Below are 56,857 nucleotides of genomic sequence, written 5' to 3'. Positions count from 1 at the left end.
CGGCAAGCCGGTGCTCAACGGCCAGAACGCGCCCAACAGGAAGGTGCTGGGCAAGCAAGGCACTGTGAGTGGCAACCAGCAGGCTACCGGAAATGCCGGTGCCGCCGTTACCGGCAACAGCCAGCAGAACGGAGTTGTCAATGATCAGGGCAAGAAGGGCAAGTTCCTCAAGCTGCCGACCGTCAATGGCGCGCCGGGCGAGAACGGGCAGAACGCTCAGCAGAGGTTCGGGAAGAACAATCCGAATGCGTTGTCCGGCCAGAACGAAAACAGACCGAGGAAGCTGACACGCAAGGATCTGTCGGGAGGCCAGACAGCTGTCAGCCCGAGCGACCAAGGTTCGGTCAACGGAGGCGATGGAGGTAAGAAGTTCCGCAAGCTGCCGACCGTCAACGGCGCGCCGGCCGACAACCGTGCGAGCGTGCAGGAGCGGCTCAGGAGAAACAATCCGAGTGTGTTCTCCGACCAGAATCAGGGCTCGGCCAATGGAAACAGGAAGTTCCGAAGGCTGCCGAACGGCGAAGAGGGTTCCGCCGGCGCAGGCGCCAACGTCCAGCGCAACTTCAAGCAGGAAAGGCCGAACGTGCAGGTGCTCAGGCCGCAAAGGCCGGAGTTCCAGGCGCAGCCAAAGCCTCAGATGCAAGAGAGACGCCTGCAGCAGCTGCGGCCTCAGCCTCAGATACAGGAACGGCGCCTGCCGCAGCAGCCCAAGGAGCAGCCGCTCCAGGGAAACAAGAAGCCGACCTGCGGGCGTCCTGGCGAGCCGCCCTGCCAGCAGTAGGCCAGCAATGCTTGCCTGGCCGCGGGCGGCAACGCCCGTTCATGGGCCGGATTTTCCGGCCTATGAATTTGCGCGGTTGAGAACGTGACGGGCCAAATCCATCAAAAGCAGATCAGACCGCTCGGGTCGCGCCGGGAGCGATTGAGGGAAAAGGTGAAAGGTCGAGCTCGGCGACTTCACCGTAGCCTTCCCCTCCGGAATTGCGTCCCAGAGAGATAGAGCGGCCGGCCGTTTCCGTGAAACGGTGAAACGCTCTGGCCCTTACGAGCTTGGAGACAGCCGTTTCGCCGTGCCGCCGCGCTGGTTGATCGAAACCCAGCTGTTCGGGTTCTGCTGCGACTGCCGTTTCAGGAAATAATAGCCGGTGGCGTTCCAGGGGCGGATCTCGTCGACCAGATTGTCCAGGACGAGATCGCCCTTGTCGGTCTTCACCGTCAGGATGGTGTGGCCCTCATCGTGAAGGTCGCGCACCACCGTCATCAGCAGCGCCTGCCGGGGAAATCCCGCTTCCTGGAGAAGCTTGCGCTTGTAGAGCGCGTAGATCTTGCAATCGCCCTTGCCGTCCACCGGATAGTCCCAGTGGTCCATCATCGTGCCCCAGTGGTCGTAATTGCTGACGGGCTTGATGGAGCGGTTCGCCTTCTGGTTGATCCGCTTGAGGATGCTCATGTTCTGCGCGGTCAGCTTGACGCTCGTGGCAGGCAAAGCGCGCACCTTGCACTCTTTCGGCCGGCGATGGCAGAAATCGAGCCAGCCGTAGGGGACACTGGTGCTTGCGCCGACCGTGGCGTAGCTCGCAGCAGGTCGTGTCGTCGTTAGCTTGAACAGCGACGACTGCGCCGCTGCAGGGCCTATTTGCAGCGAAGTCGCACCTATCAACGAAACAAAACCAAGGAGGAGGGAAGAGGTCAGGACGCCAGGGGAACGCTGCATTGCCGACACCACCGCAACGAGAAGACTGGCGAGAAGCTAATGCGCAAACGCCCGCCCCGCCAATTAAACAATTAATAATGTCCTAACACGATTGTGTCTGGCGTAAGGCAGAGGCTGCCCCTCTTCACGAGTTGGCATCAATCCGAGCGTGGCACTGCCGCGCTTCGGCGAGTACGCTCGCGTCCATATCTTCAAGTGTTTTTGGCCCGCTAGCACGCTGTAGGATTCCAAACACGTCCTGCGGCCGCATCGGTGCAAAGGCCGGCGTCGATTTCAAATCAACGCCCTCTGGCGCGTTCTCGGATTTGGACATGATGGCTACACGCTCGAGTGAAATGTCTTTGGCAGACGATTCTACCGGAACGGCGCCAACCCCTCAAACCCTCGTCCCGCCCACCGTCATCTGGTTCATCCGCAGATGCGGCTGGCCGACGCCGACCGGCACGCCCTGTCCGGCCTTGCCGCACATGCCGATGCCGCTGTCGAGCTTCATGTCGTTGCCGATCATGCTGACGCGGTGCATGGCGTCCGGCCCGTTGCCGATCAGCATCGCGCCCTTGATCGGCTGCGTCACCTTGCCGTTCTCGATCATGTAGGCCTCGGTGCAGCCGAACACGAACTTGCCCGACGTGATGTCGACCTGGCCGCCGCCGAAGGAGACGGCGTAAATGCCGTTCTTGACCGAGGCGATGATCTCCTCCGGCTGCATGTCGCCCGCGGTCATGTAGGTGTTGGTCATGCGCGGCATCGGCTGGTGCGCATAGCCCTCGCGTCGGCCGTTGCCCGTCGCCTTCATGCCCATCAGCCGCGCATTCTGGCGGTCCTGCATATAGCCGACCAGTTTGCCGTCCTCGATCAAGACGTTGCGCGCCGAAGGCGTTCCTTCGTCGTCGACGGTGAGCGAGCCGCGCCGCTCGGGGATGGTGCCGTCATCGACCACGGTGACGCCCTTCGCCGCCACTTGGCTACCCATCAGGCCGGCGAAGGCCGAGGTCTTCTTGCGGTTGAAGTCGCCTTCGAGCCCGTGGCCGACGGCCTCGTGCAGCATCACCCCCGGCCAGCCGCTGGACAGCACGATGTCGAAGGTGCCCGCAGGCGCCGGGACCGCTTCCAGATTGACCAGTGCCTGCCGCAGCGCCTCGTTTGCCGCATGCTTCCAGCTCTCCTCGCCGACGAACTCGCCAAAACTCTTGCGGCCGCCCATGCCGTAGGAGCCGCTCTCCTGCCGGTCGCCATCGCCGACCACGACGGAAACGTTGATCCGGACCAGCGGGCGGATGTCGCGCACGATCTGTCCGTCGCCGCGCACGATCTCGACATGCTGCCACGAGGCGGCGAGCGAGGCCGTCACCTGGCGCACGCGCGCATCCTTCGCACGCAGCCAGCCGTCGATTTCCTGCAACAGCTTGGCCTTGGCCTCGAAGGAAGGCGAGGGGATCGGGTTCTCGTCGCCATAGAGGTGGCGGTTGGTGCGGGCGGGGGCTCCGGCCAATGTGCCGGAATAGCCGCCCTTGACCGCCGAGACGGCGTCGGCCGCGCGCAGCAGCGAGGCTTCGGAGAGATCGCTGGAATGCGCATAGCCGCTGGCCTCGCCGGCCACGGCGCGCAGGCCGAACCCCTGGTCGGTGTTGAAATTGGCCGTCTTCAGCCGGCCATTGTCGAACATCAGCGCTTCGCTTTCGCTGTATTCGAGGAACAGCTCGCCGTCGTCGGCGCCCTTGATGGTCTCGGTGACGATCTCCTTGACGCGATCGTCGGAAATGTCGAATTGGCCGATCAGGCTGTTCATGGCAAATCCATTCTTGGAAACAAATCGTTCCTCGGCATGTAGGCGCGAAGCCGCCGTCGCACAATCGTCAACAGGGCCAAGTCGGCGATTACCCCGCCATCACTTGCCGTTGACGAAGTCCTTGATGTTGGCGGCCATCGCGTTCCAGTTGGAAAACTGCTCCTCGAGATTGGCCCTGGTGATGCCGCCGGCGAAGCTAACATCCATCCTGAAATTCGAACCGTCGCCGGCATAGGCCTTTACCCAGCGGTATTTCGCGTTCCAGACGTTGGCCTGGTCGGCGGTCAGCGGGTCGGTGTAGCCGGTCGAGAATTGCAGCGACTTGCAGTTCTCGTGATCCTCGCAGCCATAGAAATAGATCACGTATTTGACGCCATCGATCCGGCCGGAAAGCATCGGATCGCCATTGTCGTCCTTGTCCATCCTGGCCGAGCCGAAGCCCTTGGCGATGTCGAGGATCGCCGCAGGGTCGGGCGTCTGGAGGATTTCGGCATCCTCGGCCCGTACGGCCGAAACCGTGCCGATCAGCGCCAGACCGATAATGAAAGCGGATAAATTCGCGCGCATTGACCCTCCTGCCGCCAAATGCGCATTCGCCACCGACCTCAGCGTCAGGAGCGGCGCACGGGCAAGAAGATCAAGGTAGGGCGGCGAAGCCTTCCGCAAAGCCCTTGAGGTCGACGGGAATGCCGATGCCTTCCTCGGGCGTCTGGAAGACGATGAAGGTGGCCGAGGTGCCGCTCTTCAGCGTGTCGAGCAGCGGCTTTTCGAGGATCACCTCGGCATAGCAGCCGTCCTGGAAGCAGCGCACGAAATAGGCGCGGCCGATATCCTTGCCATCGACATTGAGACCGAGGCCGTTGGGAAGCAGCACGCCGAGCGGCGCCAGCACGCGCAGGATCTCGGCCTTGTTGTCGGCGGTGCGCAGCACCACGACCGAAAGCCCCATTTCAGGGCGGTCCTCGGCGACGACGTTCTGCATCATCACGCATTGCTCGGAGGTAGCGCCTGCAGGCGTATCGCAGATGATCGACCACGCGCCATGCGTCGACTTCACCGTGCCGCTCGGCGGCGTGGCGTTGTTCGGCGAGGCAGCGGCGCCAACGGCTACGCCGACACCGAGCAAGGCGAGGGCAAGGACGACCTTCGCCAGGGTTCTCGAAAGCCAGGAAGTCATAACGGCTCCATTGCGAATCACGGCACTTTAAGCCGCGCCGGGGCCAAGTAAAGGACGAGACCGCCGCCGGTCCGCCCCGATACCGGCAATTCCATGCTTTTCCAAAGCAAATTCGCCCGAATTGCGACCGTGGCGCATATGGCGCGGCGAGCGCCGAACACGGCCTTCGGCTTGCGCGCAAAAATGCCGCACGGTTTCCTCCGCTCCTTCCTTGCGGAGGGAAATAGAGTATGGTTTGAACCACCCTAGAGACAGACCGGGATTCCCAATCCCGGCATCGTCGATTATTGGTGCGATCGGATCGCGGGAAGTGGGAGACGAGAGGGCGATGAGGAAATTCCTGGCAAGCGCTGAATTCTTGGCAGGTGCGGCAGCTTCGGCCGTGCTCTTCTCCAGCGCGGCGGCCCATGCCGACCAGCCGCGGCCATGGGAGATGACCTTCCAGGCTCCGGCCACCGACATGATGCGGCAGATCGAGCGGTTCGGGAACTACACCATGTGGTTCATCGTCCCGATCACCATCCTCGTTCTGCTGCTGTTGCTGGTTTGCATCGTCAAGTTCCGCGCCAGCGTCAATCCGGTGCCGTCCAAGACCAGCCACAACACGCTGATCGAAGTGATCTGGACGGTCGGGCCGGTGATCGTGCTTCTGCTTATCGCCATTCCCTCCTTCCAGCTGCTCACCGCGCAATACACCCCGCCGGAAGAAGCCAAGCTCACCGTCAAGGCGACCGGCAACCAGTGGAACTGGGATTATGAATACCAGGTCGACAAGACCTTCTCCTTCAATTCGGCGGTTCTCCAGGATGCCGACCGCGCCAAGGCCGGCAAGGAAGATCGCGGCCTCTATCCGCGCCTGCTCGCGGTCGACAACGAGCTGGTCGTACCGGTCAACACCTTGACCCGTGTGCTGATCACCGCCACCGACGTCATCCACTCCTTCGCCGTGCCGTCCTTCGGCATCAAGATGGACGCCGTGCCCGGCCGCACCAACGAGACCTGGTTCAAGGCGGAGAAGGAAGGCCTTTACTACGGCCAGTGCTCGCAGCTCTGCGGCAAGGACCATGCCTTCATGCCGATCGCCGTCCGCGTCGTGTCCGACGCGCAGTTCAAGACCTGGCTTGATACGGCCAAGACCGACGTGCCGGCTGCCAACAAGGCGCTGATGGCCGAGATCGATGGTACCAACAAGGTAGCGGCCGCCGGCAACTGATGCCGCGGGTTTGCAAGATTTAGGGAACGGAGCGGAACATGGCAGAGGCTGCAGCTCACGATCACGGCGACCACAGGCCGCATGGCTGGGTCCGCTGGGTCTACTCGACCAACCACAAGGACATCGGCACGCTCTACCTGATCTTCGCGATCATTGCCGGCATCATCGGCGGCGCGCTCTCGGTCGCCATCCGCATGGAGCTGCAGGAGCCGGGCATCCAGATCTTCAGCGGCCTGGCACAGATGGTCTATGGCATGCAGGGCGACGCCGCCATCGACGGCGGCAAGAGCATGTACAACGCCTTCGGCGCCGCGCACGGCCTGATCATGATCTTCTTCATGGTCATGCCGGCGCTGATCGGCGGCTTCGCCAACTGGATGGTGCCGATCATGATCGGCGCGCCGGACATGGCCTTCCCGCGCATGAACAACATTTCCTTCTGGCTGCTGCCGCCGGCCTTCATCCTCTTGCTCTCCTCGATGTTCGTGCCGAGCGCGCCGGGCGCCTTCGGTGTCGGTGGCGGCTGGACGATCTATCCGCCGCTCTCGACCTCCGGCCAGCCCGGCCCCGCGATGGACCTCGCGATCCTGTCGATCCACATTGCCGGCGCGTCGTCGATCCTCGGCGCCATCAACTTCATCACCACCATCTTCAACATGCGCGCTCCCGGCATGACGCTGCACAAGATGCCGCTGTTCGCCTGGGCGGTGCTGATCACCGCCTTCCTGCTGCTGCTCTCGCTGCCGGTCCTGGCGGGTGCCATCACCATGCTGCTCACCGACCGTAATTTCGGCACCTCCTTCTTCGTGCCGGACAATGGCGGTGACCCGATCCTCTTCCAGCACCTGTTCTGGTTCTTCGGCCATCCCGAGGTGTACATCCTGATCCTGCCGGGCTTCGGCATCGTCAGCCATATCGTCTCGACCTTCTCGAAGAAGCCGGTGTTCGGTTATCTCGGCATGGCCTACGCCATGGTCGCGATCGGCGCCGTCGGCTTCATCGTCTGGGCGCACCACATGTATACGACCGGACTGTCGCTCGACACGCAGCGTTACTTCGTGTTCGCCACCATGGTCATCGCGGTGCCCACCGGCGTGAAGATCTTCTCCTGGATCGCCACCATGTGGGGCGGCTCGATCTCCTTCAAGCCGCCGATGCTGTGGGCGCTGGGCTTCATCTTCCTTTTCACCATCGGTGGCGTCACCGGCGTTCAGCTGGCCAATGCCGGCCTCGACCGCTCGCTGCACGACACCTATTTCGTGATCGCCCACTTCCACTACGTGCTGTCGCTGGGCGCGGTGTTCGCGATCTTCGCCGGCTGGTACTACTGGTTCCCGAAGATGACCGGCTACATGTACTCGCCGGTGATCGCCAACACCCACTTCTGGGTCACCTTCGTCGGCGTCAACCTGATCTTCTTCCCGCAGCACTTCCTCGGCCTCGCCGGCATGCCGCGCCGTACCGTCGACTATCCGGATGCCTTCGCCGGCTGGAACATGGTCTCGTCCTACGGCTCCTATATCTCGGCCGTCGGTGTTGCGATCTTCCTCTACGGCGTGTTCGAGGCCTTCCAGAAGAAGCGCGTCGCCGGCGCCAATCCGTGGGGCGAGGGTGCCACCACGCTCGAATGGCAGCTGCCTTCGCCGCCGCCGTTCCACCAGTGGGAACAGCTGCCGAAGATCAAGTAAGCAGCGCCCCGACGTATACGAGGCCGCCGGCTTGTCCGGCGGTCTTGGCCAACGGAATGATGGACTTTAAGTACGCATGGCCCTTGCCGAAGACAGATTGATGGAGGAAGCGGGTTTTCGCATGTCGGAAGCGACCGCAGCCGATTTCTTCGCCCTGTTGAAGCCGCGCGTGATGTCGCTGGTCGTCTTCACGGCCTTTGTCGGCTTGGTCGCGGCGCCCGTCGCCATCAACCCGCTGCTGGCGATGATCGCCATCCTGGCCATTGCTATCGGCGCCGGCGCCTCCGGCGCGCTCAATATGTGGTACGACGCCGACATCGACGCGGTGATGACCAGAACCGCCGGCCGCCCGGTGCCGGCCGGCCGCGTCACGCCGGGAGAGGCGTTGAGCTTCGGCCTGGTGCTGTCGGTCCTGTCGGTGATGACGCTGGGCGTGCTGGTCAACTGGCTGTCGGCCGCGCTTCTCGCCTTCACCATCTTCTTCTACGCCGTCGTCTACACCATGTGGCTGAAGCGCTGGACGCCGCAGAACATCGTCATCGGCGGTGCCGCCGGCGCCATCCCGCCGGTGATCGGCTGGGCCGCGGTGACCGGTTCGGTCAGCCTCGAAAGTGTGATCCTGTTCCTGATCATCTTCCTGTGGACGCCGCCGCATTTCTGGGCGCTGGCGCTGTTCAAGTCCGACGACTATGCCCGCGCCGGCATCCCGATGATGCCGAATGTCGCTGGCCAAGCCTCGACCCGTCGGCAGATCTTTGCCTATGCGCTGATCCTGGCGCCGGTCGGCGTGCTGCCCTGGGCGCTCGGTTACACCACGGCTGGCTATGGAGTCGTCTCGGCGGTCCTCGGCGCGGGCTTCGTCTGGTATGCCTGGAAAGTGCTTGCCATGGCCGACGACGACCGCGCGATGAAGCCGGCCAAGGCTCTGTTCGGCTACTCGCTGCTCTATCTCTTCGCTATCTTTGCCGCCTATCTCGTCGACTGCGTGGTCGGGCGCGCCCTTATGATGGGGGGAGTATGATCGTGGCCGACAAGAAACTCGAACTGGTCACGCTGACCGAACGCCAGCAGAAGGCGCGCCGCAACCGCTCGATCGCCATCGGTGTCGCGCTGGCGGCATTGGTCGTCATCTTCTATGCCGCCACCATCGTGCGCTTCGGCCACACCGGGGCCAGCATCACCGGCTCCGGCCTGTTGGGAGGCGGCTGATGGGCGGCGAGACCGGCAGCAAGCCCCGCAAGGTGAACAACGGCATCGTCGCCGCCATCTGCCTCGCCTTCTTCACCGGCATGGTCGGCATGGCCTACGCGGCGGTGCCGCTCTACAAGATGTTCTGCCAGGTGACCGGCTATGGCGGCACCACGCAGCGCGCCGAAAAGCAATATGCCGGCCGCGTGCTCGACCGCGACATAACAATCCGCTTCGACGCCAACACCAACGGCATTCCGTGGCGGTTCGAGCCTGTCGCCCGCTCGGTGACGATCAAGATCGGCGCGACGGCGCAGGCGCATTACAGCGCCACCAACAAATTCGACCGCACCATCACCGGCCGCGCCTCGTTCAACGTGCAGCCGGAAATGGCCGGTGCCTATTTCAACAAGGTGGAGTGCTTCTGCTTCACCGACACGACGCTGAAGCCCGGCGAGACGCTGGACATGCCGGTCGTGTTCTATGTCGATCCAGACATCGTCAACGTGCCGGAACTCAAGGACTTGAAGACGATCACCCTGTCCTACACGATGTTCCCGGTCGAAAAGAAACAGCCGGTCGCCTCGTCGGCGCCGGCCGCTGGCAGCAGCAACAAAGTTCCAGATTCCGACGCAAGCCTCGGGGGTTGATATGGCAGACGCGCACGCAAAACCACAACACGACTACCATCTCGTCAACCCGAGCCCGTGGCCTTTCCTGGGATCCATCGGCGCGCTGGTCACCGCCATCGGCGGCGTCTGCCTGATGCAGTATCTGAAGGCCGGCAACTTCCCGGTCTTCGGCCACAACATCGCCAATCCATGGCTGTTCTTCATCGGCCTGATCATCGTGCTCTACACGATGTTCGCCTGGTGGTCGGACACCATCAAGGAAGCGCATGAGGGTCATCACACGCGCGTCGTGTCGCTGCACCTGCGCTACGGCATGATCATGTTCATCGCCTCGGAGGTGATGTTCTTCGTCGCCTGGTTCTGGGCCTTTTTCGACGCCAGCCTGTTCCCGGGCGAAGCCTCGCAATATGCCCGCGCCGCCTTCACCGGCGGCGTCTGGCCGCCGAAGGGGTTGGAGGTTCTCGATCCCTTCCACCTGCCGCTCTACAACACCATCATCCTGCTTCTGTCGGGCACGACGGTGACCTGGGCGCACCACGCGCTGCTGCATGGCGACCGCAAGGGTCTGATCAACGGCCTGGTGCTGACCGTCGGCCTCGGCATGCTGTTCACCATGGTGCAGGCCTACGAGTACATGCACGCCCCCTTCGCGTTCAAGGATTCGATCTACGGCGCCACCTTCTTCATGGCGACCGGCTTCCACGGCTTCCATGTCATCATCGGCACCATCTTCCTGCTCGTCTGCCTGGTGCGTGCGATGCGCGGCGACTTCACGCCGAAGCAGCATTTCGGCTTCGAGGCGGCCGCCTGGTACTGGCACTTCGTCGACGTGGTCTGGCTGTTCCTGTTCAGCGCGATCTATGTCTGGGCCTCGAACGGCGCGCTGATCGAAGGCCACTGATAAAAAGCAATCCGGGAAAGCGCGTGGCGATTTTTCCGGAATTTGCTTTCAGGAGTTTTGAAGGCGGCCGCGGCGACGTGGCCGCCTTCTTCTTTTCGGCGCAATGGCCGGCCATCGGTAGGTCATGTGGGCGAAAATTTCCTTGGCCATCTGCACGTATCTGATCACCACAGGCTCACTGCTCGACAGGGGTATGTGGCCCGGACAGACGGTCGATCTGGTGCGTGTCGAGAAATCGCAACGGCAGTTGCAACTGATCGGCGGCGGCCAAATCCTGCGCCGCTACAGCATCGCGCTCGGCGGCGATCCGGTCGGCCACAAGCACCGCAAGGGTGACGGGCGAACGCCGGAGGGGCGCTATGTGCTCCAGGCGGCCTCATCATGATCCACGGCCAACCGAACGGTTTCGGCTGGCTGGGCAGGGTGCTTCAAATGGTCGACTGGACCGACGGCTGTATTGCGGTTACGAACCCCGAGATGGATGAAATCTGGACAAGGGTGGCCGACGGCACACCGATCGAGATCATGAAATGAGCGAAGATCTCTAAAATGAGTGAAGACAAGGCGATCTGGCCACCCATAGATCCGATCTCGGCCGGCCTGCATGGCCGCTGCCCGCGCTGCGGCGAAGGCAAGCTGTTCTCCAGTTTCCTCACCGTCGGCAAGCGCTGCTACAATTGCGGGCTCGACTATTCCTTCGCCGATGCGGGCGACGGACCGGCGGTGTTCGTCATCCTGATCATCGGCTTCGTCGTCGTCGGCCTCGCATTGTGGATGGAGGTGACGTTCAGTCCGCCGCTCTGGCTGCACTTCATGTTGTGGATACCGCTGGCGCTGGTGCTGTGCCTGACGGCGCTGCGCCTGATCAAGGGCGTGCTGATCACCTTGCAGTATTCGAAGAGAGCCTCCGAGGGCAGGCTGGATTCCAACGAATGAGCGAGACGACCAGTTTGGTTGCCGGCCGTTCACGGCCCCGCACGGCGTTGCTGCTTGGCCTCGGCCTTGTTCTGTTCGCCGTCCTGATCGGGCTCGGCACCTGGCAGGTTCAGCGCCTGCATTGGAAGGAAGGCCTGCTCGCAACCATCGATATGCGCACGCATTCCGCACCGCTGGCTCTAGCGGACGTCGAGAAGGAATTCGCCGCTTCCCATGATGTCGATTACACGCCGGTGACGGTGACCGGCACTTTCCTGCACCGGGGCGAGCGGCACTTCTTTTCCACCTGGCAAGGCGACAGCGGCTTCAACGTCTACACGCCCCTGCAGCTCGAGGATGGCCGCTTCGTGCTCGTCAACCGCGGCTTCGTTCCCTACGATCTCAAGGATCCTTCCAAGCGCCGGCAGGGCGAAATTGCCGGCAAGGTGACCCTGACCGGGCTCGCCCGCAATCCGCTGCCCGGAAAACCGTCGATGATGCTTCCCGACAATGACGTCGCCAAGAACATCTTCTACTGGAAGGACCGCGACGTCATGGCGGCGACCGCCGGCCTGCCCGCCGGCTTCGTGCTGGTGCCGTTCTTCATCGATGCCGACAAGACGCCGAACCCTGGCGGCCTGCCGGTCGGAGGCGTCACCATCATCGACCTGCCGAACAACCACCTGCAATATGCGGTCACCTGGTATGGCTTGGCCGCCGCCCTTGCGGCGGTGCTTATCCTCAGGCTTCGCCGCCCAGCGAATGAAGCATGAAGCCTCCTGCTCTTGACAGGGCAGGGGTGTGCACCTCATTTCGCCTTGAGCAATTCCGGGAAAAGTGAGAGCGGCTTTCCGTCCGGAATTGCGTCAAAACAAAGAGATCGATTCCGACCGAACCGGCCCGTTTTAATGACTGAGAAAAAGCCACCGCTGACGATCAGGCTCTGCCAGCCACGCGGCTTTTGCGCCGGCGTCGACCGTGCCATCCAGATCGTCGTGCTGGCGCTGAAGAAATACGGCGCGCCGGTCTATGTCCGCCACGAGATCGTGCACAATCGTTACGTCGTCGAGGGGCTGCAGAGCCTCGGCGCGGTCTTCATCGAGGAACTGTCCGAGATTCCGCCGGAGCATCGCCAGTCGCCGGTGGTCTTTTCCGCGCATGGCGTGCCGAAGTCGGTGCCGGCGGATGCCGAGGCGCGCAACCTTTTCTATCTCGATGCCACGTGCCCGCTCGTCTCCAAGGTGCACAAGCAGGCGATGCGCCACCAGCGGCTCGGTCGCCATGTGCTTTTGATCGGCCACGCCGGGCACCCCGAAGTGATCGGCACGATGGGCCAGTTGCCGGAAGGCGCCGTGACGCTGATCGAGACCGAGGCCGATGCGGCGCGCTTCGTGCCGATCGACGCTTCGGCCCTTGGCTTCGTCACCCAGACAACCTTGTCGGTCGAGGACACCGCCGGCATCATCCGGGCGCTCCAGGAGCGGTTTCCCGAATTGCACGCGGCCGCGGCCGAATCGATCTGCTACGCCACCACCAACCGCCAGGAAGCGGTGAAGAAGACGGCGGCGGGAGCCGATCTTTTCCTTATCGTCGGCGCTCCCAATTCGTCCAATTCGCGTCGCCTTGTCGAAGTGGCGGAGCGCGCGGGTGCCACGATGTCGCTTCTCGTGCAGCGCGCCGCCGAAATTCCGTGGGATGAGATCGCCGGGATCAGGACGCTCGGCCTGTCGGCCGGTGCCTCGGCGCCGGAGATCATCGTCGATGAGATCATCGACGCGTTCCGCCAGCGTTTCGACGTCACCATCGATCTGGCCATCACGGCCACGGAAACGGAGGATTTTCCGGTGATGCGGGTTTTGCGCGATGTCGAACTGACGGCGGCCGACATGGCCTTCGTCAATGGAGCGGCGTGAAACCGGATGGCCGTCTACACCGACGTCAACGAGAACGAACTCAGCGCGTTCCTCAAAGCCTATCCGGTGGGCGAATTGCTCTCCTACAAGGGCATCGCCGAAGGCACCGAGAATTCCAATTTCCTGGTCCACGCCTCGACCGGCTCCTACATCCTGACCCTCTACGAAAAGCGCGTCGACAAGGCCGACCTGCCGTTCTTTCTCGGCCTGATGGGCCATCTCGCCAGGAAGGGCATTTCCTGCCCGCTGCCGGTCACCGCCGATGACGGCACCGTCATCGGCACGCTCGCCGGCCGGCCCGCCGTCATCATCACCTTCCTCGAAGGCCTGTCGTTGCGGCGGCCGACGGCCGCGCATTGCGCGGAAGTCGGCAAGGCGCTCGCCAGCCTCCATCTTGCCGGCCAGGATTTTCAGATGAGACGGCCGAACGCGCTGGCGATCGACGGCTGGCGCAAGCTCTGGACGGCCTCGCGCGACCGCGCCGACGAGGTCGAGCCGGGCCTGGCGGCCGAGGTCGATGCCGACTTTGGCGATTTCGAGCGCAACTGGCCGACCGGCCTGCCGCGGGGCATCATCCACGCCGATCTGTTCCCGGACAATGTCTTCTTTCTCGGCGAGAAGCTGTCCGGGCTGATCGACTTCTATTTCGCCTGCGACGACCTCTACGCCTATGATGTCGCCACCTGCCTCAACGCCTGGTGCTTCGAGAAGGATTTTTCCTTCAACCTGACCAAGGGGACGGCGCTGCTGGCCGGCTACCAGTCGGTGCGGCCGCTTCAGGGTGACGAGCAGGCGGCGCTGCCGATGCTGGCGCGCGGCTCGGCACTGCGCTTCATGCTGACCCGCCTCTATGACTGGCTGACCATTCCGGATGGCGGGCTGGTGATGAAGCGCGATCCGACCGAATATATCCGCCGCATGCGCTTTCACCGCGCGATCCGATCTCCTTCCGAATACGGGCTGACATGAGCAAGCACGTTGAAATCTTCACCGACGGTGCCTGCTCCGGCAACCCGGGGCCGGGCGGCTGGGGCGCGATCCTGCGCTTCAATGGCGTTACCAGGGAATTGTCGGGCGGCGAAGCCGAGACCACCAACAACCGCATGGAACTGCTTGCCGCCATCACCGCGCTCGATGCGCTGAAGGAGCCTTGCACGGTCGATCTCTACACCGACAGCAAATACGTCATGGACGGTATTTCCAAATGGATCCACGGCTGGAAGAAAAACGGCTGGAGGACCGCCGACAAGAAGCCGGTGAAGAACGGCGAACTATGGCAAGCGCTCGACGCAGCCAACCGCCGCCACAAGGTGACCTGGAACTGGGTCAGGGGCCATGCCGGCCATACCGAAAACGAACGCGCCGACGAACTCGCGCGCGAAGGCATGGCGCCGTTCAAGAAGGGCTCGGCAGTGTCTGCAACGCCGAAGCCGGCAGCGGCGCCGAAGCCGGCCACACCGGCAAGGCAGCCGGCAACCCCAAGGGCACGTCGCTCCACACAGAGCTATTGATTTCGGCGGGCTGGCTTGCACTCTGACCGGAGAAGCATGTCGTGCCGATAGCCTATTACATCACACACCCGCAGGTGCGCATCGACGCCGACGTTCCGGTGCCTGGATGGAGATTGTCCGACGTCGGCCGGGCGAGGGCGGTCGCCATGCTCGACCAGCCCTGGGTTGGCTCGATCGGCCGCATCGTGTCGTCCGCCGAACGCAAGGCGATCGAAACCGCGGAAATCCTGGCGGGACGTCTTCATCTTGCGGTCGAGGTGCGCGAGCGGACGCACGAGAACGACCGGTCGGCAACCGGCTTCCTGCCGCCGCCGGAATTCGAAGCGGTCGCCGATCAGTTCTTCGCCAGGCCGCACGAGAGCATCCGAGGCTGGGAACGGGCTATCGATGCGCAGGGCCGGATCGTCAGCGAGGTCGAAGCGGCGCTTACGACCGGTGAAGCCGACATCGCCTTCGTCGGCCATGGCGGCGTCGGAACGCTGTTGCTCCTCCATCTCAGTGGACGGGAAATCAGCCGCGAGGCGGATCAGCCGGCAGGCGGCGGCAATTACTTCGCCTGGGATATCGGCTCACGCCGCTTGATCCATGGTTGGCTGCCGATCGACTGGCCAGCAGCGCGGAGCCTCTGATTGTCGGCTGAACTCAGAGAAGCAGCAGCACCATTGATTGCATCTCCGAAAAGGGAGTATTATTTACTACCATAGAGCAAGGATAGCACCCCATGCCAAACGTGGAAAAGTTAAGCGTAGCCGTCACGACGCAACAGGCGGCCGTCATGCGCGAAGCTGTGGAAGCTGGCGAATACGCGACAGCCAGCGAAATCGTGCGCGAAGCGATGCGGGACTGGTTGGCCAAGCGCGAACTTCGGAAAGAGGATGTGCGGCGGCTTCAGCGCTTGTGGGACGAAGGGAAGGCAAGCGGAAAACCGGAGACTTTGGACTTCGATACCTTGCGAAGGGAAGCGCGGCAGAAGCTGAAGGACGCTTCACCAAATGGTCGTTAGGATAGTCTGGTCGCCAACGGCAAAAGCCGACCTGATCGATATCTATACCACTATAGGCGCCGAGAACTTAAAGGCAGCGGACCACTACTACGAATGGATCGAGGATCGAGTTGCACAACTCGTGGATCAGCCACGCATGGGCGTCAGACGCCCCGAAATTCGCCCTTCGGCGCGAATGCTTGTCGCGGCTCCGTTTTTGCTCCTTTACGAAACGGTCCCAGATACGGACAGCGGTCCGGTCGATTTGGTGGAGATCGTACGCGTTGTCGACGGTCGCAGGGATTTGAACCGTCTCTTCTGACCAATCACCGTATCAGCAGCGCCGTCGAGAACATGCCGAGCGCGAACACCGTGTGCGCCACGAGGTTGAGCGCGCGCACCTTCGTCGGATTGGGGAGCTTGGATGCCGCCCAGCCGGCGCCCATGCCGGGCGCCAGCAGGAACCAGCCGGCCCCGACGGTGACGATGCCGAGGATGAAGGCCGGCAAGAAGGTCGGCGTCGCCAGCCAGCCCGCGCCCGCCAACGCCACGAGGATTACGCCGTAAAGGATGCCGACCAGGTAGTGAAAAACCCAGCCCAGCGCCTTTTCATGCGCATAGGGCGCGGCCTTGCCGATATCGTCATGGAGGACCTTTTCGGGCAGATGCCGAACCCAGCGCCCGACCATACCCCAATTGGGCAAAGGCTGGCCGATCGCCTTGTTGAGGACGATCGCCCAGATATCCATGAACACGGTGGCGCCGATGCCGATCGCCACAGCGCGCCAGATTGTGTCGAGCATCAGAGCATGATCCCGAACCGGAGGTCAGCGCACGCAAAAAGTGGGAACCGGTTTTCGGACAAGATCATGCTCCAACAAAGAGTGAGATCAGGATGGCGAGTCAACGAAACGTCATCCTGATCTAGAGCTGCTCGAGGATTTTTGCCGCGCCGCTCTCGTCGACGCCCGGCTTGGTTTCGACGTTGATCGCGACGACCTTGCCGTCGTCGACGATCATCGAAAAGCGCTTCGAGCGCAGACCCATGCCGGCTGCGGAAAGGTCGTTGTCGAGCCCTACCGACTTGGCGAAATCGCCGCTGCCGTCGGCGAGGTAGAGGATCTTGCCTTCGCCGCCGGAGAAGCGCGCCCAGGCGCCCATGACATGCACGTCGTTGACCGAGACGACGGCGATCGTGTCGACGCCGCGCGCAAGAATGGCGTCATGGTTTTCCAGATAGCCCGGCAAATGGTTGTTGCTGCAGGTCGGCGTGAAGGCGCCCGGGACGCCGAACAGCACGACCTTCTTGCCAGCGAAGATCTCCTTGCCCTTTATATCCTTCGCGCCATCAGCGGTCATCGTCTTGAAGGTCACGTCGGGCAGTTTTTCGCCAACCGAAATGGTCATGGGGAGAGCCTCGCTTGGGGGAGATGGGAAGGACTGACGCCTTCGATATCGGACTGCGCGGCGGCCAGCAACCTCTCACAGCAAGTCCAGGAAAAGTGTGTAGCGGTTTTCCGTCCGGAATTGCGGCTTAAGAGGCGCTGGATCAAGGGAAAGGCAGCAGCCCGTCCACCGAACCCTCGGCACTGGTCAGCGTGTAATAGAGCCCACCATCGGTCGGCGTCGCCGACGGCCGGTCGAGGATCGGCACGGTGAAGACGAGCTTGCCGTCCTTCTCGCTGCGCACCGGCGCGCCGAACATGTAGTCCCGCTCGCCGGCGATGAAGAAGTCGACGGATTCCGGATTGCCTGGCGACTGCGCCTGGACGACAAGCGTTTCGTGGTCGCCGGGCAGCACGCTGATGCCGAAATCGGACCGGGCCGGAGAGGGCAACGTCGCGAGCGCGGTTTTCACCAATGCGGCGTCGGTGGCGTTGTCGGGATCGGCCCCAGGATCGACGCTGAGCCGGGTCTGCACCGGAATGCAGATCGTCTCGCAGATGCCCAGGAAGACATGGGCGTCGATGGTCGCCGGCTGGTCGGGCGAAGACAGCGTGAAGGTCACCGGCAGCGACACCGGACGGTCGTACCCGGCCCATTTGCCGTAGCCGTCGTCATGCCGCTGCGGCGGCGGGAACGACAATTGGGCGTCTGAGATGTTGGTGCTGCCGGATATGTCGAGCTGCGGCGGCACGCCGGCGTCGCCCGGATCGCGCCAATAAGTCTTCCAGCCGGGCTTCAGCGCGATGTCGAGCACCCCGTGGATCTTGCCGGCCTCGTCGGGCTTGCCGGTGGTCACCAGCCGAACCTTGCCGCCTTCACTGTTGTACCAGATTGAGGAGGAGGCCTCTGCCGGGAGGCTTGCAGCCCACCCGAAAACGACGCCGAGAACCAGTATTTTCATGTATCGCATGGCGGTGATTTGACCGTCCGTTCTTGGCCGCGCAATGACTTCATCGCTCTCCCGGTATCATATTTGCGTTACATCGGGGACTGGCACCATCTTTTCGGCGCAGCCGAAACGCGTTACGCTCAAGCCATGGACTTGCTGCGCCACAAGAAGTCGGCCGCCGGACGCGGTTTTCTCGACGACCAGTTCCTGATTGCCATGCCTGGCATGAAGGACGACCGTTTCGCGCGCTCCGTCATCTACATCTGCGCCCACAGCGACGAGGGCGCGATGGGCCTGATCATCAACCAGACGCAGCAGATGCTGTTTCCGGACCTGCTTGTGCAACTCGGCATCATGAACGAGCAGGAAGCGATCCGCCTGCCCGCGCATACGCGCGATTTCGTCGTGCGCAACGGCGGGCCCGTCGACCGCAGCCGCGGCTTCGTGCTGCATTCGGGCGACTATCGCGTGGAATCCTCGCTCAACGTCTCCGACGATGTCTGCCTGACGGCAACCGTCGACATCCTGCGCGCCATCTCGACCGGCCGTGGCCCGCGCCATGCGCTGATGGCGCTCGGCTATTCCGGCTGGGGCGCCGGCCAGCTCGAAACGGAGATCGCCGAGAACGGCTGGCTCACCTGTCCGGCGACGCCCGAGCTTCTCTTCGACACCGACATCGAGCGCAAATACGGCCGTATCCTTGCCTCGATCGGTATCGACCTTGCCCATCTCAGCGCCGCCGCGGGACACGCCTGAAGCCCAACGCTCGCGGTTGGCAGGAACGCTCGCGATTTCGTCATCCTCGGGTCAAGCCCGAGGATGACGAAGCGATGGGCCTCTAATGCATGTCGCGTAAAAGTGTGTAGCGGTTTTGCGATAACGACATGCATGAAAACAAAGGGCTTAAAGCGCGTCGCCTGAATCCGCTTCAGCGCGACGCGCTTTAAGCCTGCGTCAGCGGATACTGCTCCTTCAGCGTCTTCAGCACCTGGTCGCCGGGCATCGGCGCGCCGAACATGAAGCTCTGGACATATTCGCAGCCCATCTGGCGCAGCTCCAGCGCGTCGCTTTCGTCCGAAATGCCTTCCGCCACGACCGAAAGCCCAAGCTCATGCGCCATGTTGACCATGGATTTGAGCAGCACCGCGCGCTTCGGCGTGGCGTCGTCGACGAAGCTCTTGTCGATCTTGATCGTGTCGAAGGGGAAGCGCGTCAGATAGGAAAGCGAGGAATAGCCGGTGCCGAAATCGTCGAGCGACAGCCCGATGCCGAGCTGCTTCAGCTTGCTCAGCACATGCGCGGTCTGCTCGGGATTGTCCATCACCAGCGATTCGGTGAGTTCCAGCCGGAAGCAGCGCGGCTTCAGATTGGCACGCGCGATGACGGAGCGGACGTCGCTGACGAGGTCGCGGCGGATGAGCTGGCGGCTCGACAAATTGACCGAGACCGAGAGCGGCGCGTCGCCGATCTGCTTCTGCCAGAAGGCCAGGTCTTCGGCCGCCTGCTGCATGGCGAACAGGCCAAGCTGCACGATCAGTCCGCAATTCTCGGCCACCGGGATGAAGTCCCCCGGCGGGATCATGCCGCGGCGCGGGTGGTCCCACCGAAGCAGCGCCTCGAAGCCGGCGACGCTGCCGTCCTCCAGCCGCACGATCGGCTGGTAGGCAAGCGTGAACTCGCGCCGCTCGATGGCGCGGCGAAGATCGGATTCGAATTGCAGCCGGTCGGTGCCGACGGTGCGGAAGGCGGGCCGGAACGGTTCGATCCTGTCGCCGCCGAAGCGCTTAGCCTGGTGCATTGCAAGCTCGGCGTCCTTGACCATGTCCTCGGCCGAGGTCTGCGCCGTCGTCCAGGTGATCAGGCCGATCGAGGCGGTCAGCACGATCTCGCGCTTGGCGAAGGTGATCGGGTTGTTGATTGCGTGCTTGATGGCGTCGGCGATCGCCGCGATGCGGGCAGGGTCCTGCTCCGAAAGCAGCATCAGCGCGAACTGGTCGCCGGCAAAGCGCGATAGCGAATCCTTCGGCTTCAAGAGCCGGTGCAGCCGGCGCGCGACGGTGAGCAGAATGGTGTCGCCGGCCGAAATTCCGAGACCGTCATTGACCTGCTTGAAGCGGTCGATGTCGATGATGAAGACCGTGGGACGCACCTTCTCCTCGGTGCGGGCGATCGAGATGATCGCCTCCAGCCGGTTCATGAACAGTTCGCGGTTCGGCAGGCCGGTCAGGTTGTCGTGCACGGCATCGTGCAGCAGCCTTTCCTCGGATTTCTTCTGTTCGGTGACGTCGACCATGGTGCCGACGCAGCGGATCACCTCGCCGTCGGAGCCGATAACCGGCCGGGCGCGCAGCGAGAACCAGTGGTAGTGGCCGTCGGCGCCGCGCAGGCGGAAGTTCTGCGCCACCTTGCCGCGGCGATGCTCCAGCACCACGTCGAGCGTGGTGCGGAACGTGTCGCGGTCGTCGGCATGCAGCACCGGCAGCCAGTTGCGCGCCGCACCCCCAAGGCTGTTGGGCGCAAGGCCGAGCTGCAGGCTGATGTCCGGCTTGGTCACCACCCGGTCGCGCAGCACATCCCAGTCCCAGACGATGTCGCCCGAGCCGGCGACGGCAAGCGCCTGCCGCTCGAGGTCGGAGAACAGGCCCTGGTGCAGCGCGCCGCCGGCAAAGGCGTGCTGCATGACGGTGAAGCCGATCAAGAGTATAATCAGGATCAGCCCGCCGCCCAGCGCCGGCTGGGCGATGTCGTTGTCCAGCATGCCGGTGATCGCCATCCACGACCCGCATAGCCATAGCAGCACCATCACCCAGCTCGGCACCAGCATGATCGCGCGGTCATAGCCGCGAATGCCGAGGAAGATGATGAGGCCGAGACCCGTGAGCGCGGTGGCGGCGAACGAGATGCGGGCAATGCCGGCGGCGACCGCCGGATCGACGATGGCCACGCCCGCGATCAACAGCAGTCCGAAGATCCAGACCAGCGCGCCATAGCTGAAATGGCCGTGCCAGCGGTTGAGGTTGAGATAGGCGAACAGGAACACCACGAAGGTTGCGGCCAGCGCCACCTCCGTGCCGGCCCGCCATATCTGCTCGTTGCCGGGCGATATCTCGATGATCTTGTTGAGGAAGCCGAAGTCGACGCAGATATAGGCCAGCACCGCCCAAGCGAGCGCTGCGGTCGCCGGGAACATCGAGGTTCCTTTGACCACGAACAGGATCGTCAGGAACAGCGCAAGAAGCCCCGAAATGCCGATGACGATGCCGCGGAACAGCGTGTAGGAATTGACCGAGTCCTTGTAGGAGTCCGGCTCCCAGAGATAGACCTGCGGCAGTTTCGGCGAGGCGAGCTCGGCGATGAAGGTCACCACCGTTCCGGGGTTCAGCGTCACCCGGAACACGTCGGCGTCCGGGCTTGTCTGGCGGTCGAGCGCGAAACCCTCGCTGGGCGTGATCGCGGCGATGCGCGTCGAGCCGAGGTCGGGCCAGAAGATGCCGGAATTCACCAAGCGGAAATGCGGCGCGACGATCAGCCGGTCGAGCTGCTGGTCGGTGGTGTTGGCGAGCGCGAACACGGCCCAGTCGCCGCTCGAGCGCGCGTCATTGGCCTCCACCTCGATGCGCCGCACGATGCCGTCGGGGCCGGGCGCGGTCGAGACCTGGAAATTCTCACCCTGGTTCCGGTAGATCTCGACGGCGCCGGACAGGTCCAGCGCCTTGTCGTCGCGCGCGATCTTGATCGGTTCGACGGCGAAAGCCGGCATGGCCGAAAAAAGCGTGACGACGACCGTCATGATGAGGGCGAACAGCGACGCTAATCGCGGAAAATTCGTCACAGTCAGCCCTTCGTTCCATCGCCCGGCGGATCGTCCGCGATCCGGGCGTAGAGGTAGTGATCCTGCCAGATGCCGTTGATCCTGAGATAGGATCGCAGAAGTCCTTCGCGCCGGAATCCGGCTTTTTCAAGCACGCGGATCGACCGGGCGTTTTCGGGAATACAGGCAGCTTCGATCCGGTGCAACCGCAGCGTATCGAAGGCGAAGCGCGAGACGAGCTTGACCGCATCGGTCATCAGGCCGCGGCCGCCGAATCGTTCGCCGATCCAGTAGCCGATATGGCCGCTCTGGGCGACGCCATGGCGGATGTTGCCGAGCGTGATGCCGCCGGCAAGCTTGCCGCTCGATTTCTCGAAGATGAAGAAGGCGATCGCCGTGCCTTGCGCGTAATCCTCGCGGTAGCGGCTGATGCGCAGGCGCCACGCGGTGCGGTCGAGCTCGTCCGGCTGCCAACGCGGCTCCCAGGGTTCGAGGAAAGCGCGGCTTTCGCCGCGCACCGCCGCCCATTCGCGGTAGTCATTGGTCAAGGGCACGCGCAGCGTGACCTTATCGCCCTTCAGTGCCGGCAGGTCACGGCGAAAGAAAGGGAGCGCGAACACGGCGCTTGTTCTAAGCGGATATTCGTGGGATGCCCCACGAATATCTGCTTAGATTCCCTGGTTTTTCGCAGGCTCTGATCGCAAAATGGGACACTTTTGCGGAACCTGCTTAGGGTCAGACGGCGAGCCGGCGGGCCGTCGTCTGCGGGCCCGCAAGCGATTCGAGGATCGCCTCGTAGGGCGCAAGCGTGCCCACGGGGCCGACCGCGGTAAGCGTCGGCTTGGTCGAGAACAGCCGCGAGGAGAGGTCGGTCAGCCGCTCGACGGTCAGCGCCGAAAGCCGCTCCATCAATTCCTCCTTGGCGATCGGCCGTCCGAACAACAGCAATTGCCTTGCGATCTGCGAGGCCCGGCTAGCCGGGCTTTCGGCCGACATGATGAGCCCGGCGCGATATTGCGCCCGGGCCCGGTCGAGTTCTTCCTGCAGGATGCTTTCGCCGGCCTTCTGCAACTCGCCGATGATCACCGGCACCAGCTTGGCGATGTCGCTCTGGCCGGTCGCGGCATGCACGCCGAAGATGCCGGTGTCGGAAAAACCCCAGTGGAAGGCATAGACCGAGTAGCAGAGGCCGCGCTTTTCGCGCACCTCCTGGAACAGCCTCGACGACATGCCGCCGCCCAGGATCATCGACAGCACCTGCGAGGCGTAGAAATCGCGTACATGATAGGCGCGGCCCTCGAAGCCGAGCACGATCTGCGCATCCATCAGGTCGCGGTCCTCGCGGAAGTCGCCGCCGACATATTGCGCATATTGCGGGATGTTGCCGGCTGCCTTGGCGCGGAAGCCGCCGAGCCGCTTCTCGACCTCGCGCACGAAATTGTCGTGCTTGACGTCGCCGGCGGCCACGATGACCATCCGCTCGGCGTCATATTGCCGCTCGATGAAGTCGTGCAGTTGCTTGGAGCTGAAGGATTTGACCGTCTCAGGCGTGCCCAGGATCGAGCGGCCGATGGTCTGGTGGCGGAAGGCCGTTTCGGTGAAGCGGTCGAAGACGATGTCGTCGGGCGTGTCGTGCGCGGCGCCGATCTCCTGCAGGATCACATGCTGCTCGCGCTCCAGCTCCTCTGGATCGAATTCGGACTCCTGCAGGATGTCGGCCAGGATATCGACCGCCAGCGGCACGTCGCCGGACAACACTCTTGCATAGTAGGACGTCGTCTCGACGCTGGTAGCGGCGTTGATCTCGCCGCCGACATTCTCGATTTCCGAGGCGATCTCGAAGGCGCTGCGGCGCTTGGTGCCCTTGAACGCCATGTGCTCGAGCAGATGGGCCATGCCATGCTCTTCGTCGCGCTCGTTGCGGGCGCCTGACTTGACCCAGGCTCCGAGGGCAACCGATTCGATGCTTGGAAGGGTTTCGGTGGCGACTGTCAGGCCGTTCGACAGACGGCTTACCTCAACACCCATATGGCAAGTACTCCCTAACGCGCCGCCCGCGAGTGGCGGTTCACATAATCTTCCACCATTTTCAAGTCGGATGGAAGTATCGTGTATTTTTCGTCGGCTGTCATCAAGCCGCCTAGCCATGCGGGCAGGGCAGGGGTGACGCCGCTCGCTGCCTCGACCGCGGCCGGGAATTTCGCCGGATGCGCGGTGCCGAGCACCACCATGGGCACCGGACCGGAGGCGTGGGCGGCCGCGACATGAACGGCGGCGGCCGTGTGCGGATCGAGCAGGTAGTTGCTCGCCTCCAGCGTCGCGCGGATGGTGGCGGCGACCTCGTCGACGCTGGCGCGGCCGGCGTCGAATTCGGCGCGGATGCGCTTGAGTTGGCCTTCCTCGATGGTGAAGGCGCCCGACTGCTTCAGGCCGTTCATGTAGCGCCTGACCGTCTCGGCGTCGCGACCGGCCGCCTCGAACAGCAGCCGCTCGAAATTCGAAGACACCTGGATATCCATCGACGGCGAGGTCGTGGCGAACACGCCCTTGGTGCGGTATTCGCCGCTCGCCAATGTGCGCGCCAGGATGTCGTTGTCGTTGGTGGCGATGATCAGCCGCTCGATGGGCAAGCCCATGCGCTTGGCGGCGTAACCGGCGAAAATATCGCCGAAATTGCCGGTCGGCACAGTGAAGGAAACCGGCCGGTCCGGCGCGCCAAGCGACAGGGCCGACGAGAAATAATAGACGATCTGGGCCATGATGCGGGCCCAGTTGATCGAATTGACGCCCGACAGCGACACCCGGTCGCGAAAGGCGTGGTCGTTGAACATGTCCTTCACCAGGCCCTGGCAATCGTCGAAATTGCCTTCGACCGACAGCGCGTGGACGTTTGCCGCGCTCGACGTCGTCATCTGCCGCTGCTGCACCGGCGAGACCTTGCCGTGCGGGAAAAGGATGAAGATGTCGGTGCGGTCGCGGCCGGCGAAGGCGTCGATCGCGGCGCCACCGGTGTCGCCAGAGGTCGCGCCGACGATGGTGGCGCGCTGGCCGCGTTCGGCAAGCGCATGGTCCATCAGTCGCGCCAGCAACTGCATCGCCACGTCCTTGAAGGCCAGCGTCGGGCCGTGGAACAGCTCGAGGATGAAGGTGTTTTTCCCGGTCTGCACCAGCGGGCAGACGGCCTCATGCCGGAAGGTCGCATAAGCCTCCCGCACCAGCCGCTCGAAGACGGGCGTCGCGATCTCGCCGCCGAGGAACGGCGTCAGCACGCGAATGGCAAGGTCGGGATAGGCAAGCCCGCGCATGGCGCGGATGTCGGCGACCGAAAATTGCGGCCACTCGCGCGGCACGTAAAGCCCGCCGTCGCGCGCCAGGCCGGCCAGCACCGCGTCGGAAAATCCAAGCGCGGGCGCATCCCCGCGGGTACTCACATATTGCATCTTCAAAGGCCCATTGTTGCCGGTCGCGTCATCCACGGCAATTGGTTAATTTTCCGAGCCGGCTCAGTCGCATTTTTGCCGCGCGGTTGCTATACGTCACCGGCTTTGTGAGAGGGAAGTGCAGTTTCATGGCGTTTTATTCGGTCAACCGTCGTTTTGTCGCGGGTCTGGCGCTCACCGGCTTTATGCTTGCCGCCGCCGGCTGCCAATCGAGCGACAATGGCATCCTGGACCTCGGTTTCGGCAAGAAAACGGATCCGACCGCGCCGCCACCGCCGCCGGATCCCAAGATCCTCGCCAGCCAGCTGCGCGCCTATTGCCCGAAAGTGACGCTGCGCGACGGCACCGCCTATTTCAACACCTACGCCAAGGGCACCGCGGCGAAGCCGAAGAAAAAGAAGCTTGATCCCGCGGCGCAAGCCGAGGCCGAGGCAGCCGCCACGGCCGCCCAGACCGGACCAAACGGCCAGCCGATCGACCCCGATCACGATCCGTCGAAGGTCATCTACCAGGCCTCGATCACCGACGTGACACGCGATTGCACCCATGCCAACGGCCAGATGTCGATGAAGATCGCCGTCGCCGGCAAGGTCGTGCCAGGGCCAGTCTTCGCGCCCGGCACCGTCACCATGCCGATCCGCATCGCGGTTCAGCGGGGCGACGAGGTGCTTTATTCCCAGCTGCATCAGTACCAGGTGCAGGTCACCGACCCTTCGGCTGCTACCCAGTTCGTCTTCGTCGACAGCAATGTCGTGGTGCCGGAGCCTTCCGCGCGCGACTATCAGGCCTATGCCGGCTATGACGAGAACACGCCGGCTACGGCCGCCGAAAGGTCCAAGGGCAAGAGGAAGAAGCGCGCTCCGGCCACGAACTAGCCTAGGCGTCCTCGGACCACTCCGACAGCGCGGCGATGGTGCCGTTCAGTTCCGCCCAGCGCCGGATGACCGTCTCGGCGCCGGCCTCGGTCAGCGCGTCGGCATGGCCCGGATAGCTGTGTCCCGCGCCGGTGAAGCCGATGACGCGCATGCCGGCCGCCCTGGCGCCGGCGATGCCATGCACGGAATCCTCGATGACGAAAGTGTTCTTCGGGTTGGCGCCGAGTTGTTCGGCGGCGTAGAGGAATACGTCAGGCGCCGGCTTGGTCTTCTTGCTGGGAATGTCCAGCCCCGAAAAGATGCGGCCGGCGAAGAACGGCAGCAGCCGCACCTTCTCCAGCATGAATTCGACCCGTTCGGTGCGCGAATTGGAGCAGACGGCGCGCGGCGCGGTGACTGCGGCTACCGCCTCGCGGGCACCCTCGATGATGCGCACGTCTGCGCGCAGCTTGCGGTCGACCAGTTCCTCGGCGCGGTCGATCAGCGAGGCCTGGAACGGAATCTGCGACTTCTCCTCGACCCGCAGCATGATGTCCTTGAAGGTGAGACCGGCATAGGTCTCGGCAAGCTCCTCGGCCGAAATCTCGAATCCGGCCGACGTCAGAAGCTCGGCCTCGACCCGCGCGGCGATGATTTCGGAATCGACGAGCACCCCGTCGCAATCGAAAATGACAAGATCTGGCTGGGGCATGGCAATCCGGGAAACGTTGGGGAAAAAGCCTATTGGCTTAGAGCATGATGCCGAAAAGTGTGGAGCGGTTTTCGGAGGGCATCATGCTCTATTTCTTTGATCTAGGCGGCGCGGCATACACCAATGGACCGGCCTGCGCAAACCGCGTGGGCCGGGCGGCGAGCCTTCACCGAATGTTTACGCTGATCGGTAACCATAACAGCCAGTAAACCGTAACGCGTTCTTTTGGGTGTTTTGATGTCTGCCGTGCGTCTTATCGACGAGCTTTCCCAAGCTCCCCAGCAGGCCGAATGGCTGGACACGATCCTGAAGGGCGACTGCGTCGCCGCGCTGGACAAGCTGCCGGAAAAGTCGGTCGACATCATCTTCGCCGACCCGCCCTACAATCTGCAGCTCGACGGCGACCTGCACCGGCCCGATCAGTCCAAGGTCGACGCCGTCGACGACGACTGGGACCAGTTCGAGAGTTTCGAGGCATATGACGCCTTCACCCGCGCCTGGCTGCTCGCGGCGCGCCGCGTGCTGAAGCCCAGCGGCACCATCTGGGTCATCGGCTCCTATCACAACATCTTCCGCGTCGGCGCCCGCATGCAGGATCTCGGCTTCTGGATCCTCAACGACATCGTCTGGCGCAAGACCAACCCGATGCCGAATTTTCGCGGCCGCCGCTTCCAGAACGCGCATGAGACGATGATCTGGGCCTCGCGCGACCAGAAGGCCAAGGGCTACACCTTCAATTACGAAGCGCTGAAGGCCTCGAACGACGATTTGCAGATGCGCTCCGACTGGCTGTTCCCAATCTGCACCGGCGGCGAGCGGCTGAAGGACGAGAACGGCAACAAGCTGCATCCGACGCAGAAGCCGGAAGCGCTGCTCGCCCGTATCATGATGGCCTCGACCAAGCCGGGCGACGTCGTGCTCGATCCCTTCTTCGGCTCCGGCACCACGGGCGCCGTCGCCAAGCGCCTCGGCCGCCATTTCGTCGGCATCGAGCGCGAGCAGGCCTATATCGACGCCGCCAATGAGCGCATCGCCGCGGTGCGTCCGCTGGAAAACGCCGATCTCACCGTGCTTTCGGGCAAGCGTGCCGAGCCGCGCGTCGCCTTCATCAGCCTGATCGACAACGGCCTGGTGACGCCGGGCGCCACGCTTTACGACGCCAAGAAGCGCTGGGCGGCCAAGGTGCGCGCCGACGGCACGCTGGCGATTGGCGACAGCGCCGGCTCGATCCACAAGATCGGCGCCGAAGTGCAGGGGCTGGATGCCTGCAACGGCTGGACCTTCTGGCACTATGAGCGCAGCGGCGGCCTGACCCCGATCGACGAATTGCGCCGCATCGCCCGCCTCGGCATGGAGCGGGCAGGGGCCTGAGCCGCCGGCCCCTCTTGAATCAACACCTCAACGGATCGCCGCAAGCGATTCAGTTCAGGCCGCAATCCCGAACCGCTGAAGGTCTGCTTTAAGCGTCTTGGCGTCGGTGAACAGCACCGACTGCCAGCCGGCGGCCCTGGCGCCGTCGACATTCTTCTGGCTGTCGTCGATGAACAATGTGGCGGATGGCTCGAGACCGAACGCGGTCACGTGATGATCATAGATGGCGCGGTCCGGCTTGATCTGGCGGATGTCGGCCGACACGGTCACGCCGCGCGGCCGGTTGAGAAAGTCGAAACGCTGCCGTGCTTCGGCGAGCGTGTCGGCGGCGAAGTTGGTCAGCATGGTCACATCGTGGCCGCGCTCGATCAGGCCGAGCATGATGGCGACGCTGTCGTCATAGGCATGCGGCACCATCTCGTGCCAATGGCGGCGGAAGTTACGGATGTTCTCGGCGTGATCGGGATGCTCGGCGATCAGCAACGCCTCTGCATCTTCCCATGTGCGGCCGCGATCCTGCTCGATGTTCCACTCGCTGGTGCAGACATTGTCGAAGAACCATTTGCGCTCTTCGGCATCCGGTATCAGCCGGCTGAACGCAAGATCCGGATCGTAATGGATCAGCACCTTGCCGATGTCGAACACGATATGGCGGATTTCGGTCATGCAGGCCTCTTTGCACTGTGCGGCGACGGTTTCTTGGTCGCGCCCGGTATCGCCACCTCGATTGCCTTTTTCATGACAGTCGGCAGCGCTTCCCCGGAAATTTCATGAGCCAGCGACCAGAAATGCCCGTCCGGCGCGTCGCCTTTGACGCGGGCATGGAAGATTTCGAGCTCAAGCGCGAAATGGGTGAAGACGTGCCCGATCTGCCCGGCGCGGCGCCAATCGGCGGGAAAAGGCGCGGCCTCGGCCGTCGTGGCGCCGTCAACCCGCGCTGTCCAGCCGGTGGTCGGCACCTCGGTCATACCGCCGAGCAAGCCTTTCTCGGGCCGCTTGCGGAGCAGGATGGCGCCGTCGTCGCGCTCGGCGACGAAGGCGGCACCCTTGCGCAGTGGCTTGTCGTCCTTCGGCAGCCGGACCGGGAAACGTTCAGGATCGCCGGTGAGAATGGCGCTGCAATCCTCGCGGATCGGGCAGAGCATGCAGCGCGGCCGCTTCGGCGTGCAGATCGTCGCGCCGAGATCCATCATCGCCTGGGCAAAGTCCCCGGGCCGCGTCTGCGGCACCAGTTTTTCGACCAGCGCGCGGATCTCCGGCTTGGCCTCGCCGAGCGGCGTTTCGATCGAATAGAGCCGGGTCACGACCCGCTCGACATTGCCATCGACGACCGCCGCTGGCCGGTCGAAGGCGATCGCGGCGATCGCCGCCGCGGTATAGGCGCCGATTCCCGGCAATTCGCGCAGACCCGCCTCGGTGTCGGGAAAACGGCCGCCTCGGAGCGCCACCAGGTCGGCGCAGGCTTTCAGGTTGCGCGCCCTGGAATAATAGCCGAGCCCGGCCCACGCCTTCATCACATCCTCGGCGGGCGCCGCCGCCAACGCTTCGACCGTCGGCCATTTCTCGACGAAATTGCGGAAATAGGCTTTCACCGCCTCGACCGTGGTCTGCTGCAGCATCACCTCGGACATCCACACGCGATAGGGATCGGCCCTCACGCCGCGCCCAGACGCGACCGGCGTGACGCGCCAGGGCAAGTCGCGGTGATGCGCGTCATACCAGGCAAGCAGGCGGGAGGCGATATCCGGGGATCCAGCTTTGCTGGTATCGCCGGATCCGATATCGCCGGATGCGGTCTTCTGTGATGCCTTGCGGGTCTGATCGAGCGGTGCCATTGATCGGATGAGCTGGGGAACTGGAGAACGCACATGGCAGGGAAAAGGCCCTTCGGCAATCCCGTTCCGGTGAGCGATCTCGCCACCGAGATCCTCGACCCGGTGCTGAAGAAGCGCGCCGGTATCTCGATCGGGCTGGTGCAGTCCTGGGAAGAGATCGCCGGGCCGCGCCTGGCCGCCCACTCGCGGCCGGAGAAGATTCAGTGGCCACGCCGCTTGCACGAGGACGATCCGTTCGAGCCGGCGACCTTGATCATCGCCTGCGAAGGCATGGCGGCGTTGCATCTGCAGCACGAGGCCGGCGAGGTGATCAACCGCGTCAATGCCTTCCTGGGTTTCAACGCGGTCGGCCGCATCAAGATTCTGCAAAAACCGGTGCTTTCGCAAAAGGCGCGGCCGAAGCCGGCGCCGCGCCCTCTGAGCGAGGCGGAGAAGTCGAAGCTTTCGCATCTGGTCGGCCAGATCGAGGATGACGGCCTGCGCGCTTCGCTGGAGCGGCTCGGCGCCACGATTATGGGTGAAAGGAAGCCCAAAGGATCGTAAGAAGCGTCATGAATGCGTCACCAATCTCGCGCATTCGTGATGCTTATGATCAAGTTTCGCGATTGGATTGGGGATCGCGATGCCTTAATTCGCGCCAACTCTCGCCTTTTCTAGCCCTTGCATTGCAAAATCCAACCGATATCAGGTGATTCGCATGAACCGTGCCCCGTCTGGCAAAAGCTTGTCTCGCAGAAACCTTCTGACCGCGCTGGCTGCTGTTCCTGCGGTGGCGCTGCTTGCCGCATGCAGCGACTCCGGCGAGGAGGCGAAGGCAGCCGACGTGAAGCCGGCCAACCCGTCGACGCCTGCCAAGCCGGCCGCCACGCCGGCGGCGGTCCAGGTGCCCGAGGCGCAGGGCACCGTGGACATGACGGAACTGCTCAAGCCCGGCGCGCTGCCCGACAAGCAGCTCGGCAACGACGACGCCAAGGTCACCATCGTCGAATACGCGTCGATGACCTGCCCGCATTGCGCGCATTTCAATGACACCACCTTCCCACAGTTGAAGTCGAAATATATCGACACCGGCAAGGTCCGTTACATCCTGCGCGAATTCCCGTTCGACCCGAGCGCCGAGGCCGGCTTCATGCTGGCGCGCTGCTCGAAGGACAATTACTTCGCCATGGTCGACGTGCTGTTCAAACAGCAGCCGAGCTGGGTCGGCGTCAACAACACCAAGGAAGCGCTGCTGCAGATCTCCAAGTTGGCCGGTTTTACACAGGAGTCCTTTGAGTCCTGCTTGACGGACCAGAAACTTCTGGACGATGTGAGAGCAGTCCAGAAACGCGGAGCGGACGAGTTCAAGGTCGACTCGACGCCGACCTTCTTCATCAACGGAAAGACCTACAAAGGGGCGATGTCGATTGAGGAAATGTCGGCCATCATCGACCCTCTGCTCTGACATCCAGGCCGCGCCGAAGCGGTCCGGCTTCGGCGCGCACGCCTGTAGTGTTGGGCGGCGCGAATGAAATTTTCGCGCCTTCGCCTCCTCGGTTTCAAATCCTTCGTCGAGCCCGGCGAGTTCGTCATCGAACGCGGGCTGACCGGCATTGTCGGGCCGAACGGCTGCGGCAAGTCGAACCTCGTCGAAGCTTTGCGCTGGGTGATGGGCGAAAGCTCCTACAAGAACATGCGCGCGTCCGGCATGGACGACGTGATCTTCTCCGGCTCCGGTGCGCGGCCGGCGCGCAATACCGCCGAAGTCACGCTTTTCCTCGACAATACCGACCGCACGGCGCCCGCCGCTTTCAACGACGCCGATGAACTGCAGGTGTCGCGCCGCATCGAGCGCGAGGCGGGCTCGCTCTACCGCATCAACGGCAAGGAAGCGCGCGCCAAGGACGTGCAGCTTCTGTTCGCCGACCAGTCGACCGGCGCCCGCTCGCCCTCCATGGTCGGCCAGGGCCGCATCGGCGAGCTGATCCAGGCCAAGCCGCAGGCGCGCCGCGCGCTGCTTGAAGAAGCCGCCGGCATCTCCGGCCTGCACACGCGCCGGCATGAGGCCGAGCTTCGGCTCAAGGCGGCCGAGCAGAACCTCGAGCGGCTGGACGACGTCGTCGGCGAGCTGGAAGGCCAGATCGAGAGTCTGAAGCGCCAGGCCCGCCAGGCGTCGCGCTTCAAGAACCTGTCGGCCGATATCCGCAAGGCCGAAGCGACGCTGCTGCATCTGCGCTGGACGCTGGCAAAAACCCAGGAAGGGGAGGCGCGTTCCGCGCTTGCCGTCGCCACCACGCTGGTCGGCGACCGCGCCGCCGCCCAGATGGCGGCGGCCAGGGAGCAGGGCATCGCAGCGCACCGGCTGCCGGACCTGCGCGACGCCGAAGCCGCCGCTGCTGCCGCCTTCCAGCGCCTGTCGATCGCCAAGACCCAGATCGAGGAAGAGGCCGGCCGCATCCGCGCCCGCCAGACCGAGCTCGAACGCCGCCTGCAGCAGCTCGACGCCGACATCGCCCGCGAGGAGCGGATGGTGCGAGACAATGCCGACATCCTGGAGCGCCTGCGCACCGAGGAAGCCGGGCTCAATTCGGAAAACGCCGGTGCCGCCGAGCGCGAGGCGACCACGCGCGCCGCCTTCGAGCAGGCCGGCGCGACGCTCTCGCAGAGCGAAGCAAAACTTGCCGCGCTGACCGCCGAGCGCGCCGAGGCGGCCGCCTCGCGCCACCAGATCGAGCGCTCGCTGCGCGAGACCGCCGAGCGCCGTGATCGCTTCGCCCGTCAGCTCGCCGAGGTCGACCGCGAGCTTTCCGACATCGTCGCGCGCATTTCCGGCCTGCCCGATCCGGCCGAGAAGCGGCTTCTGGTCGAGGATGCGCTTGCCCGGCTGGAAGAGGGCGAGGCCGGCGCCATTGCCGCCGAGCAGGCCGTCGCCGAGGCCCGCACTGCTGAAAGCGCCGCAAGGCCTCCGCTGCAGGATGCAAGGGCCGAACTGGCGCGCATCGAGACGGAAGCGCGCACGCTGGCGAAGATCCTCAATGCCACCAGCGGGGGCGATCTTTTCCCTTCAGTGCTGGACCAGATCAGTGTCGAGCGCGGCTACGAAACCGCGCTTGGCGCGGCCCTTGGCGAGGACCTCGACGTTCCGCTCGACCGCAGCGCTCCGGTGCATTGGGGCGAAAGCTCGGTCCAGCCCGGCGATGCGTCGCTGCCCGAAGGTGTGAAGAGCCTGGCCAGCGTCGTTCGCGCGCCGGCGCAGCTTGCCCGCCGCCTCGCGCAGATCGGCATCGTCGACACCGTCGATGGCCGCCGGTTGCAGGCGCTTCTGGCCCCCGGCCAGCGGCTGGTCAGCCGCGATGGCGCGCTCTGGCGCTGGGACGGCTTGACGGCGAGCGCCGACGCTCCGACCGCCGCCGCGCTGCGGCTGGCGCAGAAGAACCGCCTGGCGGAGCTCGATGCCGAAGCCGTGCAGGCGACGCTTGTCGTACGCGAGGCCGAGGAGGCGTTGACGCATGCCGAGCAGGCGATGCGCCAGGCAAGCGATGCCGAGCGCAATGCGCGCCAGGCCGGCCGCGACGCCCAGCATGCTCTGGATGCCGCCCGCAACGCGCTGGCCGAGGCCGAGAAGGCCGGCGGCGAGCTGTTGAGCCGGCGCGCCGCGCTTGAAGAGGCACGCGCTCGCATTGTTGACAGCCATGAGGAGACGCAGGCCGCTTTCCTCGAAGCCGAGGCGATGTTGCAGGACGCGCCCGATCTTGGCGACCTGCAATTGCAGCTCGAACAGGCCTCCGCCAACGTCTCGCGCGACCGCGCTACGCTCGCCGATGCGCGCGCCGTGCATGAAGGGCTGCGGCGCGAAGCCGAGGCGCGCATGCGCCGGCTGGACGCCATCGGTGCCGAACGCAAGAACTGGCTGGAGCGCGCCGAGAATGCCTCGACGCAGATCGCGGCCCTTGGCGAGCGCAAGGCCGAAGCCGAGGCCGAGCGCGAAAGGCTGGCCGACGCGCCGGACGAGATCGACGCCAAGCGCCGCGCCCTGCTGACGCAGCTTTCCGAGGCCGAAGCTTTGCGCCAGGCGGCGAGCGACCGCCTGCAGGAGGCGGAGAGCAAGCAGGCCGAGCTCGACAAGGCGGCCACCGCCGCCATCCAGTCGCTCGCCGAATCGCGCGAAACCCGCGTCCGCGCCGAGGAGCGGCTCACCGCGGCCGATGAACGCCGCGCCGAGGTCGAGGCGCGCATCCAGGAAGCGCTCAACACGCCGCCGCATCTGGTCATCAAGCATACCGGCCTCGAAGCCGACGACCCGATGCCCGACATGGCCGAGATCGAGCGCCAGCTCGACCGGCTGAAGATCGAGCGCGAGCGCCTCGGCGCCGTCAACCTGCGCGCCGAGGAAGAGCAGAAGGAATTGTCGGAGCGGCTGGAGACCATCGTTTCCGAGCGCGAGGACATCATCGAGGCGATCAGAAAACTGCGCCAGGCGATCCAGAGCCTCAACCGCGAGGGCCGCGAGCGGCTGCTGTCGGCCTTCGAGGTGGTCAACGGCCATTTCCAGCGGCTGTTCTCGCATCTGTTCGGCGGCGGCACGGCCGAGCTGCAGTTGATCGAGTCCGAGGATCCGCTGGAGGCGGGGCTGGAAATCCTCGCCCGCCCGCCCGGCAAGAAGCCGCAGACCATGACGCTGCTTTCCGGCGGCGAGCAGGCGCTGACGGCGATGTCGCTGATCTTCGCCGTGTTCCTCACCAACCCCGCGCCGATCTGCGTGCTCGACGAGGTCGACGCGCCGCTCGACGACCACAATGTCGAGCGCTTCTGCAATTTGATGGACGAGATGTCGAAGACCACCGAAACCCGCTTCGTCATCATCACCCACAACCCCATCACCATGGCGCGCATGGACCGGCTGTTCGGTGTCACCATGGCCGAGCAAGGCGTCAGCCAGCTGGTCTCGGTCGACCTGCAAGCCGCCGAGGCGATGCGCGAGGCGAGCTGAGCTCGCCTTTCTCACGTTCAACGACCAATCCTAGTTCTCCGGCGCCGTCGCAGGCGCCGTATAGCGCCTTCGCACGGCGTCGATCACCAGCTTGCGGCTTTCGTCGGCCGACAATGTCTTGTTCTTCTCCGCCTCAGCCGTTTCTCGGGCGAGGTCCTTGTCCCTGATCTGCTGGCGGAACCATTTGGAATAATCGCCGGCGCGCAAATGGTATTCCCATGTCTTGTCGTCGATACCTTCCGCCATCTGGGCGAAGATGATGAGATTATGGGCTCTGAGCTTCATCGCCTTCTTCGGCCCGGTGAAATAGAAGCTGCCCGCCTCGTCGAGCTCGCCTTCGGCATATTTGCGACTGTGCCGCTTCAGCGACTGGTCGGGCTCGACCGCCTTGACCGTGAACGGCTTTTTGTCGTCATGCGGCCGCCAGAACAGCACCCGGTCGCCCTTGGGCAGCGGAATGTCCTTCGGCGCCTGGAGCCCGGTTTCCTTGCAGAAGGTCTTGATCACGCCCTTTGCGTTGGGCCCAAGCGCAATCACCGCCGTCACAAGGCCGAGCGCATCGGTCGAGATTGCCTCGGGATGGACGGTGATCAGCACCGTGCCGGGCAGCTCGATCGAAAGCACGGATCGCGTATCTCCGCGTCGCTTGGGCATCAAATGATGCGCCTCGTCGATGATCAGCCAGTGCGGCCTTGCCGTGCGATAGCGGACATTGCCGAGGCCGGGTAGCAATTCGGCGAAGAAATCGGGACGCTCATCGACCTTCAGCGCCAGGCCGTTGACCACGACATTGTTCTGCGGTTTCTCGATCAATTCCAGCAATTGTTCCTTGTTCGGCGCGGTCGAGCCGTTGCCGAGCGGCACCGCGCCTTTCAGTCCGTCATAGTCGCCCTCGGGGTCGAAAATGCAGAATTGCAGACCTTTTTCGACCAGCCGCTCGGTGAGCGCCGTGGCCAAGGTCGATTTGCCGATGCCCGAGCTGCCGGCGATCAGCACTGTTTCCATCGGCGACAAGTAGATGTCCTTGCCGCGTGAGGTCCCGAGCAGCACGCCGCGCGAGCGCTTTTTGGCCAGCGGATAATCGCGCTTGGTCAGCTTGCGGATCAGTTCCTCGACGCCTTTGCCGCGCGGCGCCTTGGTGACGAGGTCGGCGGTTTCCTTGACCGCGGGCAGCGCGTTGGCGACCGCGACGCTGCAGCCCGAGGCCCTGAGGAAAGCGTGGTCGTTCTCGGCGTCGCCGACGGCCACGACATTATGCGGCGACAGCTTCAGGTCCTCAAGCGCAGCCGCCAGTCCGGTTGCCTTGTTGATGCCCGAGGGCAGGATCATCACCGCGCCCTTGTTGAAGATGATCTCCAGCTCCAGCCCGAGCTTCTTGATGACGTCGAGCACTGTCACCTGGTGCGGCTCCCAAGTGGCGACGATCGAGCGGCCAACCGACAGCGGCTTCACGCCGCGCTTCTTGAGCCCGTCGATGAGATCGACGGAAGGCGAGGGCGAGATCGTGCGCTCTTCCTCGCTGGCCGGCGTGTAGATCAGCGCGCCGTTTTCGGCGACGACCTTGTCGAACAGGAAAAGTTCGGGAAAAACCTCCTTGAGGTCGGGCAGTTCGCGGCCGGTGACCAGGATGAGCTTGCGCCCTGATTTCTTCAGCTTTTCCAGCGCCGAGATCGTGCTGGCCGTGACCAGGCCATCATGCGCCAGCGTGCCGTCATAGTCGGTGGCCAATGCCATGAAATACATCGGTTTAACCTCTCCGCCGGCTGTTTTTCGCACCCGCCGGGAGTATCCGGCTCGGCGGACAACAACGCCTGGAGGCGGAAAAGGTTTAGGTCGAGCACTGGATTTCTCGGGCCGGCGCTAGGCCGTCGCGCATCGCAGCGACTCGCCCATGCGAACGAAACGATCGACCACGAAGAGCTCAATCCGCCCACTTGCCGTACGTCGACGCCTTCGTTACTGCGATCTGATGGCGACGCACAAACTTACCAACACCACTTGGCACAATGTCCTCGGTACGATCGCGCCGGCGCTCACAATTGCATCCGGCGATGTCGTGACGACGGAAACGCTCGACGCTCAGGGCTTCGACAAGAACGGTGTGCAGCGGTCACGAGGGCCGAACCCTATGAACGGCCCGGTCTTCGTGACGGGAGCCGCACCTGGCGATGCGCTGCGTGTGGAGATCCTGCGCATGGCCCCGATCCGCTCTTCCGGCTGGACGATCTCGTCACTGGCTGCAAACGTTGTCGATCCGGAGGCTGCTCGTGGGCTGCCTGCAAGGGACAAAGTCACTTGGCAGATCGACCTGGAAGCGCGAACTGTGGTGTTGCAGGAGCCGCTGCCGGGCCTCGAGCACTTCATTTTGCCGGTCGAGCCGATGATCGGCTGCTTCGGCGTCGCGCCATCGATGGGCCAGGCCTTCTCCACCGCGACCAGTGCAGAAAATGGCGGGAACATGGATTACCGCGGGTTTCGGCCCGGCGCGACCGTTTGGTTCCCCGTTGCCGTAGAGGGTGCGCTCTTCTTCGCGGGCGATTGCCATGCGGCGCAGGGTGATGGGGAGATCGTTGGAACCGGGATCGAAACCTGCTTTGAAGTTGAGCTTCGCTTGACTGTGGAAAAAAACAGACGGTTGACATGGCCTCGTGGCGAGAACGAGACCCACATTTTCTCTGTTGGTAATGCTCGTCCGCTTGATCAGGCCCTCCAGCACGCGACCACGGATATGTTCAACTGGTTGACCAGTGACCACGGCTTGTCCGCCGCTGCCGCATCGCATCTGATGGGACAGGTTGTCCGGTATCACGTCGGAAACGTTTTTGACCCTGCTTATACGATGGTTTGCCTGATCGATAAGCGATGGCTTCCGAAACCGGCCTCCACCGGCTGACGAGAGAAATTCCAGGAAAAGCGTGGGCGGTTTTCCGTTCGGAATTGTGTCAAAACAAAGAGCAGGGCGGTTCGCTGTTTCCGTGAAACCGTGAAACGCACGAGTGCAAGCCACGGCGCCAACAACCATACCATCCGTTTGACTGGCCGATGGCAGTGGCTGGGGCGCCAGGATTCGAACCTGGGAATGTCGGTACCAAAAACCGATGCCTTACCACTTGGCGACGCCCCAGCAGGCGGGGCATGCCCGCTGCGCGCGGCCTTATAGGACGAGGCGGAGCAAAGCTCAATGCCGGCTGTGCATGAAACACGACGGCAATTCGTCCCGGCTGCTCAGGCGCGGCGATTGATTAGCCGAAGATAGAGCTCGGCATAGGCTCGTCCCATCTTGTCGGCGGTGAAGAGGTTGGAAAACCGCTCGCGCGCCGCCCGTCCCCATTTTTCCGCTTCCTCGGGCGAATCGAGCAGGCGGTCGATCGCTTCGGCAAGGCGGGCGGGATCGGAAGGCGGGACGATAAGGCCGGTGACGCCGGCCTTGTTCACATAGGAGGTTCCGGTTCCGATCTCGCATGAGATCATCGGCTTGCCGCACATCGCCGCTTCCGCCAGCGAGACGCCATAGGCCTCGGAGCGCTGGTTCGAGGGGAAGACGAAACCGCTGCAGGTGTGAAGCAGGGCCATCTTCTGTGGTTCGGAAATTTCACCGAGGAAGATAACGTTGTCGCGGCCGAGTCTTTCGGCCTGGCGTTTCAACTGCTGCCCGATCGGTCCCGACCCGGCGATGACGATCTTGCACCGCACCCGGTCCGCGGCCTCGACAAGGATATCCAGCCCCTTATAATAACGCAGCACACCGACGAAGAGCACGAAAGGCTCCGACACCATCGATTGGCGCCAGGCGTTGTCTGCAGCCGTCGGCACGGGATAGGCGCTCTGGTCTATGCCGATCGGGATGACCTGCGATTTGGCCCTGAATTTTCTCAGCGTCGCGCTCGAGCCCAGATAATCGGGCGATGTCGCCACGATCGCGTCGACATCGCCAAGGAAGCGCTGCATCAGCGGATTGTAGAACGGCAGCAGCAGGCGCTGCTTGACGATATCGGAATGGTAGGTGACGACGGCCGGCTTGCCGTGGCGCGATCTGAGATGCGCTATGTCCATGACCGGCCACGGAAAATGGTAGTGCACCAGGTCGGATTGCCGTGCGAGCCTGTCGAATTTACGAAAAACCTCGCGCGAAAACCCTGTCGATGCCAGCTCGAAATCGAGCTTCGCTTTGACGGCTATATGGCCGTCGATCCGCCCGGTGTTTTCCTCAGGCGCGCTGCTCAGTGACAGCACCTGCGTTTCGATGCCATAGCCGGCCGTGCTTTCGGCGATGGCATGGATGGTCCGCTCGACGCCGCCGAAGCTGTCCGGCCAATATGTCTTGAAGAAATGCAGGACTTTCAAACAGGCGTCTTTCGTCTTAACCGGATGGCCTGCTCGAAGATATGCCGCATGCCCTCGGCGTGATTCTTCCAGGTGAAACGCTCCACGTTGCGGCGCGCGCCGGAAGCAAGCTTTTGGCGCGATTGCGCATCGAGGCAAAGATGACGAAAGCCACTGGCGATCGCCGCAGCATCGCTGGGGTCGACCAGAACGGCGCCTTCGCCGGCCACTTCCGGCATCGACGACGTGTTCGACGTCAGCACCGGTTTGCCGTAGGATTGCGCCTCGACGATCGGGAAGCCGAAGCCCTCGTAGAGCGATGGCATGGCCAGAAAGAGGCAGTTCGCATAAAGCGTCGACAGCACGCTGTCGTCGACGAAGCCGGTGAAGAAGATCTGTTCCTCGAGGCTGCCGCGGCGTACCTCGTCCGCCAGGCCGGTTTGCTTCCAGCCGGTGCCGCCGACGATGACGAGATCGCAGCCCGAGCGGACGCTTTCAGGCAGCAACCCGTAGGCCTTGATGAGGTTGCCGAGGTTCTTCCGGGGCTCCAGCGTGCCGACGAAAAGCGCGTAGGGTCTCGCGATGCCGAGAGGCGCTAGGCTGGAAAAGCCGCCCGGCGCGGGCAGGGGCGTGGTGCCGGGAGCGATCGTGCGGATCGGCGTCTGCAGCCACGGAACCGCTGTTTTTAACGCGCTTGCCGTGGCGTCGGAATCGGTCACCACGACATCGGCCCGGCGTAGCGCGGGTTTCATCAGCAGGCGCTCGCCGAGCAAAGTCCGCATACGCATGGTTTCCGGCGCATGCAGCCAGACTAGATCGTGGATGGTCACCACCCGCGCGATCCGGCTGTCCAGCACCAGCGGCAGGCGGTGGGACGGCCCCCAGAAAACCTCAACCGCGTCGCGCGCGGCCCAGGCCGGCAGGATCGCTTGCCCCCACAAGGCCCGGCCTGAAAGCGACCGGTATCGATCCGTCCGCAAGGTAACGGCGCGCGGCAACTCGTAATCGGCATTGATCGGGGCCGGAGCGTAGACGCAAACCTCCGCGCCGAGTCCCGACAGCGCCTTGATCGACTTGTGGACGAACCGGCCGATACCATCCGTGGCCGATAAGAGGTTCCTGCCGTCGACGCCGATTCTCAAAATCGTCTCTGGAAGTGAGTTATATTAGGAATTTCGGATGCTTGCACTGTGAGACCAAGGGCCAGTTTTGAATGCTTCTTCCATTTCGACTCTGTCGCGAGCCTACTCCAAACATACATCCGGTCAAATCAGTCGGATTCGAAGGGAAGAGGCGAACTCTATCTGGGAAAAATTCTTGCGCCTCAGCCTCAGGATGGTAGATGCACGGAGTATCCGCCCAAAACTCGACGAGTGCACAGCTGCCGAAACTTATTATCCAGATCCCATGCTACAACGAGGCGGAGACGCTTGCGACGACACTGGCCGATCTGCCGCGCGACATCGCGGGGTTCGACATTGTCGAGTGGCTGGTCATCGACGACGGAAGCACCGACAGCACCGTGAAGGTGGCCGAGGAAAATGGCGTTGATCACATCGTGCGCCATACCAGCAACCGTGGCCTTGCTTATGCTTTCATGACAGGCATCGAGGCTTGCCTCGCGCGCGGGGCCGATGTCATCGTCAACACGGACGCGGACAACCAGTATTGTGCCGAGGATATCCCGTCGCTTGCCAAGCCCGTACTCGAAGGCCAGGCGGATATGGTCGTCGGTGCGCGTCCAATATCCGAGATCGAACACTTCTCGCCACTCAAGAAGCTTTTGCAGAAGCTGGGCAGCTGGGTGGTCCGAGTGACCAGCAAGACCGACGTGCGGGACGCCCCGAGCGGCTTTCGTGCGATATCGAGGAACGCCGCGCAGCGGCTGATCGTATTCAGCAACTACACCTACACGCTGGAAACCATTATCCAGGCCGGGCGCAAGAACATGCGCGTGGTTTCCGTGCCGGTCCGCGTCAACGGCGACTTGCGGCCGTCACGGCTGGTCAAGAGCATCCCCTCCTATCTGAAGCGTTCGGTCTTCACGATCGTGCGCATTTTCGTCATCTATCAGCCGGCGCGGTTCTTCGGTGCCGTGGCGGCCGTGCTCTTCGGACTGGGCTTCCTGATCGGGTTGCGCTTCCTTTATTTTTATCTGACGGAAGGCGTCAGCGGCCACGTTCAATCAGTTGTTCTGGCGGGCGTGCTTCTGACCATGGGCTTCCAGTCCCTTCTGGTCGCCTTCCTGGCCGACGTGATCGCTGCCAATCGCAAACTTCTCGAAGACATCCGCTACACACAGCGCGTCATGCAGGGACAAGCCGGCAACGAATCTTCTGCCTCGAACGAAAGGAAGGGCTGGACATGAAGGTGGCTGGCGGACAGGCAGAAGACGGCATCGTTATCGGTAACACCTACGACAAATATGGCACGCGAAACCCGATCGCGCGCCGGATGGTCGAAGGTTTCGACAACGCGCTTTCAGGGCTGGTGGCGAAAGTTAAGCCCGGCACCATTCACGAGGTCGGATGCGGAGAAGGATATTGGATCATCCGCTGGCTCGGTGAGGGCATCGACGCGCGTGGCACGGACTTCTCGAGACAAGTCATCGACATGGCGAAGGCGAATGCTCGCGGGCGCGACATGGATCCGGGACGTTTTGCCGTCCGCAGCATCTATGATGTCGTGGCGGAACGCGACAGCGCAGACCTGATCGTATGCTGCGAGGTGATGGAGCATCTCGAGAAGCCGCAACAGGCGCTGCAGGCGCTGCAGCGTATAACGACTTCGGACCTTATCCTGAGTGTGCCTCGCGAGCCGCTTTGGCGGATCCTCAATCTGGCGCGCGGCAAATACGTGTCGGCGCTGGGAAACACGCCGGGTCATCTGCAGCACTGGTCGCAGGGCAGTTTCGTCTCGCTGGCGTCCCAATTTTTTGAGGTCGTCGAGGTCGTGTCGCCGCTTCCGTGGACGATGTTGCACTGCAAGCCGAAGAAAAGGCATTGACGATGGCGCTTGGCCCGCGTGCCAAGACCTGGCTTGGCCGCATTGGGGCTTTCCTGGGGTTGGCCGGTGTCGTGTTCGTGGGGATCAGGCTCCACGGCTACGCCGGAGAGATCGACTTTCGCCGAATGGGAGCTGGTAGTTACGCCGCCATCGCGGCCCTGGCGGGCGTCTATGGAGCGTCCAACCTGCTGCTGGCTCTCGGCTGGCGGCACCTCATGCATCACGCTGGCGTTCAGGTTTCACGGTCTTGGGCCGTTCGCGCTTACGCTGTCTCGCAATTGGCCAAATACGTTCCCGGCAATATCTTCCAGTTCGCGGGACGGCAGGCGATCGGTCTGGCGGCCGGTATCGGCAACGGACCGCTGGTCAAGTCCACCCTTCACGAACTTGCCTTTCTCGTCGCCGGTGGGGTTCTCTTTTCGCCACTTGTGTTGCCGCTGGTCCTGACCGGCCTGCCGAATTGGCTCGGGTGGATTTCTTTCATAACGGCAGTGGCTATCGTGCTTTGCGTGGCCGTTCGTGCCGGCGGTGCGGATTTTGGCGCGGCCGCGGTCTTCTATCTCGCCTTCCTGGCGCTCTCGGGTGTAGTCTTTGCCGCGGCCTGCGATCTGGCGGGGGGCACCGGCCGCGTGGCGCTCTACCCTGCAATAGCCGGCGCCTATGTGGTTGCCTGGCTCGTGGGGCTTGTCACGCCGGGCGCGCCGGCAGGCATAGGCATCAGGGAGGCGATCCTGCTCGTCCTTCTCGGCGGTTTGAGCACTGGTCCGATCATCCTGCTGGCGGTGGTGATCGGGCGGATCATCACTGTGCTGGGCGATCTTCTTTTTTTTGCCGGCGGGCAGATCGCCGGGTATTTCTATCGAACAGGCGATGAACGAGGCTGAAGAACGCAGCAGATCGTTGGATGATGCTGGCCGTTCAGGGTAAATCACGAGAGGCGACGACAATGCTCAAGACCGCTGCGCTCAGAATCCCGCAGATCAGGAGGTTGTGGCAGGATCGTGCCGATCTTCTGGCCCAACGCGATGTTTTATATCGGGAGAACGCGCATTTGCGATCAAGGGGGGCGGAGCAGGGCAGTATATTCTTCCACTACAACTGCGGTTTCGATGCGATGGGCACCATCAACAGCCATGCGCGGACCGACCTGCAGCCGGATCCGTCTTACGTGACGAATTTTCTTGGTGTCAAAATTTCACCCCGGTTCTTTCCGGGCATTCTTGACGGCAAGGCGGGAAGCATTGAGCCAGTGCCTATCCCCGCCAACTGGCATGCCGACATTGCCGAGTGGGCGGCCACGCTCAGAGCGGTCGACCTCGCGTCGGAACGGTTCCGCGTGGTGGAACTTGGATGCGGTTGGGGGTGTTGGCTGAACAACACCGGTGCCGCCGCGCGCCACAAGGGACTTGCGGTCGAACTGATCGGCATCGAAGGCGACAGCGAGCATGTGGCCTATGCCCACGAGGCGATGGCCGCCAATGGCTTTTCAGGCGGTGAGTACCGCATCATCCATGGCGTCGCCGCACCGCAAAAAGGCGTGGCGCTTTTTCCCGTGGTCGAAAATGCGGGTGCATCCTGGGGCTCCGAGCCGATCCTGAATGCGACGCCCAGACAGATCCAGGAGGCGTCGGCGTCCGGCGATTATCAACGGCTCGATGCTTTTCCTCTGTCCGAAGTCGTCAAGAACGAGCCGGTCGATCTGCTGCATATCGATATCCAGGGCGGCGAGGCGGATTTCATCGCCGCCGCCATCGCCGATCTCAACCGGTTTGTCCGCTACATCGTTATCGGGACGCATTCACGCCAGATCGAGGGCCGGATCATGAGCACACTTCTAAGCCATGGCTGGAAGCTCGAGATGGAGCGCCCCGCCATTATCAGGTTGGCTGACGGCCAGCCGCAGATTCTGGTGGATGGTGTCCAGGGTTGGCGGAATGTTAGCGCAGCGTAAAGTCCTTGTCTGGGAGACACCTTCGGGGTTCGCCTGAGACAGGATCGGGATTTCTCTTTGGGGATCGCGCGTCTGAGCTGCCCTATGGTTGGACACAGGGACTTGAAAGCTACGGCTGGCAGTGGCAGGGATGACTGATGATTTCTGGGGACATAATGTTGACGTTAGTTTTAGCGGGCGGATTGGCCACAATTGGGCTGCGTGCAAACGCGGCGCGTTTCGAAACCAAGTTTTGTTAGTCATCGTGTTGAAGCGCGAGCCGCCCAGCATGATCCTGTCATCAGTTTGCTCCGACTTATAGAGATGTTGTCGTATCGCTTTTTGTGGCCCTGGATCGCCATCGGCTCGATTAGCCTGTTCGCGGTGCTGGTGTTTGTATTTCGCGACCTCACCACCCCCATCATCACCGACGAAATCGCGTACCTCACTTTTGCCAAACTGCTTGCCGGCGAAAGCCTTTCGCCTTTCGGCGGCATTGGCGGCTACCGCTTCGGTCAAGGGCTATTGCTGACGCCAGCCTTCATCATTGGCGAGACTATCCAAACGACCTACAGGCTAGCGATCGCTACCAGCTGCCTGATGTCCGCGCTAGTGCCGCTCGTGCTCATGGCAATCGCCAAAGAGATCGGCTGCGAGCGCAATTGGAGAACCGTCGCCGCGGCGTTCATCGTAGCCGTGATGCCCGCTTACCTTTATCAGAACGCGCTGGCCTGGCCGGAAACATCGTTCCGGCTGTTCTTTCTTGTGTCGATTTACCTGTTCGCGCGTGCTTGGCGCACGTCACGGACGCTCGACTGGATTGCCTTGGTGGCGTCGGTCGGCTGGCTGTATGCGCTTCACCAGCGCGCCACAGGTATTGTCGCGGTCACCTTCTTCATGCTCTGCATCGCCAGGTCGCATAAAAAGATCGCATCGACCTCTGCCACGCTGCTGCTTATCGTTGCTTTAATCGCCGCTGTCGCGCTGGTATCCGCGATCGACAAGCAGATGCAGGTACTGACCTTCGGCAGCGGCAGAAGCGACGCGCAGACGCTCGGCCAGTTGCTCGAAGCGGTGCTGTCGGCAGACGGTCTGCGCCGCTTGCTGACCGTCGCGCTGGGACAGGCATGGATGCAGGTCGCAATCAGCTTTGGTCTCTATTTGATCGGGCTGATTTCCTGTGGGGCTCTGATCCGGGAAAGGCCCGGTTTTGCCGCCACGCTGCTCTTTGCGTTCCTCTCCTGTGCGGCGGTATTTGCAGCTTCCGTGGCACAGATGGTTGAATTCAGCCGGATCGATCACGTCATCTATGGCCGCTACAATGACAGCGTCTCGACCTTTTTCGTTTGGCTTGGGTTATGCGCGGCGATCGGCGGCATCAGCTACCGCAATGCCCGGGTGGTTGTCGGAGCGACGGTTCTTACTCTGGCGAGTGGAACCTATTTGCTTTCGCTAGATTACGAAATCGCTGGCGTGATACGCGTCAACATACCTGGCTCGGCGGCCCTTTGGGGTGAATTGACCCTTGTCCAGGTTCTGCTGCTATTGTCGCTGGTGGCGCTTGCGGTCAGCGGGATGATTTACCAGGCCGGCCCAACGGCCGTGGTCGCGACGATCTTAGGAGTATCCGCCATAATCGGCTTTGCAGAAAAGCGGGACGCATGGACTCACCACAGCGCAAGACTGGCTGAGGTTGAGTATTCAAGAGTCCTATTTTCCAAGGTGTCCGGCAATATCTATTGGGATGTCGCAGCCGCGACCTATTCCGACACGCTGTTCGACAATTTCGTCCTGCACGAGCGGATGCCGCCTCCCATCGACCTGTCGCAACAGGACATCGACGTTGGTGATGCGGTCATCGCAACGCATGATGCGGCAAAGCCGGGGTATGGCTGCGTCGGTCTTTTGCCTGGTGGCGCGCGCTTGCTTGTTCGCGGTGCCGCTGACGCCTGCGATCAGCCAGCGGAGGCCGCACAGGTCTCGAGCCAACCGTACCGTCTGTTGGCTGGTTGGCATACACCGGAAGAGTGGGGCGTCTGGACTGAAGAACCCATGGCTACGCTTTCACTGCGAGTCTTCAACCCGGGAAGACCGGCCAAGCTTCGGATCGCCGGTATGGCCTTCCTTCCGCCTCAAGATCCAACCCAAACGGTAACAATCTCCGTCGCCGGCCAATCAATAGGAATTCTAAATTTTACGGCTCAAAAACCTAAAATTGAGGCTATCTTCGACATTCCAGAAAATCTATTGCCTGGCAAAGAAGTTATTGTTGCGTTAAATGTAAAAAAATTGAGATCACCTATGCAATCAGGGCTTTCTACAGACAGCAGAACTCTTGGTTTCGGCCTAAGTGATATCGAGATTGAGTCAATTAAATAGATTGAGTTTAGGAGTTCAGCCCAATTTGCGGGCGATCATAATCCAGCCGATCGAGCCTGACTCGTCCGCGAAATGCTCGATCTCGAAGCCGCATCGTTTTACGCATCTTGAGATGAAATCGGCGCTCCAGCCGCTTTCGAACCAGCCGAACTTGCGGATGCAATAGACGGACAGCGGGTCGGTGCGAATGCCCCAATGCTTCCACATATCGTTGACCGGCTCGCCCGCCAGCATCAGCTTGCCGCCGGGTTTCAGCCTGCTGTGGACAAGCGACAGCGTTTCCCATGGTTTTATCGCATGGTGCAGGCTCTCATAGTAGAGCGCGGCGTCATATAGCCCCTCGCCGGGAATGTCCTCGAAGCTGCCTTGTACCGCCCTGACCTTGTGCCCGATGCGCTTCGCCCTTGCATTGACCAGTTCGACGAAGCGTGGATTAATATCGAGACCGCTGACTTCCAGCCCGCAAAAGGCCATCAGCTCGCAGCTCGTACCCCAGCCGCAGCCCATATCCAGAACGTGATCGCCGATCTGCAGCCCCGAATACTGGATAGCTCGTGACACACGTCCGATATGCAGTGCCACCGATGTTGGAGGCTGATGGGTATAGGGGTTTGCTCCCCCAATGTGATCTGCCATCGCGAAGTCGGTTAGCTCATTCGCATGCTGATCGACGTCGCGTCGGGCAATCTCCCGATACACGGCGATCTGCTGCGCGACATACCCTTCTCCGAACGGGTCCAGCTTCTGGTTCACTTTCGTCTCGGGAACATATCGCATGCCACGCCAGAACTCATCGACGTCAGGAGAGCCCGGTGAGCCCAAATTGTCGGAATTGGCTATGAAGGAATCAAGATTGCCAGGTGTAATTGCCTTTGCGTGCCGCCAATTCGGCCGGTGCGCAGGCGGAGCCGCATCGCTCGCCGAACTGCCCTTTTTCGTTTGATACTCTGGCGACTGTCTGAGGCTTGCCAAAAACGCCTCGACGCTCCTATGAGCCGATTGATGGGCGGCAATAACCTCATCCGATTCGGGTGTACGGCCAAGAAGTCCTTGGTACCCGGCGATGACATCGTCGCGACTGATCCCGCCTCTTTGCATCTGTTCCCCCGTGGGGGGCGTCGCCCCAGTTTTTAAGCGTAACCAAGACATCCGAGCCACTTTCGCTACAACGCCATGCGTAGTGGGTTGTCGAGCCAGACGACACCCTCTTGCACGAGTTCGATATCGATGAATTCCGCCCCACGCGCTTTCCATTCCATCGGCACCAGAACCGGAAGATAAATCGTCTGGCCCGGCGGCAGCGCTAGCGGGATTGACGTGCGCGGATTGTCGTAGGTCAAATCGCCGCCTTCGCCGTTGAGCAGATGATAGCTCAGCACGATCGCCAAGCTGCCGTCTTCCCTGCCGGCACTAGACCAGACATCGGTGCTGAGGTTGGAGACGGCGACGATCGCCTTCAGGGCTTTCTCGTCGTCGGTAGGGTAGGGACCCTCGACCAGGCGCAAGCGATGCTGTCTTTCTTCCGGCGGCAGCGGCTTGGTCATCTTCGTACGGCCAAGGTCCGAAGGCGGTGCGAACGGCTTTGGCGAGCGCGGCTCGTAGGTCTTGTACCACTTGTCGCCCAGCACCACGTCCCGCAACTGCTGCGCGCTTTCCGCCCAGGTCGGCCATGCTGCCGCGTCGTTTTCCTTCCCCTGCGGGGTTTTGCCGGTCGCAAACCGCCGCACCTGGTCGGCCATCGCTTCGGAATTGCCGGGTTCGAAGAAATAGGCCTCCGCGGCGCCCTGGCCGACTTCGCGGAAGACGGCTATGTCGCTTGCGATCACCGGTTTGCCGAAATGGCCCGCCTCGACGATGGGCAGGCCGAAGCCTTCGGCAAACGATGCCGCGATCAGCGCGTCACATTCGGCGTAGAGCCGTTGCAGTTGGCCATCATCGGCCTTTTCGTGCCAGAAAAGGCGGTGGCCGAATTCGGGGTGGGAGCGGATGCGTTCGGCAAGATAGGACACCCCCCAACCCAGCTTGCCGACGATAACCAGCCGGTCTTGCGTTCCTTCCGACCACAGTTCTTCGAAGGCGGCGAGTGCGACGGCATGTCCCTTGCGCGGTTCGAGCGTGCCGACCATCAGGAATGAAGCCGCATCCTGCTTTCGCGGCGCCGAACTGGCAGCGGCTGGCGGAGCGCCGCCGAAATCGGCTCCAAGTTGCCAATACCCGACCTTCATACGGCGCGGGAATTCGATTGCCTCCAAAAACGCCAGCAATTCGTCCGCGACGGCGCGCGAGATGCAGATGAAAGCAGACGAATTGGACAGGGCGGCCGAGAACCAGTTCGCGAAGATGGGAGGCATGCCGGGATCGCACATCGCCGGGGCGAAGAGCGGCACGGTGTCGTATAGGCAGGTTACGATATTGCCGCCGCGAAGCCTGCAAGCCAGCCATTGGTGTTGGTGGGTTGAGTAGAGGTCCCAGGAGCTATCGAGCATCAGCAAGATGTCGCTGGCGATATAGGCTCGATTGCGCTCAGATTTCTGAGGGACTCGAAGATTTCGACCATCCAGTTCGTAAAAACCAGTATCGTCATTGCAAAATACAAAGCCTACCTTCTTCTGTGCCGGAGGCGCCGCGGCTAACTCCCGGCAAATATTCGTGACCACGCGCTGGATGCCGGTTCTATGGTCGGCGAGCGATGTGGCCGTGGCGTCGACCAACAGGCGCTGCTCTCGCGAAGTCCACGGTTCCGCCAGACTGAAAACGGTCGGAGCCGTTGTCTCCAAGCTTCCCTCTTTCCTGAGCGTCTTGGCGATACGCTTTCTCGACGCTTCGATCGTGCTCACATCGGCTCGCCTGAGGCGCGCTAGACTTTCTATCGTTGTTGTGGCCGTCTTTTCCCAGGTAAACTGACCGGCCCGCTCCTTAAGCAAAAGCTTTGCTCTATGATGTTTCTTTTCCTTGACAGCAAGTATCATCGCATCCGCCAGTTGATCGGCTGACGTCGGATCAAAAAGCAACTCTTCCTGTCCAACCACCTCCGGCAGCGCGCCGGCTCGGGCGGCGACCACAGGGGTACCGCAATACATGGCTTCGAGCGCGGTCAGCCCAAACCCTTCCATCAGTGAAGGTTGGACCAGGAGCTCTGCTTTCTCGTAGAGGGAGACGATATCTTCATCGGATACATGGCCAAAGGCCATCAAACGCTCGGGCGTAAGACCCAATTCCAGCCAGCGAGAGGTCAGGCCGCTAAGCAAATGAGGCGGCGCGTCGCCCGCCAGCACCAGGCTCAGCCGGTTGTCCGGCCATCGCTTGTCGAGGAGCTGAAAGGCGTCGATCAGGGTCTTTACGTTCTTCCTCCCGTCAAGCGCTCCAACATACAAAACAAAATTACCCGGAAAAGCTAAACTGGAATTGGTCTGGCCATGCAGGCGAATGAGGCCCGACGAAATTCCGGCGGAGATGTTTTGGGATGGAACCTGCCCGAGTATGTCCTTGAGCTCTGCTTGCGAGAACGCGGAAATACAAAGGTTTAAGTCATACCTTTTGTGGGATTCGAGCCTTCTTTTATAATATTCTCTGTTTGGATTTGTATCGAGATACAGATCGCTGAAGCGGTATGGAATAGCATCATAAAAGATCGAAGCAATTGGCGCGGCGCAAAGGCGATCCGGAAGCAGAGGCACGCTTCGGTCGCGCGACCCTTCAAACGGGCTGGTGGAGAGCGCAACGTCGGGTGCCAGGCAGTTGACATGATGGGCCAGCGCGAATTCGCTGTGGCGCCGTTCGGTCGTATAGCCTTCGATGGCCTCTCCCGACCGGGCAGCCCCGTGCCAGACGTGAATATTGTCGGGGGCAATCAATTCCCTCACGGCTTCCCTGGCGAGCAGGGCCTCGTCGGGCATCGCCGCGTTGAATGAAATCAACAGCTCGACCTCGGAGTGCTGCCTGGCGATGGCGCCGATGAGCTCCGTCACATAGCGTCCGATCCCGCGCAGGCGGCTCGCCGTTTGCAGGCACTGGCCGTCGATCCAAAGTCGCATGGTGGCTCCTATTGACGCGGCAGGCCGAGCAAACGGCGCCACTCATGCAACGTGGTCGGGTCCGGCTCGAGCGACCAGAAAGGCCGTGCTGAGTCCACAGGGTGCAAGCGCGCGTGCGAGTAGAGAATAAGCTGCCGTTCAAGCGGCGGCGCCAGCCGCACAACGCCTCGCAAGAGACTCAGGATCCTCGGTCTGCGCCTCACCCACAGCAAGCCATGATCCATGAAGAGCGTCACCCCTTGTTTGGGCGCGCGGCTCATCCGCATGGCGCGGGCCTTCACCGAACGCAGCGGCGCCGTCATCCTCCATGAGCTTGTGCGGGCAATGGCCTCCAGTTCGGCGGTCCGCTGGCCGAGCATTGCGAGCGTCGCGGCATGGCCCTTGCCGGTCTCTGCGATATAGTGATGGAGCCGGCCGATCTCGGTGTCCTTTTCCTCGATCGCGGCGACCTGCTTGGCGAAGGTGGTCCGTTCGGCGGCGTGGCTTTTCTCGGTCTCGGCGATATGGTGATGGAGCCGGTCGATTTCGGCGTCCTTTTCCTGGCCGAGCTTCTCGATCGCGCCAGCGAGCTCGGCATAAGCGGCTCGCTCGGCGGAGTGGCCGTTCTCGCTCTCGGCGATATAACGGTGAAGACGGGCGATCTCCCTAGAGGCGTGAGCGGCACCTTGATTCCGCTCGTCAAGCGCCGTTTTCAGATTGGTGATCTCGCCGTTCAATCTATGTGCGAAAGGTGAGTTCGACAGTCCACTCAGTGTGAAATCGTCGAAAATGTTGGGAGGTGCGCCGAAGACTGGTCTCAGATCGGAATGCGCTTCATGAAGATAGAAGCGATTGAGACCGTCGAAATAGACAAACGTATAACCCATCGCGAGCACGGCGGGTTCCCAATCGAAATAACTCTCGTCCCTCGAAAGTGGAATGGTGCTTTCGATGACGAGAACCCATGGCCTGACTGGAGATGGCTGCCAACTTGCGATGGTTTCGGCTTCCATGCCCTCGACGTCGATCTTCAGCCAGTGGATTTCCCGGTCGGAATAACGATCGAGCAGTATCGACAGAGGCAAGGTGGTGACTTCGATGGATTTAGATACGAAACCCATATTGGCGTGCATTGCCGCGATCTCGTCATTGCCAGTGCTGAGACCGGTTTCGGGAATTTCGTGGAACGTCGCGGTTCCCTCATGCCGCGCGATCGCGGCTTCAAGCACCTCCTCGTCAGATCGCGCGACGCGGAGCTTTGCCGCATTTGACGATATCGGCTCGACATGGACGCCCCGCCAGCCATGTTCATAAAACGCCAGGCTGACTGAATCCACGATCGGGTCCTGGGCGCCGATGTCGATGTAGAAGCCGTGCTCGACAGACTTGAGGGCACGCCACAATATGACGTCTTCGAAGTTCTGTGCGTATGAGGTGATCATCGGAGCTCGCGAAACATCTGTTCCTGTTTCAAGCCGTGCCCCACGCCAAAATACGCCGATAAGACCTCGCTGGCAGGCCCGTCCATGCGCACGCGGCCATGCTCCATCCACAGAATGCGGTTGCAATTCTTCTGCAGTAACTCGCTAGAGTGGCTGGCAAGGATCAAGATCTTGGTCGTGTTGACGATCTCGCGCAGCCGCTTGTCGGCTTTCTGCTTGAAATCCTCGTCACCGGTCGAAAGCCATTCGTCCATGACCAGTATTTCCGGTCGGATAGCCGTGGATGTCGAGAACGCCAGGCGAAGCTGCATGCCGGACGAGTAGGTCCGGAACGGCATGTCGAGAAAGTCACCCAGGCCGGTGAATTCGGCGATATGGTCGAACTGCTCGCGCAATTGTTCCCGCCGCATGCCCATCATCGCTGCGCGCAGCTTGATGTTTTCGCGGCCCGTCGCTTCCGGATCGATGCCAAGCGAGATGTTGATGAGCGACACGCACTCGCCGTGTATCACGGCAGATCCGCTGGTCGGCCTGTAGATGCCGGATAACACGCGAAGCAGTGTCGTCTTGCCGGAGCCGTTGTGGCCGACGAGGCCGATTCGGTCTCCCTCTTTCACCGAAAAGCTCACATCCTCGAGACCGCGCACGATGACATGGCCGTCACCCCGGCGGTCGATTGCACCTCCGGTCGCGACGCTGAGTACCCTGTTCTTGAGAGAACGGCTGGCCGCGTTGAATACCGGGAATTCTACCGAGACGCCGGTCAGTTTGATGGAAGCCATGCTCAGAGCCAATAAGGAATACGATGACGGTAGCGGCCGAACAGCAGCAACGCCACGATCCAGCCTACGACTGCGAGCGCAATGCATACTACCCAACTGGTCGCAAATGGCACCCCGCCCAGTAGCGGATCCCGCACGACACTGATCAAATGGTAGAAAGGGTTGAGGTCCAGAAACAGGTGCGAAATGCCCTCTGGCAGTGTCCGTGCCATCCACATCACTGGCGTCAGGTACATCATCACCTGCAGCAGGTTCTGCATCACTTGCGTCATGTCGCGATAACGCGCGCACAAAACGCCGAGAATGAGCATGATCCACAGCAAGTTGAGCGACAAAATGACAAAGCCGGGCACAGCCAGGAAAACGTTCCATGTCGGAGCGCGTCCGACCACTAGGAGGACGATGGGATAGATGAGAATATTATGGCCAAGAATGATGGCGTTGCGATACTGCGTCCGCAGCACATGGGTGAACAGCGGCATGCGCACCTGAAGGATGATGCCCTCGGCCCCTATGAAGGCGGTGCACCCCTCGTTGATCGCGGTCGAAATGAAACTCCAGATAATCAGGCTGACGCAGATGTAAGGAAGGAACTCGTCCATTGGCGAGCGGAAAAGGCTGCCAAAGACAAACCCGAGCGCGCCGATCAGGACGCCCATGTTGATCGTCAGCCAAAACGCGCCCACGCGCGAGCGGCGATAGCGCTGGGCTACGTCCTGCCAACTGAAAGTTGTCGCCAGATAATGTTTCTCGAGCGCGGTGCCGATATCGGCGAATGCCTCTGCAAGGAAGCCTGTTCTGGTTGGCAGCATATATCCCGTTCGTTTTCTGCCCAGGCCCGACTGTGCGAGAGGTGCGATACATTATTGGCCGGGAGACATCAAGTTTGGTGAGCCATTTCTGCGACCGGATTTTGCGAGGCGCGTCGCAGACAAAATCGCATGGCTTATCCGACGATGGTCTTCTTACGGCATCCGCCTCGAACAGCTAAAGAGATTTCTTCATGTCCCACAAGTACGGGCCTGGCGCCCAATATCGGCATGAGCGCGGAAGGAGAATACGATGATATTCCGCCTCATGCGGCCCGGCTGGTTCGGCAGACGAACGCAGGCGCAGGACCGTCCAATTTACTTCCAGCATATTCCTAAAACAGCCGGCACTTCCATAAGGACTTGGCTACATTCCCACTACGGCGACCGGTTCTGCCCAGCAGGCCTTGCGGACGAGTTGGTGGCGCTTCCACCGGAAAAATTGCGCAGCTATCAGGCATTTGGGGGTCATTTTCATGGCTATCTCCAACCCTATCTTGGTCGCGACTTGATGACGGTCACCGTGTTGCGCGAGCCCATGGCCAGGACACGGTCCCACTGGCATCACGTCCGCCGTGTGCTTGTGCATCCCCATCATCCCAGGGTGAAAGGCCAGACCTTCGCTGAGTTTGTGATGGATGACCTCAATCGGGAGATGATCGAGGACTACCAGGCTCGGTACCTGATAAAACTGCCGCTGAGCATGGCGACGATGGCCACTCGCTTTTCCGAAGCCGAATACGCGCGGTTCGCCCTCGCCGTGTTGTTGGAACAAACGTCGCTGTCTGTGCTCAAGCCGGAATTGCTGGAGGGCGCCAGAACGACGCTCAAGGGTATGGCGGTAATCGGAACGACTGAGCGCCTTCATGATTTCCTCGTCGAAGTCGCCAATTTGGCAGATATCCCGCCGCCCACGGCCGAGGAAGTGCCTCGGGCGAACGTCACCGAACGAGACGGCGCCGAGGAATTGCCGGGAGAAGCACTCCGGAGGCTACGAGACCTAACGCGAATTGATCAGGAGCTATACGATGCAGCCATTTGATCTTCCGATACCAGGCTTCGTCGTTTAGTCGCGACACGGGCATTGCCGGCTCGATTTTCTGTTCCGCCCATTGGCCTCAGGCTGCGCCTATTGAGGGACGGATCAAATGACTTCTTCGTTTTTCGTTGAGGAAAGAAAACATGAGTGCTCTTACGCCTGAGGAGTTCGTCACAGTGCTATATCGTTGCTGTTTGGGCAGAGAGCCGGATCCGGATGGACTTGCAAGCTGGTCCGGCCAGATGCGCTTGCACGGCGATCCAACTGCGGTGCTCGCAGGTATCATGGCCAGCGAGGAGTTCCGCCTCAAATCTGCAGGGGATCGCGGAATCGAGACGCGGTGCGCTGCAATCGCCGACGGTGCGCATCGCGCTCTGCGCAGGCCGCTGCGCATTGTCGACGTCGGTGCCCAACTGCTTGGCGCCGGATCCAATCCATACGACCCTTTGGTATTTCATCCACCCGTGGAGATCATCGGCTTCGACCCGCTCGAGGAACGCCTTGTTGAGCGGGCTGAGGTCGAGGGACAGCAAGGGATCAAGCTGCTTCCCTACGCCATTGGCGATGGCGACAGGCATACGCTTTACATCAACAATGACGATGCAACCTCGTCGCTATATCCGCTAAACACGACATTCAACGCCTCCTTCAACCACCTTCGCGAACTGCACACCGTCGATACGCAGGCTGTCGACACAAGACGCCTTGACGACGTCCTTCCGCCGGGCGCTGTGGATTTCCTTAAGCTCGATGTGCAGGGCGGAGAACTGATGGTCTTGAAATCCGCCCGGCGGACCCTGGGTGGCACGGCCGTCGTGCATTGCGAGGTCGAGTTCGCGCCGATTTACGCTGGCCAACCGCTCTACCCGGAGATCCAACAATTCCTCAACGAATACGGATTCGAGCTGATAGACCTGCTCATTCCCGGCCGCTACCACTACGTTGCGCATGACAGTGGAACGGCCCAGGATCGGTTGCTTTGGGCCGATGCCGTGTTTTTTCGCGTGACCGATGACCCCGACACACTGCGCGCCCAGTCATTGATCGCCGCAGCGGTGTATCGCAAGCCCACACTCGCCGCACGGCTGCTTAGCGCCTCCGGTTGACACGCGATAGTCCAGGTCAGGCATCTGGGGATGCAGGCCTGTTTACGCCTTGGCCACCTGTGCACGGCAATCCGTCAGAATCGCTGCAAGCGTATCTTCGAAGCGATGTTCGGGTGCCCAGCCAAGCAGGGCCCGGGCGCGGCTCGCATCACCCACGATCGATGGCAGGTCGCTCGGCCGCATCCGTGACGGATCCCGCTCGGTGACGATCCTGACGCTGCTTTGCGCCAGCAGTCGATCGAGAATGTCTCCTATCCGCCAGGAAAGGCCGGATGCGACATTGAAAATGGTGTTGGGCGCCATATCTTTGCTCTTTGAGACCGCCCGGGCATAGGCATCGGCGATGTCACGCGCGTCTAGGAAGTCGCGCCGCGCGTCAAGGTTGCCGACGCGGATGACTGGAGCGGCCAGGCCTGCCTCGATCCGAGCGATTTGCATGGCGAAGGCCGGCACGGCGAACGCCTCTGTCTGGCCCGGCCCGGTATGGTTGAAGGGCCGCATGCGAACACATTTCAGGCCGCGGCGCGCCAGCGCGCCCACGGCAAGATCGGCCGCAGCCTTGGTCACAGCATAGTCGTCGATCGGGGCAAGTAACGTGTTTTCATCGAGCGGCCGTCCGGTATTGGCGCTTTCGCCATAGACCAGGCCTGACCCGACATGGATCAGCCAGCAATCCGGAACCTTGTCGAGGATGGCATGGGCGACATTGAGCGCGCCCTCGACATGAATGCGCCATGTGTTCTGCGGGTTGGCCTGGGCGGCGCCGAGCGCCGCGAGGGCCGCCAGGTGAATGACATGCGTCGGCCGATGACGGACAATGGCGTCATGGACGGCGGTCGCGTCGGTGACGTCCAACGGCTCGACCTCGCCGAAGGCAGGGTGCGGACCGCCATCCTTGGACGTGGCGACAACAACGACATCGGGACCGCAAATTCTGCGCAGCGCGTCGCAAACATAGGGGCCGACGAACCCGCTCGCGCCGGTGACCAGAACACGATACGTCAAGTTGCTGCCGACCATAAATGCGGGGCCTTCCTCTGCCTGGAGCGTTTCCATCGTTTCACGGAACCGGTGACCG

At 62.4% G+C, this 56,857-nt stretch carries 52 protein-coding genes, 1 tRNA gene and 1 pseudogene (1 of these 54 cut by a window edge); 30 read left to right on the top strand and 24 right to left on the bottom strand.

Annotated features, from left to right (window positions below; translation table 11 throughout):
* A protein-coding gene (locus tag FJW07_RS15285; RefSeq protein ID WP_140857313.1) for a caspase family protein crosses the window boundary here: on the top strand, window positions 1-781 show its final stretch. 1,808 nt of this gene lie to the left of the window's left edge; only the last 781 of its 2,589 coding nucleotides appear in the window; its start codon lies beyond the left edge, outside the window; it ends in the stop codon at window positions 779-781.
* A gap of 261 nt (window positions 782-1,042) precedes the next feature.
* Here FJW07_RS15285 and FJW07_RS15280 read toward each other — a convergent pair whose 3' ends face one another.
* The 4 genes from FJW07_RS15280 to FJW07_RS15265 all read right to left on the bottom strand — a co-directional run bounded on the left by FJW07_RS15280 (window position 1,043) and on the right by FJW07_RS15265 (window position 4,680).
* Window positions 1,043-1,714, bottom strand: a complete 672-nt coding sequence (locus FJW07_RS15280) for a transglutaminase-like cysteine peptidase (RefSeq protein WP_181182635.1) — start codon at window positions 1,712-1,714, stop codon at window positions 1,043-1,045.
* A gap of 376 nt (window positions 1,715-2,090) precedes the next feature.
* Entirely contained in the window at window positions 2,091-3,503 is a 1,413-nt protein-coding gene (tldD, locus tag FJW07_RS15275; RefSeq protein ID WP_140857310.1) for a metalloprotease TldD, read from the bottom strand.
* 99 nt (window positions 3,504-3,602) lie between these two features.
* The gene (locus FJW07_RS15270) at window positions 3,603-4,070 is read right to left on the bottom strand and encodes a YbjN domain-containing protein (RefSeq protein WP_140857308.1); all 468 of its coding nucleotides are present in this window, start codon (window positions 4,068-4,070) and stop codon (window positions 3,603-3,605) included.
* Window positions 4,071-4,140: 70 nt separating this feature from the next.
* Window positions 4,141-4,680: an invasion associated locus B family protein gene (locus FJW07_RS15265; protein ID WP_140705328.1), complete on the bottom strand. Its 540-nt coding sequence runs from the start codon at window positions 4,678-4,680 to the stop codon at window positions 4,141-4,143.
* A gap of 328 nt (window positions 4,681-5,008) precedes the next feature.
* Between FJW07_RS15265 and coxB the strand changes: the two genes are divergently transcribed.
* The 15 genes and pseudogenes from coxB to FJW07_RS15190 all read left to right on the top strand — a co-directional run bounded on the left by coxB (window position 5,009) and on the right by FJW07_RS15190 (window position 15,945).
* Complete coding sequence (gene coxB / locus FJW07_RS15260; protein ID WP_140835349.1) at window positions 5,009-5,893, top strand: cytochrome c oxidase subunit II; 885 nt, start codon at window positions 5,009-5,011, stop codon at window positions 5,891-5,893.
* Window positions 5,894-5,931: 38 nt separating this feature from the next.
* Window positions 5,932-7,581, top strand: coding sequence for a cytochrome c oxidase subunit I (ctaD, locus tag FJW07_RS15255; RefSeq protein WP_140647280.1), 1,650 nt, complete (start codon window positions 5,932-5,934; stop codon window positions 7,579-7,581).
* A gap of 76 nt (window positions 7,582-7,657) precedes the next feature.
* On the top strand, window positions 7,658-8,602 hold the full coding sequence (locus FJW07_RS15250) for a heme o synthase (protein WP_140659152.1): 945 nt from the start codon (window positions 7,658-7,660) through the stop codon (window positions 8,600-8,602).
* Complete coding sequence (locus FJW07_RS15245) at window positions 8,599-8,790, top strand: hypothetical protein (RefSeq protein ID WP_140647282.1); 192 nt, start codon at window positions 8,599-8,601, stop codon at window positions 8,788-8,790. Before FJW07_RS15250 ends, FJW07_RS15245 begins: the two co-directional genes overlap by 4 nt.
* Window positions 8,790-9,419 carry a cytochrome c oxidase assembly protein gene (locus FJW07_RS15240; protein ID WP_140659153.1) on the top strand — a complete coding sequence of 210 codons (630 nt, stop codon included), beginning with the start codon at window positions 8,790-8,792 and terminating at the stop codon, window positions 9,417-9,419. Before FJW07_RS15245 ends, FJW07_RS15240 begins: the two co-directional genes overlap by 1 nt.
* A 1-nt stretch (window position 9,420) precedes the next feature.
* A complete protein-coding gene (locus tag FJW07_RS15235) occupies window positions 9,421-10,302 on the top strand; it encodes a cytochrome c oxidase subunit 3 (RefSeq protein WP_140647284.1) in 882 nt (293 codons plus the stop codon).
* A 124-nt stretch (window positions 10,303-10,426) separates the two neighbouring features.
* A pseudogene (locus FJW07_RS15230) lies at window positions 10,427-10,836 on the top strand (L,D-transpeptidase family protein).
* 15 nt (window positions 10,837-10,851) lie between these two features.
* A complete protein-coding gene (locus FJW07_RS15225) occupies window positions 10,852-11,238 on the top strand; it encodes a DUF983 domain-containing protein (RefSeq protein WP_140647286.1) in 387 nt (128 codons plus the stop codon).
* Window positions 11,235-11,990 (top strand): SURF1 family protein, encoded by a 756-nt coding sequence (locus tag FJW07_RS15220; RefSeq protein ID WP_181182199.1) that lies wholly within the window; start codon window positions 11,235-11,237, stop codon window positions 11,988-11,990. The genes FJW07_RS15225 and FJW07_RS15220 overlap by 4 nt, the downstream gene beginning before the upstream one ends.
* Before the next feature lie 135 nt (window positions 11,991-12,125).
* Window positions 12,126-13,130 (top strand): 4-hydroxy-3-methylbut-2-enyl diphosphate reductase, encoded by a 1,005-nt coding sequence (gene ispH, locus FJW07_RS15215; RefSeq protein ID WP_140705336.1) that lies wholly within the window; start codon window positions 12,126-12,128, stop codon window positions 13,128-13,130.
* Window positions 13,131-13,136: 6 nt separating this feature from the next.
* A complete protein-coding gene (locus tag FJW07_RS15210) occupies window positions 13,137-14,099 on the top strand; it encodes a homoserine kinase (RefSeq protein ID WP_140647288.1) in 963 nt (320 codons plus the stop codon).
* The gene (gene rnhA / locus FJW07_RS15205) at window positions 14,096-14,641 is read left to right on the top strand and encodes a ribonuclease HI (protein ID WP_140857306.1); all 546 of its coding nucleotides are present in this window, start codon (window positions 14,096-14,098) and stop codon (window positions 14,639-14,641) included. The genes FJW07_RS15210 and rnhA overlap by 4 nt, the downstream gene beginning before the upstream one ends.
* Before the next feature lie 41 nt (window positions 14,642-14,682).
* Window positions 14,683-15,270: a histidine phosphatase family protein gene (locus FJW07_RS15200; RefSeq protein ID WP_140647290.1), complete on the top strand. Its 588-nt coding sequence runs from the start codon at window positions 14,683-14,685 to the stop codon at window positions 15,268-15,270.
* A 92-nt stretch (window positions 15,271-15,362) separates the two neighbouring features.
* The gene (locus FJW07_RS15195) at window positions 15,363-15,644 is read left to right on the top strand and encodes a type II toxin-antitoxin system ParD family antitoxin (protein WP_140647291.1); all 282 of its coding nucleotides are present in this window, start codon (window positions 15,363-15,365) and stop codon (window positions 15,642-15,644) included.
* The gene (locus FJW07_RS15190) at window positions 15,634-15,945 is read left to right on the top strand and encodes a type II toxin-antitoxin system RelE/ParE family toxin (RefSeq protein WP_140857304.1); all 312 of its coding nucleotides are present in this window, start codon (window positions 15,634-15,636) and stop codon (window positions 15,943-15,945) included. The genes FJW07_RS15195 and FJW07_RS15190 overlap by 11 nt, the downstream gene beginning before the upstream one ends.
* Window positions 15,946-15,949: 4 nt before the next feature.
* Here FJW07_RS15190 and FJW07_RS15185 read toward each other — a convergent pair whose 3' ends face one another.
* From FJW07_RS15185 to FJW07_RS15170, 3 genes are all read right to left on the bottom strand, one after another.
* Window positions 15,950-16,426, bottom strand: coding sequence for a DUF2938 domain-containing protein (locus FJW07_RS15185; protein WP_140857302.1), 477 nt, complete (start codon window positions 16,424-16,426; stop codon window positions 15,950-15,952).
* A gap of 121 nt (window positions 16,427-16,547) precedes the next feature.
* On the bottom strand, window positions 16,548-17,030 hold the full coding sequence (locus FJW07_RS15175; protein WP_140659159.1) for a peroxiredoxin: 483 nt from the start codon (window positions 17,028-17,030) through the stop codon (window positions 16,548-16,550).
* Window positions 17,031-17,172: 142 nt separating this feature from the next.
* A complete protein-coding gene (locus tag FJW07_RS15170; protein ID WP_140857300.1) occupies window positions 17,173-17,979 on the bottom strand; it encodes a protein-disulfide reductase DsbD domain-containing protein in 807 nt (268 codons plus the stop codon).
* Between the two features lie 126 nt (window positions 17,980-18,105).
* On the opposite strand from FJW07_RS15170, the gene FJW07_RS15165 reads away from it, so the two are divergent.
* Window positions 18,106-18,714, top strand: a complete 609-nt coding sequence (locus tag FJW07_RS15165) for a YqgE/AlgH family protein (RefSeq protein ID WP_140681884.1) — start codon at window positions 18,106-18,108, stop codon at window positions 18,712-18,714.
* A gap of 187 nt (window positions 18,715-18,901) precedes the next feature.
* Here the strand turns inward: FJW07_RS15165 and FJW07_RS15160 are convergent, their stop codons facing one another.
* The 4 genes from FJW07_RS15160 to thrC all read right to left on the bottom strand — a co-directional run bounded on the left by FJW07_RS15160 (window position 18,902) and on the right by thrC (window position 25,209).
* Window positions 18,902-21,748, bottom strand: a complete 2,847-nt coding sequence (locus FJW07_RS15160) for an EAL domain-containing protein (RefSeq protein ID WP_140857298.1) — start codon at window positions 21,746-21,748, stop codon at window positions 18,902-18,904.
* Window positions 21,749-21,792: 44 nt separating this feature from the next.
* On the bottom strand, window positions 21,793-22,389 hold the full coding sequence (locus FJW07_RS15155; protein WP_140647297.1) for a GNAT family protein: 597 nt from the start codon (window positions 22,387-22,389) through the stop codon (window positions 21,793-21,795).
* Window positions 22,390-22,504: 115 nt separating this feature from the next.
* The gene (locus FJW07_RS15150; RefSeq protein WP_140857296.1) at window positions 22,505-23,797 is read right to left on the bottom strand and encodes a pitrilysin family protein; all 1,293 of its coding nucleotides are present in this window, start codon (window positions 23,795-23,797) and stop codon (window positions 22,505-22,507) included.
* A gap of 14 nt (window positions 23,798-23,811) precedes the next feature.
* Entirely contained in the window at window positions 23,812-25,209 is a 1,398-nt protein-coding gene (gene thrC, locus FJW07_RS15145; RefSeq protein WP_140857294.1) for a threonine synthase, read from the bottom strand.
* Between the two features lie 128 nt (window positions 25,210-25,337).
* Between thrC and FJW07_RS15140 the strand changes: the two genes are divergently transcribed.
* Window positions 25,338-26,084 carry a hypothetical protein gene (locus FJW07_RS15140; protein WP_140857292.1) on the top strand — a complete coding sequence of 249 codons (747 nt, stop codon included), beginning with the start codon at window positions 25,338-25,340 and terminating at the stop codon, window positions 26,082-26,084.
* 1 nt (window position 26,085) lies between these two features.
* On the opposite strand, the gene FJW07_RS15135 is transcribed toward FJW07_RS15140, so the two are convergent.
* Window positions 26,086-26,775: an HAD family phosphatase gene (locus FJW07_RS15135; protein WP_140659162.1), complete on the bottom strand. Its 690-nt coding sequence runs from the start codon at window positions 26,773-26,775 to the stop codon at window positions 26,086-26,088.
* Window positions 26,776-27,012: 237 nt separating this feature from the next.
* Here FJW07_RS15135 and FJW07_RS15130 point away from each other — a divergent pair, with 237 nt between their 5' ends.
* Entirely contained in the window at window positions 27,013-28,146 is a 1,134-nt protein-coding gene (locus FJW07_RS15130; RefSeq protein WP_140857290.1) for a site-specific DNA-methyltransferase, read from the top strand.
* A gap of 54 nt (window positions 28,147-28,200) precedes the next feature.
* Here the strand turns inward: FJW07_RS15130 and FJW07_RS15125 are convergent, their stop codons facing one another.
* Both FJW07_RS15125 and mutY read right to left on the bottom strand, forming a co-directional pair.
* On the bottom strand, window positions 28,201-28,812 hold the full coding sequence (locus tag FJW07_RS15125) for an HAD family phosphatase (protein WP_140857288.1): 612 nt from the start codon (window positions 28,810-28,812) through the stop codon (window positions 28,201-28,203).
* Window positions 28,809-29,981, bottom strand: coding sequence for an A/G-specific adenine glycosylase (gene mutY, locus FJW07_RS15120; RefSeq protein ID WP_140857287.1), 1,173 nt, complete (start codon window positions 29,979-29,981; stop codon window positions 28,809-28,811). Before mutY ends, FJW07_RS15125 begins: the two co-directional genes overlap by 4 nt.
* Window positions 29,982-30,014: 33 nt before the next feature.
* On the opposite strand from mutY, the gene FJW07_RS15115 reads away from it, so the two are divergent.
* From FJW07_RS15115 to smc, 3 genes are all read left to right on the top strand, one after another.
* Window positions 30,015-30,524, top strand: coding sequence for a DUF721 domain-containing protein (locus FJW07_RS15115; RefSeq protein ID WP_140647304.1), 510 nt, complete (start codon window positions 30,015-30,017; stop codon window positions 30,522-30,524).
* A 154-nt stretch (window positions 30,525-30,678) separates the two neighbouring features.
* On the top strand, window positions 30,679-31,425 hold the full coding sequence (locus FJW07_RS15110) for a DsbA family protein (protein WP_140857285.1): 747 nt from the start codon (window positions 30,679-30,681) through the stop codon (window positions 31,423-31,425).
* A gap of 63 nt (window positions 31,426-31,488) precedes the next feature.
* Window positions 31,489-34,950 carry a chromosome segregation protein SMC gene (gene smc / locus FJW07_RS15105; RefSeq protein WP_140857283.1) on the top strand — a complete coding sequence of 1,154 codons (3,462 nt, stop codon included), beginning with the start codon at window positions 31,489-31,491 and terminating at the stop codon, window positions 34,948-34,950.
* A gap of 30 nt (window positions 34,951-34,980) precedes the next feature.
* Here the strand turns inward: smc and FJW07_RS15100 are convergent, their stop codons facing one another.
* The gene (locus FJW07_RS15100; protein WP_140857282.1) at window positions 34,981-36,693 is read right to left on the bottom strand and encodes an HAD family hydrolase; all 1,713 of its coding nucleotides are present in this window, start codon (window positions 36,691-36,693) and stop codon (window positions 34,981-34,983) included.
* Between the two features lie 226 nt (window positions 36,694-36,919).
* Between FJW07_RS15100 and FJW07_RS15095 the strand changes: the two genes are divergently transcribed.
* A complete protein-coding gene (locus FJW07_RS15095) occupies window positions 36,920-37,843 on the top strand; it encodes an acetamidase/formamidase family protein (protein WP_140857280.1) in 924 nt (307 codons plus the stop codon).
* A 156-nt stretch (window positions 37,844-37,999) separates the two neighbouring features.
* On the opposite strand, the gene FJW07_RS15090 is transcribed toward FJW07_RS15095, so the two are convergent.
* The 3 genes from FJW07_RS15090 to FJW07_RS15080 form a co-directional block, all read right to left on the bottom strand.
* A tRNA-Gln gene (locus FJW07_RS15090) sits at window positions 38,000-38,074 on the bottom strand.
* A 101-nt stretch (window positions 38,075-38,175) separates the two neighbouring features.
* Entirely contained in the window at window positions 38,176-39,294 is a 1,119-nt protein-coding gene (locus FJW07_RS15085; protein WP_140857278.1) for a glycosyltransferase, read from the bottom strand.
* Window positions 39,291-40,415, bottom strand: coding sequence for a glycosyltransferase family 1 protein (locus FJW07_RS15080; protein ID WP_140783402.1), 1,125 nt, complete (start codon window positions 40,413-40,415; stop codon window positions 39,291-39,293). The genes FJW07_RS15085 and FJW07_RS15080 overlap by 4 nt, the downstream gene beginning before the upstream one ends.
* 200 nt (window positions 40,416-40,615) lie before the next feature.
* On the opposite strand from FJW07_RS15080, the gene FJW07_RS15075 reads away from it, so the two are divergent.
* The 5 genes from FJW07_RS15075 to FJW07_RS15055 all read left to right on the top strand — a co-directional run bounded on the left by FJW07_RS15075 (window position 40,616) and on the right by FJW07_RS15055 (window position 46,588).
* Window positions 40,616-41,641, top strand: a complete 1,026-nt coding sequence (locus FJW07_RS15075) for a glycosyltransferase family 2 protein (RefSeq protein WP_140857276.1) — start codon at window positions 40,616-40,618, stop codon at window positions 41,639-41,641.
* A complete protein-coding gene (locus tag FJW07_RS15070; protein ID WP_140783400.1) occupies window positions 41,638-42,279 on the top strand; it encodes a class I SAM-dependent methyltransferase in 642 nt (213 codons plus the stop codon). Before FJW07_RS15075 ends, FJW07_RS15070 begins: the two co-directional genes overlap by 4 nt.
* Complete coding sequence (locus tag FJW07_RS15065; RefSeq protein ID WP_246680766.1) at window positions 42,240-43,163, top strand: hypothetical protein; 924 nt, start codon at window positions 42,240-42,242, stop codon at window positions 43,161-43,163. The genes FJW07_RS15070 and FJW07_RS15065 overlap by 40 nt, the downstream gene beginning before the upstream one ends.
* 20 nt (window positions 43,164-43,183) lie before the next feature.
* Complete coding sequence (locus tag FJW07_RS15060; RefSeq protein ID WP_246680764.1) at window positions 43,184-44,230, top strand: class I SAM-dependent methyltransferase; 1,047 nt, start codon at window positions 43,184-43,186, stop codon at window positions 44,228-44,230.
* A gap of 201 nt (window positions 44,231-44,431) precedes the next feature.
* Window positions 44,432-46,588: a glycosyltransferase family 39 protein gene (locus FJW07_RS15055; protein WP_246680774.1), complete on the top strand. Its 2,157-nt coding sequence runs from the start codon at window positions 44,432-44,434 to the stop codon at window positions 46,586-46,588.
* 15 nt (window positions 46,589-46,603) lie between these two features.
* On the opposite strand, the gene FJW07_RS15050 is transcribed toward FJW07_RS15055, so the two are convergent.
* The 5 genes from FJW07_RS15050 to FJW07_RS15030 form a co-directional block, all read right to left on the bottom strand.
* Window positions 46,604-47,686, bottom strand: coding sequence for a class I SAM-dependent methyltransferase (locus FJW07_RS15050; RefSeq protein WP_181182634.1), 1,083 nt, complete (start codon window positions 47,684-47,686; stop codon window positions 46,604-46,606).
* Between the two features lie 65 nt (window positions 47,687-47,751).
* The gene (locus tag FJW07_RS15045; RefSeq protein ID WP_140857270.1) at window positions 47,752-50,622 is read right to left on the bottom strand and encodes a glycosyltransferase family 1 protein; all 2,871 of its coding nucleotides are present in this window, start codon (window positions 50,620-50,622) and stop codon (window positions 47,752-47,754) included.
* An 8-nt stretch (window positions 50,623-50,630) separates the two neighbouring features.
* Complete coding sequence (locus tag FJW07_RS32055; RefSeq protein ID WP_246680773.1) at window positions 50,631-52,043, bottom strand: FkbM family methyltransferase; 1,413 nt, start codon at window positions 52,041-52,043, stop codon at window positions 50,631-50,633.
* Window positions 52,040-52,825, bottom strand: a complete 786-nt coding sequence (locus FJW07_RS15035) for an ABC transporter ATP-binding protein (RefSeq protein ID WP_140783394.1) — start codon at window positions 52,823-52,825, stop codon at window positions 52,040-52,042. Before FJW07_RS15035 ends, FJW07_RS32055 begins: the two co-directional genes overlap by 4 nt.
* Window positions 52,826-52,827: 2 nt before the next feature.
* A complete protein-coding gene (locus tag FJW07_RS15030) occupies window positions 52,828-53,637 on the bottom strand; it encodes an ABC transporter permease (protein WP_140783393.1) in 810 nt (269 codons plus the stop codon).
* A gap of 250 nt (window positions 53,638-53,887) precedes the next feature.
* On the opposite strand from FJW07_RS15030, the gene FJW07_RS15025 reads away from it, so the two are divergent.
* Window positions 53,888-54,676, top strand: coding sequence for a sulfotransferase family 2 domain-containing protein (locus FJW07_RS15025; protein ID WP_140783392.1), 789 nt, complete (start codon window positions 53,888-53,890; stop codon window positions 54,674-54,676).
* Between the two features lie 140 nt (window positions 54,677-54,816).
* Window positions 54,817-55,779 carry an FkbM family methyltransferase gene (locus tag FJW07_RS15020; protein WP_140783391.1) on the top strand — a complete coding sequence of 321 codons (963 nt, stop codon included), beginning with the start codon at window positions 54,817-54,819 and terminating at the stop codon, window positions 55,777-55,779.
* A 42-nt stretch (window positions 55,780-55,821) separates the two neighbouring features.
* Here the strand turns inward: FJW07_RS15020 and FJW07_RS15015 are convergent, their stop codons facing one another.
* The gene (locus FJW07_RS15015; RefSeq protein ID WP_246680763.1) at window positions 55,822-56,835 is read right to left on the bottom strand and encodes a GDP-mannose 4,6-dehydratase; all 1,014 of its coding nucleotides are present in this window, start codon (window positions 56,833-56,835) and stop codon (window positions 55,822-55,824) included.
* Between the last annotated feature and the right edge of the window lie 22 nt (window positions 56,836-56,857).

Source organism: Mesorhizobium sp. B3-1-9 (assembly GCF_006439595.1).
GTDB lineage: Bacteria > Pseudomonadota > Alphaproteobacteria > Rhizobiales > Rhizobiaceae > Mesorhizobium.
Note: the sequence above shows the minus strand (reverse complement) of the source record. Positions and strands in the feature narration are given on the sequence as shown.

Coding starts and splice junctions, on each gene's coding strand:
- FJW07_RS15100 (WP_140857282.1), bottom strand. CDS start 36,693: ATGTATTTCATGGCATTGGCCACCGACTATGACGGCACGCTGGCGCAT.
- FJW07_RS15095 (WP_140857280.1), top strand. CDS start 36,920: ATGGCGACGCACAAACTTACCAACACCACTTGGCACAATGTCCTCGGT.
- FJW07_RS15160 (WP_140857298.1), bottom strand. CDS start 21,748: ATGACGGTCGTCGTCACGCTTTTTTCGGCCATGCCGGCTTTCGCCGTC.
- FJW07_RS15115 (WP_140647304.1), top strand. CDS start 30,015: ATGGCAGGGAAAAGGCCCTTCGGCAATCCCGTTCCGGTGAGCGATCTC.
- FJW07_RS15110 (WP_140857285.1), top strand. CDS start 30,679: ATGAACCGTGCCCCGTCTGGCAAAAGCTTGTCTCGCAGAAACCTTCTG.
- mutY (WP_140857287.1), bottom strand. CDS start 29,981: ATGGCACCGCTCGATCAGACCCGCAAGGCATCACAGAAGACCGCATCC.
- rnhA (WP_140857306.1), top strand. CDS start 14,096: ATGAGCAAGCACGTTGAAATCTTCACCGACGGTGCCTGCTCCGGCAAC.
- FJW07_RS15265 (WP_140705328.1), bottom strand. CDS start 4,680: ATGACTTCCTGGCTTTCGAGAACCCTGGCGAAGGTCGTCCTTGCCCTC.
- FJW07_RS15270 (WP_140857308.1), bottom strand. CDS start 4,070: ATGCGCGCGAATTTATCCGCTTTCATTATCGGTCTGGCGCTGATCGGC.
- FJW07_RS15170 (WP_140857300.1), bottom strand. CDS start 17,979: ATGCGATACATGAAAATACTGGTTCTCGGCGTCGTTTTCGGGTGGGCT.
- FJW07_RS15050 (WP_181182634.1), bottom strand. CDS start 47,686: ATGCAAAGAGGCGGGATCAGTCGCGACGATGTCATCGCCGGGTACCAA.
- FJW07_RS15165 (WP_140681884.1), top strand. CDS start 18,106: ATGGACTTGCTGCGCCACAAGAAGTCGGCCGCCGGACGCGGTTTTCTC.
- FJW07_RS15210 (WP_140647288.1), top strand. CDS start 13,137: ATGGCCGTCTACACCGACGTCAACGAGAACGAACTCAGCGCGTTCCTC.
- tldD (WP_140857310.1), bottom strand. CDS start 3,503: ATGAACAGCCTGATCGGCCAATTCGACATTTCCGACGATCGCGTCAAG.
- FJW07_RS15025 (WP_140783392.1), top strand. CDS start 53,888: ATGATATTCCGCCTCATGCGGCCCGGCTGGTTCGGCAGACGAACGCAG.
- FJW07_RS15020 (WP_140783391.1), top strand. CDS start 54,817: ATGAGTGCTCTTACGCCTGAGGAGTTCGTCACAGTGCTATATCGTTGC.
- thrC (WP_140857294.1), bottom strand. CDS start 25,209: ATGCAATATGTGAGTACCCGCGGGGATGCGCCCGCGCTTGGATTTTCC.
- FJW07_RS15245 (WP_140647282.1), top strand. CDS start 8,599: ATGATCGTGGCCGACAAGAAACTCGAACTGGTCACGCTGACCGAACGC.
- FJW07_RS15045 (WP_140857270.1), bottom strand. CDS start 50,622: ATGCGACTTTGGATCGACGGCCAGTGCCTGCAAACGGCGAGCCGCCTG.
- FJW07_RS15195 (WP_140647291.1), top strand. CDS start 15,363: ATGCCAAACGTGGAAAAGTTAAGCGTAGCCGTCACGACGCAACAGGCG.
- FJW07_RS15185 (WP_140857302.1), bottom strand. CDS start 16,426: ATGCTCGACACAATCTGGCGCGCTGTGGCGATCGGCATCGGCGCCACC.
- FJW07_RS15125 (WP_140857288.1), bottom strand. CDS start 28,812: ATGACCGAAATCCGCCATATCGTGTTCGACATCGGCAAGGTGCTGATC.
- FJW07_RS15235 (WP_140647284.1), top strand. CDS start 9,421: ATGGCAGACGCGCACGCAAAACCACAACACGACTACCATCTCGTCAAC.
- FJW07_RS32055 (WP_246680773.1), bottom strand. CDS start 52,043: ATGATCACCTCATACGCACAGAACTTCGAAGACGTCATATTGTGGCGT.
- FJW07_RS15070 (WP_140783400.1), top strand. CDS start 41,638: ATGAAGGTGGCTGGCGGACAGGCAGAAGACGGCATCGTTATCGGTAAC.
- FJW07_RS15075 (WP_140857276.1), top strand. CDS start 40,616: ATGCACGGAGTATCCGCCCAAAACTCGACGAGTGCACAGCTGCCGAAA.
- smc (WP_140857283.1), top strand. CDS start 31,489: ATGAAATTTTCGCGCCTTCGCCTCCTCGGTTTCAAATCCTTCGTCGAG.
- FJW07_RS15190 (WP_140857304.1), top strand. CDS start 15,634: ATGGTCGTTAGGATAGTCTGGTCGCCAACGGCAAAAGCCGACCTGATC.
- FJW07_RS15150 (WP_140857296.1), bottom strand. CDS start 23,797: ATGGGTGTTGAGGTAAGCCGTCTGTCGAACGGCCTGACAGTCGCCACC.
- FJW07_RS15135 (WP_140659162.1), bottom strand. CDS start 26,775: ATGCCCCAGCCAGATCTTGTCATTTTCGATTGCGACGGGGTGCTCGTC.
- FJW07_RS15250 (WP_140659152.1), top strand. CDS start 7,658: ATGGCCCTTGCCGAAGACAGATTGATGGAGGAAGCGGGTTTTCGCATG.
- FJW07_RS15035 (WP_140783394.1), bottom strand. CDS start 52,825: ATGGCTTCCATCAAACTGACCGGCGTCTCGGTAGAATTCCCGGTATTC.
- coxB (WP_140835349.1), top strand. CDS start 5,009: ATGAGGAAATTCCTGGCAAGCGCTGAATTCTTGGCAGGTGCGGCAGCT.
- FJW07_RS15060 (WP_246680764.1), top strand. CDS start 43,184: ATGATGCTGGCCGTTCAGGGTAAATCACGAGAGGCGACGACAATGCTC.
- FJW07_RS15220 (WP_181182199.1), top strand. CDS start 11,235: ATGAGCGAGACGACCAGTTTGGTTGCCGGCCGTTCACGGCCCCGCACG.
- FJW07_RS15140 (WP_140857292.1), top strand. CDS start 25,338: ATGGCGTTTTATTCGGTCAACCGTCGTTTTGTCGCGGGTCTGGCGCTC.
- FJW07_RS15280 (WP_181182635.1), bottom strand. CDS start 1,714: ATGCAGCGTTCCCCTGGCGTCCTGACCTCTTCCCTCCTCCTTGGTTTT.
- FJW07_RS15240 (WP_140659153.1), top strand. CDS start 8,790: ATGGGCGGCGAGACCGGCAGCAAGCCCCGCAAGGTGAACAACGGCATC.
- FJW07_RS15030 (WP_140783393.1), bottom strand. CDS start 53,637: ATGCTGCCAACCAGAACAGGCTTCCTTGCAGAGGCATTCGCCGATATC.
- FJW07_RS15225 (WP_140647286.1), top strand. CDS start 10,852: ATGAGTGAAGACAAGGCGATCTGGCCACCCATAGATCCGATCTCGGCC.
- ispH (WP_140705336.1), top strand. CDS start 12,126: ATGACTGAGAAAAAGCCACCGCTGACGATCAGGCTCTGCCAGCCACGC.
- FJW07_RS15175 (WP_140659159.1), bottom strand. CDS start 17,030: ATGACCATTTCGGTTGGCGAAAAACTGCCCGACGTGACCTTCAAGACG.
- ctaD (WP_140647280.1), top strand. CDS start 5,932: ATGGCAGAGGCTGCAGCTCACGATCACGGCGACCACAGGCCGCATGGC.
- FJW07_RS15130 (WP_140857290.1), top strand. CDS start 27,013: ATGTCTGCCGTGCGTCTTATCGACGAGCTTTCCCAAGCTCCCCAGCAG.
- FJW07_RS15015 (WP_246680763.1), bottom strand. CDS start 56,835: ATGGAAACGCTCCAGGCAGAGGAAGGCCCCGCATTTATGGTCGGCAGC.